Here is a 57,393-nt window from a genome sequence, read left to right on the forward strand (position 1 = left end):
CCTCTGCCAGGCGCCGGGCCTGGGCGACCTCGCGCACCGGGGATCTCCACACTCCGACATGACCGAGCGGCCGCGTGACGAACGACATGTCGATCTCGAGGCAGAGCCGAAGATCCTCACGCGTGCCGGGCGGCGCGACCTCGTCGATGAAGTCGAGGTGGTCGAGCGAGTCGATCATCAGCGTCACCCGCGAGGCGAGCTCCGGGCTCGAGGCGAGCTCGCGCATCGCCGTGACGTCGACGCTCGGATAGCCCACGACGACGTCGTCGATCGTCTCGGCCAGCCAGAGCGCCTCGGGAAGCGTATATGCCAGCACCCCCGCGTATCCGTCGAGCGCGAGCACGGCATCGACCAGAGACCGGATGCGCACCGATTTGGATGCGACACGGATGGTCGTTCCGGCGGCCCTGTCGAGCATGTCGTAGGCATTGTGCGAGAACGCCTCGAGGCCGACGGCGGCGAGCGGGGTCTCGAGGTGCGCCGTGGCCGCGGCCAGGCGCGGCCACCAGCTCGACGGCGTGCGCCAGGGCTCGGTGTCGGGGCGGAGGAGAGGAGGGATCACGGTACTTACCTCACGGATCTGATTCGGGCGACGGCGAGGGCGCCGCCGAAGGCGAAGAGCGCGGACAGGATGAAGAGTCCCTGGAAGCCGCCGAGCCAGGCGACCACGGCGGCTCCGAGCAGGGGCGCCATGGCCTGCGGCACGGCCGTCGCGATGTTCATGATGCCGAGGTCCTTTCCCCGGGTCGCGGGGTCGGGCAGCACCTGCGTCGCGAGCGCCTGGTCGACGCTGAGGAAGCATCCGTAGCCGGCGCCCAGCAGCCCGGCGGCGATCATGGCGACAGACAGCTCCGGCACGAAGGCGAGCAGCAACGCGGCCACCGCCTGCAGCGTCGACGACACGAACACGAAGATGCGCCGACGGCCCAGCCGATCGCTGAGGGCGCCGGCGCCGAGCGAGGAGAGCACCACGAAGACCATGTAGATCAGGGTGAGCACGATCAGGTCGTCTTCGGCGTTCTCGTCGTCCAGGCCGTACATGAGGAAGTACAGCAGCAGCGTCGTGCCGAGCGCATTGCCCGTGTTGACGAGGATGCGGCCGAGCAGGGTCCAGCCGAAGTCCGGGTACTGGCGGGGACTGATCCACAGTTCGTCGATCAACCGCCCGCGCGGCACGCTCCGTGCGGCCTCGCGGGTCAGCACCTCGTCGCGGCCGAAGATCAGGAACGGCGCGACCAGGACGACGAGCAGCACCGCCATCGCGGCGTATCCCCCGAACTGACCGGTGAACAGGGTGAGCACGAGGACAAGGCCGAGGATCGTGCCGATCGCCTGCGGAGCAGAGATCCACCCCGACACGAAGCCGCGCTGGCCCACGGGAACCCGGTCGGAGATCGTGGCCGTGAGCGCCGCGGTGAGGACGCAGAAGCCGATGATCGAGAGGGTCCAGAAGACGCCCATGCCGACGAAGCCCTCCTGCAGGCCCAGAAGCAGCAGCGAGACGGCGAACAGCAGTGCGCCGCCGGCGATCCACGGGCGCCGCCTGCCGAAGCGCGAGGTCGTGCGGTCGGAGAGAAGTCCCGTGACGGGGAAGGTGATGAAGGCCGCGACACCGGCGATTCCCGAGATCACCCCGAAGGCGACCACGTTGTCCACCCACGACGCAGCCCCCAGGCGCTGCTCGATCTGCACGGGCAGCAGCAGCTGCACCGGCGTGAGCTGGGCCATCCAGACGCCGAGCCAGGCGGCAGCGAAGAGGGCGATCCAGCCTCCCCCGACCCGACGGACGGGTTCGGCGAACACGCTCATGCGGCGACCGCCAGACCCGCGACAGAATCGGCCGCGAAGTCGAGCGCCCGTGCGGCCGCCTCGTCGTCCCGAGTGACGAGCCACGAGAGGGTGACGCCGTCTGTGACCACCACGAGGATGCGGGCGACATCGACGATCGGCATCGTCAAGGTCACATTCCAGAGCTCTGCCGCGGTGGCAAGGGCGTCTTCTGCCAGGGCGTGGTAGCGCTCGTACTGCCGGGAGGCGACCGCCTCGAGTGCGGGCGTGCGCAAGGCGTACTGGGTCAGTTCGAGCATGGCCTTCTCTCTGTGCGGATCGGAGCGCAGGTGCTGGAGGTACCGCTCGAGCCCGAGTCTGACGGTGTCGCGAAAGGACTCCCCCGGAGCGAGCGGCGGCAGCATGGCCCCTCGCTCGGCCTCGACGACCACGTTCACCAGCTCGGCCATGAGCGCGTCTCGAGACTCGAACGCGTAGTGGAAGCTCGCGAGGGCCATTCCCGCCTCCTGGCAGATCGCCCGAACGCTGGCCGCCGCCACGCCCCGGGCGGCGACGACCCGGAAGGCTGCGGCGACGAGCTCGACTCGACGGTCCTGTGCCGACATCCTGGTCATCGCGGCTCGCCCTCCCGAGTGGGTCGATCGTCCCACTCCCGCCCAGTATGGCCCGCAGACTGTTTCGGGCGTGTGAAATGTTTGACTTCGAGTCGCAAAGGCCCCTAAATGGGAGGTACGTGACTCTCTTCGTGCCGGCAACACCACACGCCGCAGCAACGCGCCGCCGTGCTGCCGTCGTGGCGACCGCCGGCGCCATCCTGGGCATCGTTCTGGCCGTGCTCGTCGCACCGGGTCTCTCCGCATCGGCGACCGAGACCGACCCGACGCCCACCCCGTCACCCGACTCCACCGTCGCGATCGCCACGCCCGTGATCGAGCGGCCCGCGGCATCCGAGCTCGTGGGCGAGGCCATCACGTTCAGAGGCACCGCCGAGCCGTCGGCGGGCATCGACCTGTATTCGGAGGCGGGTGGCCAGCCCCTCTGCAGCGTCGTCGCGAACCCCTCGGGCGTGTGGACGTGCGACGTCACCATCGAGTCCACCTCGTCGGTCACCGTGCGCGCCGTGCAGACCGTCGACGGTCAGACGTCGGAGACGAGCGTGCAGATCTCCGTGCTGAACGCGCCCACGGCCGGGCCCGGCGGCGGCGGAACGGTGTCGAGCGGAACCGTCATGGGCTCCGGGCTTCCGGGCGCGACGGTGACAGCGACGGTCGGCGGGGTGTCGTGCACCGCGACGGTCGATTCCACCGGCTCGTGGTTCTGCGCCCTGCCCGCCGGCACCACCAGCGGAAGCTATCAGCTGACCGCCAGCCAGGTCGCGCCCTGGAGCGGCGGCCGCTCGTCGGCATCCAGCGCACCGACCGAGCTCACCATCGATGTCGACGCACCCGCCCCACCGGCAGTGACCATTCCCGCGAGCCCTGTTCCGGCGACCGGCGCGACCTTCTCCGGAACCGGCGAGGACGGGGCGACGGTGACCCTGTTCGCCGGCCCGCATTCCCTGTGCCAGGCCGTCGTGACGGCCGGTCGCTGGTCATGCACCTCGGCCGCGATCGACATCGGCAACTATGAGGTGTCGGCCATCCAGCAGGACGCGGCCGGCAACATCAGCACGGAGAGCGCCCGGGTCTCGGTGGCCTTCGGCACCGCCGCGACCGCGACGCCCGCACCGACGCCTCAGCCGAGCTCGTCGGCGCCCGAGCCCGCGCCGACATCCACGGCGCCGCCGACCCCCGCCGACGGCGATCTGCCGGCGGCGACCCCCGAGCAGCCGCAGGCCCAGCCGGATGCGTCGGCCCAGGCTCCGACAGCCGTCACGCCGGGCGGGTGGTCGGCCGCGACACGGTTCAGCGCGGGCATGAAGCCGGCATTCGGAAGCGCCGGGGCCATCGACTGGACCCTGGCCTTCGGAATCGGGCTGGCGATGGTCGCGCTCCTCGCCGTGCCCGCACGGCTTCTCGCCGGAACCCTGCGCGGGCTGCGTTCGGCGCCGTCCGCGGCCGGCTCGAGGAGTGCGCGACTCACGGGTCGCAACCGCTCCCGTCACCAGGAGTTCGAGTCCGCCCCGGCGCTGTCGTGGAACACGCGTGTCACGGGCGCCTTCGCCCTGGTCGCGACCGCGACCATCACCGTTCTCAGCGCGCCGGTGGCCGACGAGCCGGCCTATCTGCGCCTGCTCGTGGCCGTCGCCCTCGGAATCGTCGCGGTGAACGCGGTCGCCGTCCTGGTTCCCCGGCTGCTCGCACGCTGGGTCTTCGACGTATCCGTCGACATCCGGCTTCGCCCGATCTACCTTCTGGTCTCGGTGGGTGCGACCGTGCTCTCGCGCACCCTCGACCTCGATCCCGCGCTGGTCTTCGGCATCGTCTTCGGCCTCGCCCTGACAGCGCCTGCCTCGCGACGCGCACAGGGGCGCCTGGCGGCACTCCAGATCGGGTCTCTCCTGGTGATCGGCGTCACCGCCCTGCTCATCTCCGGTTCCTTCTCGGCGAGTGCCGGAACGGTCGCCGCCTTCGTCGCGGAGTTCGTGAACACCGTTGCGCTCGCCTCCCTGGGCGGCGCCGCCTTCCTGCTTCTTCCGATCGCCGACCTTCCCGGGCGGCAGATCCTGCGCTGGCGGCGGCTCGTGTGGCTCGTCCTCGCGCTGGCCGGATTCACGTTGCTCGCGGGCGTGCTCTCTTCGGCGCTCGGCGGACTCGGCGGCGGCGCGGGCATCATCCTGATCGCGCTGCTGTCACTGGTCTTCGCCGCGGTCTGCGTCGCCGTCTGGCTGTGGGTGAGATTCGTGCGTGCTCCCGCTCACGACGAGAGCAGCACTCCCAGCGCGTAGCCTCCGACCGCGAGCGCCAGACCGACCGAGAGATTGAGCAGGCACGACAGGGCGGCCACGCCACTGCGCCCGTCTCGAATCAGAGCCACCGTCTCGACGCTGAAGGTACTGAAGGTGGTGAGGCCGCCGGCAACCCCGGTGATGAGCACCAGGCGCACGTCGGTCGACAGCGCCAGGGTCGAGGCGAGGCCGGCTGCACAGCCCGCGAGCGCCGACCCGACGCCGTTGACGACGAGCACCGCCCACGGAAAGCGACGGAGGCGCGACGAGGATGGGCGCGAGGCAACCCAGGTGCTCACGGCATAGCGCACGACCGCCGCGAGACCCCCGGAGAGCACCACGACGAGGGCGAGGAGGGGCGTCATTCGGCGACCCTTTTGCGTGACCGTTCTCCCAGTCGAATGCCGAGGAACGAGGCGCCGAGGCCCAGAACCAGGGTGACCACCAGATACACGACGGCGAGAACCACCTGGGGCGGTGTAGAGACGGTCAGGAGCACCAGCGCCAGGATCACGGCCGAGAACGTCGTGAACGACCCGAGCAGGCCGGGGCCGAGGGCCGCCTTCAGAACCGACGACGCGCCCCGAGCGAAGAGGCCGCCCGTGAGCCAGCCCAGAACGAAGGAGCCGACCACGTTGATGAGCAGCGTGCTGAGGGGGAACTGCTCGTCGGAGTGCGGGAGCACCGTATCGAGGCCGAGTCGCAGACCGCTGCCGAGCACTCCACCGAGGAACACCGCGACGAGGTGGGTCAGCGGTCGGTTCTGCACAGGGGGGAGGTTACCCCTTTTCACCCCGGGATGCGTGCACGGTCGCCGGGCGTCGGCGGTCGATGGCAGGCTCGAGTCATGACGACATCCGAACCCGCCCAGACCGCGACCGACATTCTGCGCTCCCTGGTCGGTCGGCCCGACGCCGAGTTCCATGAGGGTCAGGCCGAGGCGATCGACGCCCTCGTCAGCGACCGCAGCCGAGCGCTCGTCGTGCAGCGCACCGGGTGGGGCAAGTCGGCCGTCTACTTCATCGCCACGCTGCTGCTGCGGCAGCGTGGTGCCGGTCCCACCATCCTCGTGTCTCCCCTGCTCGCACTCATGCGCGACCAGGTGGCCGCCGCCGCTCGGGCTGGAGTCACGGCCGCGAGCCTCAACTCCGCGAACACCCACGAGTGGGAATCGATCAAGGAGCGGCTCGCCCGCAACGAGATCGATGTTCTGCTGGTGTCGCCCGAACGGCTCAACAACCCCCGCTTCCGAGACGAGCAGCTGCCCGAGCTCGTGCGGCGCACCGGCCTGCTCGTCGTCGACGAGGCGCACTGCATCTCCGACTGGGGCCACGACTTCCGCCCCGACTACCGCAGGCTTCGCACGCTGATCGCCGAGCTTCCCCCGGGCGTGCCGGTGCTCGCCACGACGGCGACGGCGAACTCCCGGGTGGTCGCCGACGTGGCCGAGCAGCTGAGCGTCGACGCGCAGGGCGCCGACGCCAATGCGGTCGTCACTATCAGGGGGCCGCTCGCCCGCGCGTCGCTGCGGCTGGGCGCCCTGAGGCTGCCCGACGCGAAGGCCAGGCTCGGCTGGCTGCTGACGCATCTCGACCAGATGCAGGGCAGTGGCATCATCTACGCGCTCACGGTGTCGGCCGCCGAAGACACGGCGCGGCTTCTCCGGGAGGCGGGCCATGAGGTGCTGGCCTACACCGGTCGCACCGATCCGGCCGATCGCGAGGCCGCCGAGGCGAAGTTGAAGAACAACGAGGTCAAGGCGCTCGTGGCGACGAGCGCGCTCGGAATGGGGTTCGACAAGCCCGACCTCGGTTTCGTCATCCACCTCGGCGCTCCGTCGTCACCCGTGGCGTACTACCAGCAGGTCGGCCGCGCCGGCCGCGCCACGGCGAATGCCGACGTGCTCCTGCTGCCCGGCAGAGAAGACCCGGAGATCTGGCACTACTTCGCCACGGCATCCATGCCCGACGACAGGCGCGCCCGCGCCGTGCTCGACGCGCTCGACGCAGAGTCCGGGCCACTGTCGACCCCCGCGCTCGAGGCGCTCGTCGACCTGCGCAGAACCCCTCTCGAGCTGCTGCTCAAAGTGCTCGACGTCGATGGCGCGGTGTCGAAGGTGCAGGGCGGATGGCGCTCGACGGGCCTGCCCTGGGTCTACGACGCCGAGCGGTACCAGCGCATCGCCGCCGAACGGGTGGCCGAGCAGCAGTCGATGCTCGACTACGAGACGACCACCGGGTGCCGCATGGAATTCCTGCAGCGCGCCCTCGACGATCCGACCGCGGCGCCGTGCGGACGCTGCGACAACTGCACGAGCGCCTGGTACGACAGCTCGGTCGCATCGGGTGACCAGGTCACGGCCGAAGCCGCTCTGCAGCGGGTCGGCGCGGTCATCGAGCCACGCACGCAGTGGCCCACCGGCGCGTCGGAGCGTGGAGTCTCCGTGAAGGGGCGCATCGCCGTCGACGAGCGCGTCGAACCGGGTCGAGCGCTGGCCCGGCTCACCGACCTCGGCTGGGGCGGAACGCTGCGGCAGCTCTTCGCTGCGGGATCGCCCGACGAGGCGGCGAGTCCCGCGCTCGTTCAGGCCTGCGCACGCGTGCTGGGCGAATGGCCGTGGAGCGAGCGCCCCGCAGCCATCGTCAGCATGCCGTCGAGGCGACGGCCCGTTCTCGTGCGCTCGATCGCCGATGGACTGTCGCAGCTGGGCAGGCTCCCCCACCTCGGATCACTCGATCTGGCCGGCGGGGGCCCCGACGGCGCGCCCGGCGGCAACAGCGTCTACCGGCTCTCGTCGGTGTGGCAGCGTTTCGCCGTGGGAGAGCAGCTGTCCGAACGGCTCGACGCCCTCGACGGCCGACCGGTGCTGCTCGTCGACGATCTCGTCGACAGCCGATGGACCATCACGGTCGCGGGCCGCGAACTGCGTCGACACGGCGCCGGCAGCGTGCTGCCCTTCGCTCTCGCCCTGCAGATGTAATCTCGGTCAGATGAGCACCGCAGACGCAGGGCAGAACACCTCCGAGGCGCGCATCCGTCGGCGCATCCCCGAACAGCTCGACCCTATCGAGCGCATCGAGCCCCAGCCCGACTTCCGCGTCGATCTCGAGCGCATCAGATTCTCGCCCTATTTCTCTCGGCTGTCGGCAGTCACCCAGGTCATCTCGCAGGCCGGGGCCGGTCCCGTCATCCACAACCGACTCACCCATTCGGTCAAGGTCACCGCCGTCGCCCGGTCCATCGCGGTGATGCTCGAACAAGACCAGGGCGACACCGGGCGTCTGGTGCGCGAACTCGGGGGATGCGATCCCGTCGTCGTGCAGGCGGCCGCCAGCGCGCACGATCTGGGGCACCCGCCGTTCGGCCACCTCGGAGAACAGGTTCTCGACCGGCTCGCGCGCGAGCGCCTGAACCTGTCCGAGGGGTTCGAAGGCAACGCCCAGACCTTCCGCATCCTCACAGAGCTCGACGCGTGCGATGCCACCGAGCAGGGCCTCAACCTCACCGCCGCGGTGCGTGCGGGCGTTCTCAAGTACCCCTGGCTCCGGGCCGAATGGCAGTCGCGGGTGCGAACCGACATGCCGGACGGAATGCCCCGGGGCGTCGGATCGCAGCGCAACGGCGGGGCCGACAAGTTCTCGGCCTACACGCTCGACGCCGACGAGCTGCGCGAGGCCCGCTCCGCCTTCCCCGGCATCGGCGAGTGGCGTCAGACCGTCGAATGCTCGGTCATGGACATCGCCGACGACATCGCCTACTCGATCCACGACCTCGACGACTTCTACCGGGCCGGCGTTCTGCAGCAGGCCTCCGTCTCCGCCGAGCTGCGCAGCTGGCTCCGCGACCAGGCACGGCTGTCACGGCTCGACGAGCAGTCGCTCGAGGCGAGCGCCCGCACACCGGGCCATGCCCTCGAACTGGTGCGCCGGCGCATCCATGCGCGCGATGCGTGGAACGCCTCCGACGACGCCTTCAGGGCCGCCGTGCAGAAGGTCAGCGAAGACCTCGGAGACGGGCTGCTCTCGGTTCCGTTCGACGGCTCGATGGGAGCCGAGCGGGCGATCTCGTCGTTCACGCGCAGCTGGATCAACAGGCTGCAGCGCTCGATCGTCGTCGACCGCGACCCCCACGTCAGAAGCGCGCATGTGAGGCTCGGCCAGCAGGCCTGGCACGACGTGGTCGTGCTCAAGTTCGTTCACACGCGTTTCGTGCTCGAGCGACCCGACCTCGCCACCTACCAGCGCGGCCAGGGTCGTGTGCTCGAGACCCTCGTCGAGGGCTTCCGGGCCTGGCTGTCCGACGACGACGACGCGGCTCGCGCGCCCCGTCGCCTGGTCGAACTGGTGCAGGTCGCCACGGCCGGATACTTCCGGTTGCGGTCCGACTCCCCCGAGCTGCTGCGCGGGCGCATCGACGACGAGAGCCTCATCGCCCGAGGCCGCGGGCGCGGCATCGTCGACTACATCGCCTCGCTCACCGACAGCCAGGCAATGGGGGTGGCGGCTCTGATCAGCGGCACATCCGAGCATCTATGGGAGAGCGGAACGGGCATCTGACAGCAGTCAGATCGTGAGTCGCCTCTCGACGACGTCGCGCGCGACGTCTTGAAGCCGGACCCCGTTCGTGCGCGCGTAGGTGCGCAGAAGAGTGAACGCGCCGTCCATGTCGAGCGAATGGGTGTGTGCCAGAACGCCCTTGGCCTGTTCGATGAGCACCCGGCTGTCGAGCGCCAGCTGCAGCTGCTGACGGGCGACGTCGCTCTCGCTCATGGCCCGCTGGTGCAGGATGCCGATGGTGGCGATGTCGGCGAGCCCCCTGGCCACGGCGATGTCTTCGTCGGGCAGCCGCCCCAGGGTGGCGCGGAACAGGTTGAGGCTGCCTATGGTCTCGCCCCGGAGCTGCATGGGGATGCAATGCACCGAGCGGAACCCCAGCGACAATGCCTTCTGCGCGAACAGCGGCCAGACGTCGACCACGTCTGCGACATCGGAGACGGCCACCACCGTGCCGCTGAGGTAGGCCTCGATGCACGGCCCCTCTCCGGCACGCAGCTGCATGAGTTCGACCAGCCGACTCTCCTCGCTCGTCGACGCGAGCACCTCGAGCTGGCCCCCCGACGCTGCCAGGGTGAGCCCGGCGCCCGCAGCGTCGAGCAGCTCCGCGCAGGTGCTGATGAGCGTGTGGAGCAGCTCGACCACGTCGTAGTCGGCCACCAAGGTGTCTGCGAGGGTCACGAACGTGGCGGTCAACTGAGCCTCGCGCGTTCTGCTCACCATGAGGTCAACCTTAACTGTCGCGGGCGAGCACATCGAGCGATCACGGCATCTCCTCGGAGAACACGAGCCGCCTGTCGACGACATCGCGGGAGACCTCGACCACGGTGCGCCCGGTCGAGAAGGCGTGAGCACGGATCAGCAGGGCAGCGTCGGATGCCTGGATGCCCATCTGCGCCAGCACCATCCCGGTGGCCTGATGGAACTCCCGTCGTGACGACGCGGGCTCCTCCTCGTTCGAGTCCTCCTGCGAGCGGTGGTCGTCGAGCACCCGGTGCAGCACGTGCCACACCGCGAATCCGGCCAGTGCCACCGCATCGGCCACCTCGCCGTCGTCGAGCCGCGCCGGCCGCTCGGTGTACAGGTCGACCGCACCGATGCCCACTGCTCCAAGGGCCAGCGGGAACGCGAAGACGCCCATGATCCGCTCGTCGCCGAGCGCCCCCACGAGAGCAGGCCAGGCGTCACAGGCCGTCTTGTGCCGGATGTCTTCGGTCAGCACCGGACGACGGCTCGCCAGGGCCTGCCAGCACGGCCCCTCTCCCAGATCGAACTGCAGCTCGTCAAGCCGACTCGCCCGGCGGTCGCTCGCGCAGATGGTGCCAGGTCCGGCGATGCCGCCGAGGACGGATATGGACACACCCGTCACCGGCAGCACCGACAGGAACGGCGAGCAGAGGTCGGCTCGCAGATCTCCGGGCGTCGACAGCGCGCGCACCGCGTCATCGAATCGCGCACGATCGGACATGTCTACAGGTTGATCATGTGCCCCTTGAGCCCGTGGAATGCCTCCTGCAGGGCCTCGCTCAGGGTGGGGTGCGTGTGCACGTTGCGTGCCAGCTCGGTCGCCGTGAGGTCCCACATCTGCGCAAGGGTGAGCTCCGGGAGCAGCTCGGACACGTCGTGACCGACCATGTGGCCACCGAGCAACTCCCCGTACTTCGCGTCGGCGACCAGCTTGACGAAACCGGCCGGCTCGCCGAGCCCGTGGGCCTTGCCGTTGGCCGTCATGGGGAACGTCGAGACGAGCACGTCGTGCCCCTCGTCGCGCGCCTGCTGCTCGGTGAGGCCGAAGCTCGCGACCTGCGGCTGGCAGAAGGTCGCCCGCGGCATGTTGCGGTAGTCGCCGAGCGACTGGGTCTCGGCGCCGGCCATCGTCTCGGCGGCCACGACACCCTGCGCCTCGGCGACGTGTGCGAGCTGCAGCTTGGCCGTGACGTCGCCGATGGCGTAGATGTTCGGAACGTTGGTGCGCATGTGGTCGTCGATCGCGATCGCTCCGCGCTCGGTCAGCTGCACGCCCGTCTTGTCGAGTCCGAAGCCCTCGACGCGCGGTGCGAAACCGATCGACATCATGACCTTGTCGACCTCGATCGACCCCTGCGCGCCATCCTTGGCGGTGTACGAGACGGTGACGGACGAGCCGTTGTCGACGATGCTCTCGACCTTCGTCGAGGTGAGCAGCGTGACACCCAGCTTCTTGTACTGCTTCGCGATCTCCTTGGAGACGTCGACGTCTTCGTTCGGAAGAGCCCGGTCGAGGAACTCGATGATGGTGATCTCGACGCCGTAGTTGCGCAGGATGTAGGCGAATTCCATTCCGATGGCGCCAGCGCCGACGATGACCATCGACTTCGGCAGCTCGCGGGTCAGGATCTGGCTCTCATAGGTGACGACGTTGTCGCTGAGGGTCACACCGGGGAGGAGTCGAACGGTCGACCCGGTGGCGATGATCGCGTTGTCGAACGTGAGCTGCTCTGCCGTTCCGTCGGACTTGGCGACCGTGAGCGAGTGGCTGTCGTCGAACGAACCCCGGCCGTCGTACTCGGTGATCTTGTTCTTCTTCATGAGGAAGTGCACGCCCTTGACGCGCCCGTCGGCCACCTTGCGGCTGCGGTCGAAGGCCGCGCCGAAGTCGAACGAGGCCTCTCCGGAGATTCCGAACTCCGTCGCCTGGGTGGCGAAGATGTTCGCCAACTCGGCGTTGCGGAGCAGAGCCTTCGACGGGATGCAGCCCACGTTGAGGCAGACACCGCCCCAGTACTTCTCTTCGACGACGGCGACGCTGAGCCCGAGCTGCGCGGCACGGATGGCAGCCACATAGCCGCCGGGGCCGGCTCCCAGAACGACGAGGTTGTAGTGAGCACTCATTATGTTTTAGGACTTCCTTCGGTTTGCACGAGGTCTTTCACGTGCAACTCTATTCGCCTATGCGCGAGTGCGACCCCAGCCTGTGCCACGTGCGGTTGTGGTAGACGAGCGGCTCGGCGGAATCGGCCTCGTCCGAGGTGCCCGCCTGCAGGGCGTGCACGGCGATCACGGTCGAGCCCCCGGCATCCATGCGTTCGATGACCCGCCCCCTGATCCAGGACTGGGCCGCGGGGAAGTAGGGCTCTCCGGTGATCAGCCGATCCCAGATCGTGGTGTCGGCGAAACGGTCGATGCCGCTCGTGGCGCAGAGCGTCGCGAGGTCGAGCTGCTGCGCGCCGAGAAGATGTACGACCACGGTGTCTGCCGCGCGGATAGTCGGCGCACTGGAGGACTGGCCGGAGACGGAGAACACCAGCAGGGGCGGCTCGGCGCTCACGGAGAAGACCGAGGTGGCCGTGAGGCCCACGGGGCCGTCGCCCGCATCGGCCGTGATCACGGCGACCCCGGCCGGATGGTTGCGGAACACGGCCTTGAACGAGTCGGCGTCGAGGCCCGCACTGTCGGAGATGGGCTCGACCGAGCCGACGTGCCGGGTGCCGCGTGCAGAGGTGTTCAGTGTCATGGGACTCAGCCTTCACCCGACGGGCCGTGGGCGGAAGTCGTGTGACTCTCTGTGACACCGTGGCACGATTCAGGCACCTCGGAGGTGCATCTACGTATCCTCAACTGTTATGCCTGAATCCTCGTCACGTGTCCTGTCGGCGGCGAAGCCCTGGCTGAAGCTGCTCGGAGTGAGCGTCATCGCCGGTGTCCTCGTCACCGCCCTCGCCGTTCCCGCCGTATCGCTCACGAGCGCAACGGTCTCCCGCTCGGTCGGCCTGTTCGAAGACCTGCCGTCGACCCTCGACATCGGTGCGCTGTCGCAGAAGTCCGAGATCTACTCGACGAACACCGATGGATCGAACACGCTGCTCGCGACGGTCTTCGACCAGAACCGCCAGGAGGTCGGCTGGGACGAGATCGCCCCGGCGGTCAAGGACGCGGTCGTCTCGACGGAGGATCCGCGGTTCTACGAGCACAACGGCGTCGACCTGACATCGACCCTGCGCGCGGCCCTCAGCAATCTGACCTCAGGCGGGGTCGAGAGCGGAGCGTCGACCATCACCATGCAGTACGTGAAGAACATCCTGGTGCAGCGGGCCGAGACCCTCGACAACGAGGCCGACCGCGAGAAGGCCTACGCCGAGGCGACCGACACGTCGCTCGACCGCAAGCTGAGCGAGATGCGGCTGGCCATCGGCCTCGAGAAGAGGTACGACAAAGACCAGATTCTGCTGGGCTACCTGAACATCGCCAACTTCGGCGGGTCGGTCTACGGCATCGAAGCGGCCGCCAACTACTACTACGGCACGACGGCCGCGCAGCTCACGGTCGCGCAGGCCGCGAGCCTGATCGCCACCGTGAACGAGCCGAACGGCCTGCGCATCGACGAGCCCGAGAACATCGAGGCGAACAAGGCCCGTCGCGACATCGACGTGCTCGCATCCATGCTCAAGCAGCACACCATCACGAAGGCCCAGTACGACGAGGCCGTCGCCACCCCCGTCACCCCGGCGATCACCGAGCCGTCGACGGGATGCCAGACCGCGGCATCCGGTGCCGCCTACTTCTGCGACTACGTGACCTGGATCGTCAAGAACGACCCCACGTTCGGCGCCACGGCCGACGAGCGCTGGTCGAACTTCAAGACGGGCGGATTCCAGATCTTCACGACCCTGAACCCCACCCTTCAGGCCAACGCGAACGAGACCATGACGGAGTACGTGCCCGCATCGAGCGACGAACTCGACCTGGGCTCGACCATCGTCACGGTCGAACCGGGAACGGGCCGCATCCTCGCGATGGCGCAGAACAAAAGCTACGTGGCCGGAGAGTCGACCGACCCCGGCAGCACCTCGCTGAACTACAACACCGACCAGGGCTATGGAGGGTCGAGCGGGTTCCAGGTCGGCTCGACCTACAAGGTGTTCACGCTCGCGGAGTGGCTCAAGCAGGGCAACACGCTGGGCGAACGGGTCAACGGCAATCCTCAGACCTTCGATCGCGCCGACTTCACGAATTCCTGCGTCGACATCAGCGGCGAGCCCTACGCCCCGAAGAACGACAGCGGTTCCCGGCCCGGCACCATCACGGTGCAGTACGCCCTCACGGACTCGGTGAACAACGCCTTCATCGCCATGGCCGAAGACCTCGACCTCTGCCAGATCCGCAACACGGCCCAGTCGCTGGGCGTGCACCGCGCTGACGGAGGCGAACTCGGCTCGAACCTCGCCGACATCCTGGGCACCCAGACGATCGCGCCGCTGACCATGGCCGCCGCCTACGCCGGTATCGCGGCCAACGGTGTCTATTGCAAGCCCATCGCCATCGATCGCATCCTCGACGCCTCGGGCGCTGAGCTGCAGCCTCCCCAGGCCGACTGCGCCCAGGCCCTCGACCCGTCGGTCGCGTCGACCCTCGCCTACGCGATGAAGGGGCCGATCCAGAGCGGAACGGCGACAGCCTCGAACCCGTACGACGACGTCGAGCACATCGGCAAGACGGGCACCACCGACAACGAGAAGGACACGTGGATGATCGGGGCGAGCACGAGGGCCGCCACCGCCGTCTGGGTCGGCAACGTCTCCGGCGACGTCTCGATGACCGATGTCGAGACGAACGGGTACTCGGGCTACAGCGTGCGTCACCGGATCTGGAAGTCCGTGATGACGGCGAACGACGAGGTCCTGCAGCCGGCCGCCGACTTCCCCGATCCCGACGACGACCTGGTCTACGGGTCCGGCTCGGGATCGAACTCGAGCGACGACTCCTCGACCGACGCACCCGCTACGACGACTCCGACTCCCACGACCGATCCGACACAGCCGGGTACCGTCCCGACTCCGCAGTCCAGCGTCGCGCCCGCGCCGGCCCCGGGAGACGACGGCACCGTGGGCCGCGGCGACGAGGATCAGCCCGGCCAGAACTAAGGCTCTTGCCCTTCGGGCGAGTGAGGCGTATCGTACAACCAAATGGTTGTACATGAGCTGACCGAATCCGAGATCGACCGCATCTTCCAGGCACTGGCGGATGCGACGAGGCGCGACATCGTGAGCCGCGTGCTCGTCACGGGCCAGTCGGTGACGGCGCTCTCCGAGCACTACGACATGAGCTTCGCCGCCGTGCAGAAGCACGTGACGGTGCTCGAACGTGCGCTCCTCGTGACGAAGGAGCGTCGCGGTAGAGAACAGCTCGTGCACAGCCGCATCGACACGATCGGCAGAGCCCAGACGCTGCTGAACGCGTTCGAGCAGATCTGGGCGCAGCGCGCCCGCCGCATCGACGACATCCTCGCCGAAGACCCCTGAAGGAGAAGCCATGACCATTCTCAGCGTCGACAAGGACACAGACGCACTCACCCTCACGTTCGTCGCCGAATTCGCGGCCGACGTCGACAGGGTCTGGCAGGTCTGGGAGGATCCTCGCCAGCTCGAGCGCTGGTGGGGCCCACCCACCTGGCCCGCCACCTTCACCGCACACGAGCTCTCGGTGGGCTCCCGCTCCTCGTACTACATGACAGGGCCCGATGGCACGAAGGCCGGCGGATGGTGGCTCGTCACGGCGGTCGACGCGCCCACGCGACTGGAGTTCGACGACGGTTTCGCCGATGAGCATGGCAATCCCGACGACTCGATCGAGCCCGTGCGCGCGATCGTCACTCTGGAATCGGTCGACGGAAAGACACGGATGACGACGCTGAGCAGGTTCGTGAGTGTCGACCAGCTCGAGAAGATGGTCGAGATGGGCATGCAGGAGGGCATGACGCTCGCGATGGGTCAGATCGACGCGATCCTGGCGGAGTGATGCTCGAGAACCTGGCCGATGCGCTCTCTGCACCCGCCGCATCCGGTGCCGGCTCGAGTGGCCTTGCCCACGCACGCGACCGTGGTGTGACCCGCCTCAGCCGCCGCAGCGATGCCGGCGACGGTGACGGCGTTGCACCAGCAGACGGTGGAGTCCGGGGCGAACGCGTCGCCGGCCGCCGATGAGTCGATGTCGGGGCCGTCGTGGCGAAGCAGCACCGACCGGTCGGTGGGCAGCTCGCTACGACGTTCGAACAGCAGCGTGAGTTCTGCCGCCGTTCGGGGCATTCCGACGCACACCATCCCCTCGAGAACGCCTGCGCGGGTGATCATCTTCACGTAGCGTCCGTGCTCGGCGTCCATCCAGCTCGCCACCCGCAGCGGCGGATCGACCGGGCATCCTGCTGCATGGCCGATCGATGGACCGTGCACATCCGCGGCGAGATCGTCGAACACGTCTCGTGAGACGTCTCCGACAGCGACGACGTCGATGCCGGATGCCTTCAGCATCACCACCGGACGGGGATCGGCGCCCAACGGCTCGGGGTTGCTGTGCCCCTCCGCGACGGCGACGAGGGTTCGGGCGAGCCAGTCGGCCTGCCTCCACCCGGGCCCGATGAGGCCCGCGGGTGCACCGACCGGCGGGGCCTGCGAGTCACCGGGCCGAGGCGGCGGAGCGATCTGCGCGCAGTCCCCGATCGCATGGATGCGCTCGTCGGTCCAGCTCGTGAGGCTCTCGTCGACCAGGATGCCTGCGGCGACGTCGAGCCCGCACAGTCGCGCGAGCTCGCTCCGAGCACCGACGCCGCAACTGAGCACGAGCAGGTCGGCGAAGATCTGCTTGCCATCGGCGCACACGAGCGCGTCGAATCGCTCGACACCATCGGCATCGGTGCGGAAGAGAACGCTCTCGGCGGGAGAATGCGAGATCATGCTCACCGCCGCCGCTCGGGCTCCACGCGCCAGGAGCAGTCCAGCACCGCGGTCGAGCTGCCGCGCCATCGGGACCTCCCCGTGGTAGACCACACCCACCTGAGCCCCCGCTTCGGCGGCGGCCAGGGCGATCTCCATTCCCAGCACCCCCGCGCCGAGCACGAGTATCCGCTGGCCGCGTTCCACCGCGCGAGCGACGGTCGTCGCGTCGGCGAGGTCGCGCAGCACGGTGACCCCCCGAGGCAGCGGAGCGCCTGCGTCGTCGAGCCGATGAGCCTCTTCGGACGGTCGACGATGGTCGCGCCTCAGCCGGGTGATGCCCGCGAGCGTCGGAATATTCGCCCGGGCACCGGTGGCCAGCACGACCCTGTCGTACGCCAGTGCGGATCCGTCGCTCAGCACGACTCTGCGGCGGGTTCGTTCGATCGACACGGCGGTGACGCCTGTCAACACGGTGACGCCCGCAGCACGGGCCTCGTCCGGATCCGTGACGTCGAGCATCTCGCGCTCGGCCCGCCCGACGGCGAGCTCCGCGATGAGCACTCTGTTGTAGGCCGGGTCCTGCTCGGCACCCACGACGGTCACCTCTACGAGGCCGTCGGAAGCGGCCGGCAGGAGTTCGTCGACCAGGCGTGCGCCGACAGGACCGTACCCGATCACAACGACGCGCAGCGGTGAATCAGGCACCGACGACCTCCTGTCTGCGGGCGGGATCCGCGGGCTGGATCCGAACCGTCGTCCGCTTGAATTCGGGCATGCCGGAGATCGGATCGGTGAGCTGCTCCGTGAGGAGATTGGCGCTCTGGTCTTCGGCGAAGTGGAACGGCAGGAAGACCGTGTCGGGACGGATCTCGAGGCTAAGGTCTGCACGGCACAGCACCATTGATTCGCCGCGGGCGAGCTCGACCCAGGCGCCATCGTCGATACCATGAAGCTCCGCCGTCGCCGGATGGATCTGCACGCGGGCCTCCGGCTTCGACTCGAGCAGTTCGGGCACGCGGCGCGTCTGGGCTCCGGACTGGTAGTGCTCGAGCAGTCGCCCGGTGATGAGGGTGACGACACCGTCCTTCTGCGCGGCAGCCTTCTGTTCGTGCGCCTTCACGGGAACGAGTCTGGCGAGTCCGTCGTCGTGCGCGAACCGCTCGGCGAACAGCCGCGGCGTGCCGGAGGACCCTCGAGGGAACGGCCAGTAGGCGGCGATGGAGTCGTCGTCGAGGATGTCATAGCTGATCCCGGAGTAGTCGGCGATGCCTCCCTCCGAAGCCCGGCAGAGCTCATCGAACACGGTGGGCGCGTGAGTGCTGAACGTTCCGGGTGACTTCAGCCGGCGAGCCAGTTCAGCGAGTATCCACAGCTCGCTGCGGACCCCGGGCGGCGGCTCTGCGGCGAGGCGTCGGCGCAGCACCCTGCCCTCGAGATTCGTCATCGTCCCCTCCTCCTCCGCCCACTGGGTGACCGGCAGCACGACGTCGGCGAGCCGTGCCGTCTCGGTGAGGAAGAAGTCGCAGACGACGAGAAGGTCGAGGCGCGCGAGCCCGGCCCGCACAGCAGAGACGTCCGGCGCCGAGACGACCACGTTCGATCCGTGCACGAGAAGGCAGCGCACGCCGCCGGGTTCGCCGAGCGACGCGAGCAGTTCGACGGCGGGCAGACCGGCGCCGGGCAGAGCAGCCTCGTCTATTCCCCACACAGCCGCGACGTGTGTGCGCGCGGCCGGATCTGAGATCTTGCGGTAGCCGGGGAGCTGATCGCATTTCTGGCCGTGTTCTCGGCCGCCCTGCCCGTTGCCCTGGCCGGTCAGCGTGCCGTAGCCGCTGCCGTCGGTTCCGACCAGCCCGAGCACGAGTGCCAGATTGATGGCGGCCGTCGCCGTGTCGGTGCCGTTCGCGTGCTGCTCGACGCCCCGACCGGTGAGGATGTAGGTGCCGACGCCGGATGCGAGTCGTCGCGCGATCTCGCGCAGCTGGTGTGCGGGTACTCCCGTCTGGGACTGCACGCGCTCGGGCCACCATTCGCTGACGCTGCGACGCACGCCATCGAATCCGTCGGTTCGGCTCCCGAGATAGTCGACGGCATGCAGTCGTTCGGCGATGACGATGTGCGTGAGCCCGAGGAGCAGGATGAGGTCGGTTCCCGGCGTCGGCTGCACGTGCACGCCTGCCCCGTCTTCGGTGAGCCGCGCAGTCGGCGATCGACGCGGGTCGACGACGATGAGGCCGCCCGCAGCGCGCGCGCCCGCGAGGTGGCCGATGAAGGGCGGCATCGTCTCGGCGACGTTCGATCCGAGCATCATGATGGTCGAGGCGCCGTCGAGGTCACTGAGGGGAAAAGGCAGGCCGCGGTCAAGACCGAAGGCTCGGTTGCCCGCAGCGGCCGCCGAGGACATGCAGAAGCGACCGTTGTAGTCGATGCGGGACGTGCCGAGCGCGACCCGCGCGAACTTGCCCAGCTGATAGGCCTTCTCGTTCGTGAGCCCGCCACCGCCGAAGACTCCGACCGAGTCGGCCCCGTAAACCCTTCGGCTCGTCGACACTCTCCGGGCGACCTCGTCGAGCGCATGCTCCCAGGACACCGGAGAGAGCAGTCCGTCGGCGCCCCGCAGGAGGGGTGTCGTGATCCGCTCCGGCGAATCGATGAGCTCCGCCGAGGTCCACCCCTTCTTGCACAGGCCGCCTCGATTCGTCGGGAACTCACGCCCTGACACCGTGAGCGACAGGCGTCGTCCGACGGACGGGAGGGCGGCCGGGGCCGGGGTCGTCAGTGTCATCGCGCACTGCAGGGCGCAGTACGGACAGTGAGTCTTCGCGTCGGTGGAGGTCATGCTCAGATGCGCTGGCCCGCGAAGGTCGAACCGCGGCGCAAGTAGACGAGCCCGGTGACGGCCATGAGCGCGATATAGGCCACGACGAAGATATACAGGGCGCTGCCGTAGTCGCCTGTCGCGGTCTTCGACAGGCCGAGCATCTGCGGAATGATGAATCCCCCGTATGCGCCGATCGCCGAGATGAGCCCGAGCGACGCCGCCGTCTTGCGCTGCGTGGACACGTCGCCCGAGTTCGTCGATGCATCGGCCACACCGGAGCGGGCGGCGAACACGCTCGGAATCATGCGATAGGTCGATCCGTTGCCGACCCCGCCGGCGACGAAGAGCAGGAGGAAGCATCCGAGGAAGATCCAGAAGTTGTTCATGCCGATGGTCCAGGTCACCGCGAGCGCGCCGACAGCCATCACAGCGAACGCCGCCATCGTCACACGCGCTCCCCCGAAGCGATCGGCGAGCCGGCCGCCATAGGGCCTCGAGAGCGAGCCGACCAGCGCACCGAGGAACGCGAGCGAGAGGGAGGCGGAGCCCACGGCGAACGTCGAGAACTCAGGGAACTGGTCTGCGATCAGCTTGGGGAACACGCTGGCGAATCCGATGAACGATCCGAAGGTGCCGATGTACAGCAGAGCAAGAATCCACAGATGCGGCTCCCTGAGGGCGGCAAGCGAGGCGGAGAAGTCGGCCTTCGCGCTCGAGAGGTTGTCCATGTGCCGGTACGCGCCCCACATCGCCACGAGGATGAACGGGATCCAGATCCATCCGGCGAGCGGGAGGGTGAGGGTCGTCGCGGCCCCGATGGTGATGGCGATGGGAACGATGAGCTGTGCGACCGAGGCGCCGAGGTTTCCTCCCGCAGCGTTGAGTCCGAGCGCCCATCCTTTCTGGCTCTGAGGATAGAAGTACGTGATGTTCGACATCGAGCTGGCGAAGTTGCCTCCGCCCAGTCCCGCGAGAGCAGCGACTGTCAGCATCACACCGAACGGGGTGTCGGGGTTGCCGACGCAGATGGCGAGTCCGGTCGCAGGAATGAGCAGCAGCCCGGCCGAGATGATCGTCCAGTTGCGGCCGCCGAATTTCGGCACCATGAAGCTGTAGGGAAAGCGGAGGGTCGCCCCCACGAGGCTGGGGATGGAGATCAGCCAGAAGATCTGCCCGGTATCGAAGGTGAATCCGGCCGCGGGAAGAGAAACGACGACGATGCTCCAGAGCTGCCAGATAACGAAGCCGAGGAACTCCGCGAAAATCGACCAGCGGAGGTTGCGGGCAGCTATCCGCTTTCCGCCGCTCTCCCATTGATCGGGATCCTCGGCGTTCCAGTTGTCGATCCAGCGGCCAGGGCGCATCGACAGCGCCGGGACCTCGTTCTTCGACGTGTCGAACAGTGCGGAGGGAGTTTCGGTGTGGGTCAAGACGTTCTCCGTCGATCGGTGGTGCGCGGGGTGGATGGGCTGACGCTCATGACGCTATCCACGCGGTGTTTCAGCAGACGGCCTGACCGATTACCGTTCGGTCACCATGTCGTCGCATCGGTTCGCGCACCCTGATAGGCCGCCGTAACATGCTCGTCACATGCGCGGAGGTACCGGTCGACGACGACGTCGACCAGCACGACGGGCGGCTGCTCGCCATCGACCAGCAACGGCTCCGACGCCGCGTCCGCACCCGCTCGCTGAACGAGCGAGTGAAAGTAGCCGGGGGCGAGGAGGTAGCTCGCAGCCACGATCCGCCGACCGGGATTCGCCGCGCGGGCAGCCGTCACCGCATCGCCGAGGCGCGGTTCCGCGGCCGACAGGAATCCGACGACGACGGGTCGCCCCAGTTCGGCCTCGAGCAGGGACCCCATGGCGCGGCAGTCGACGACGGCGCCGGCGTCGCTCGATCCGGCCGCTGCCAGTACCACGACATCGTCGTCGTCGAGGCCGATGGCCGCCAGTCGCATCGCGAGGATGCGCGCGAGACGCGCATCCGGACCGAGCGCCAACGTGACCACAACAGGCTGCCGGGTGTCGGCCCCGGCGGCCGCGGCGGCCTCGGCGAGGTCGACGTGCACGTGGTAGCCCGTCGACAGCAGCAACGGCACGATCACGACCGGCGCCCCGCTCGACATCCCGTCGAGGGCGGTCGGCACATCCGGTTGCTGCACGTCGACGAACGCACCGACGACCGTCACGTCGGGGCGCCGATCGGTGACGGCCGCGACGAGGGATGCGACGGCCCGGCGCCCGGCCGGATCGCTCGTTCCATGAGACGCCGCGACGAGCGCCGGTGCCGCACCGGTCACGCTGCTGCGCCGCTCTGCCCACGATCCGGGCGGGTGTCGATCTCGACGACACCGTCGACGATGCGCACGGCGAAGACGGGAAGACGGTAGTCGGGCGCGCTGAAGCACTCGCCCGTCTCGAGGTCGTAGACCTGCTTATGCAAGGGCGATGCGATGGTGGCGCGATCGCCGCGAGAACCGACGATGCCCCGCGACAGGACCTGCGAGCCTGTGGCCGGATCCTGGTTGGAGACCGCGTGCACCCGGTCGTCAGGAAGACGGAAGAGGGCGAACTGCTCGCCCTCGATGAGGGCGGCCTCACCCCAGAGGACCTCGAGCTCGTCGAGCCGGCAGACGCGGATCCAGGTGGTCATGCGTCCCACGCTAGGCCGCGCAGATTTCGGCGCTGGACGGCTGCCGTGACGGTTGCGTAACAAAGACCTCTCCGCGGCGCATCAATGCGGTGAGGTGCCGGTCACACGCCGTTACGTGGGCGCAATCGTCGAGAAACCGGCGCTGCCTAGGCTTCGAGCATTCCCTGACGACGCATGCGAGAGGCACAGCGATGACGACACCGGAGCATTCTGGCGGCCGCCCCCACCGGGTCGTCGTCATCGGCGGAGGGCCGGCCGCGCATCGATTCGCCGAGTCCGTGCATTCCCGACGAGACGGCGCTCGACCGGTCACGGTCACCGTGCTCGGCGAAGAGACACACCTCCCCTACGACCGGGTCGCCCTCTCCCGTCGTCTCGTCTCCGCGGAGGACCTGACTCTGGGCGATCGCGCGCTGTGGGAAGCCCCTGGCATCCGCTATCGAGGCGGCGTCGCGGCGACCCGCGTCGACACGGGTGCGCGTCGCGTCGAGCTCGCCGACGGCAGTTCGGAGCCGTACGACGACCTGGTCTTCGCGACCGGCTCCGCGGCGACCGTGCCACCGATCCCGGGCGCGGACGCCGGATACGTGTACCGCACGATCGAGGACGTCGACTTCCTCGTGGCGGAGTCGGCCCGACTCTCATCGCGGCTCGGCAGGCCGACGAATGTGATCGTGGTCGGCGGCGGCCTGCTCGGGCTCGAGGCGGCCGGAGGATTGCAGCGCCTCGGGGCCAGGGCGAGCATCGTCCACTCGGGGCGGTGGCTCATGTCGTCACAGCTCGATGAGGGCGCGGGCCAGGCTCTCGGGCGCCTGATCGAGGCTCAGGGCGTGACGCTTGCCCTCGGCAATCGACCGGCCCGCGTGATCACCGGCCCATCGGGCACCGTGCTGGGCGTCGAACTCACCGATGGCAGGGCGATCAATGCAGACCTCGTCGTCTTCTCCATCGGCATCACTCCGAGAGACGAGCTCGCCCGGGATGCCGGACTCGCGATCGGCGCGCGCGGCGGCATCGTTATCGGCGACGACTGCGCGACCTCCCATGACGGGATCTGGGCCATCGGCGAGGTGGCGAGCGTCGGAGGGGTGTGTGTGGGACTCGTGGCCCCGGCGAACGCCATGGCCGAGGTCGTCGCCGACCGCATCCACGGCGGGCACGCGAGCTTCCCCGGCATCGACGACGCGACGAAGTTGAAGCTCTCAGGGGTCGAGGTCGCGAGCTTCGGCGACGCGTTCGCCGCCTCTGACGGCGCACTCGAGGTCGTGTACGCCGATCCAGCGCGCGGCATGTACCAGAAGCTCGTCGTCTCGAACGATGCCAAGACTCTCCTCGGCGGCATCTTCGTCGGCGACGCCGCACCCTACTCCGCTCTCAGACCCCTGCTCGGTCGAGAGCTTCCCGGCGAACCCGGAGCCTATCTCTCGACCTCGGGTGCTGAGGCTCCCGCGAGCGCCGAACTCCCCGATGACGTGCAACTGTGCTCGTGCAACAACGTGTCGGTGGGAGCCGTTCGCGATGCGATTCGGGGCGAGCACGGCGAGGCCTGCACCGAGCTCGGACCGTTGAAGAGCTGCACCCGGGCCGGCACGCAGTGCGGCTCCTGTGTTCCCCTCGTCAAGAAGATCCTCGAGACAGAACTCTCCAAGGCCGGCATCGAGGTGTCGAAAGCGCTCTGCGAGCATGTCGACCTCAGCCGCAGCGAACTGTTCGAAGCCGTGAGGATCCTGCAGCTCACCAGCTACGAGCAGATCATGGAGCATTTCGGCCGCGGACTCGGCTGCGACGTCTGCAAGCCGGTGATGGCATCCATTCTGGCCACCCAGACGTCGAAGTACATCCTCGACTCGGGCAGCGGAGCCCTGCAGGACACCAACGACCGGGCGCTCGCGAACATGCAGAAGGACGGCACGTACTCTGTCGTGCCCCGCATCCCGGGCGGGGAGATCACCCCGGCGAAGCTCAAGGTGATCGCCGAGGTGGCGGAACAGTTCAACCTGTACACGAAGCTCACGGGAGGACTGCGCATCGATATGTTCGGGGCGCGACTCGAGCAGCTGCCCGACATCTGGAAGATCCTGGTCGACGCCGGATTCGAATCGGGCCAGGCCTATGGCAAGTCGCTGCGCACGGTCAAGTCGTGCGTCGGCTCCACCTGGTGCCGCTTCGGTGTTCAGGATGCAGTCGCGATGGCCATCGAGCTCGAGCTGCGGTACCGCGGGCTGCGGTCGCCGCACAAGTTCAAGCTGGGCGTCTCTGGTTGCGCCCGCGAATGTGCGGAGGCGCGCAGCAAGGACATCGGAATCATCGCGACAGAGCAGGGGTGGAACCTCTACGTCGGCGGAAACGGCGGATACCAGCCCGCGCACGCCCAGCTGCTGGCGCAGGATCTCGACGACGCGACGCTCATCTCCTACATCGACCGCTACCTGATGTACTACATCCGCACCGCCGATCGCCTGCAGCGCACGGCCCGCTGGCAGGAGGAGCTGCCGGGCGGCCTCGACCACGTGCGCGAGGTGGTGTGCGACGACTCGCTCGGACTGGCCGAGGAACTCGAGGCCGCCATGGCGGAGCATGTGGGCAACTACGAGGACGAATGGGCGGCCACGCTCAACGACCCGGAACGCCTCCGCCGCTTCCGGTCGTTCGTCAACGCGCCGAGGACGCCGGACCCCGCCGTGGTGCAGGTCACGGAGCGGGATCAGCCGCGCCCGGCGACCGCCGATGAGCGTGCACACGCATCGGCCGGAGGCGTGCTGCTCTCCGGACCGACGATTCCCGTGCGGAGAGGACAATAGCCCCCATGGACATCTCCGTGAACCTCGCGGGTCGTCGAGTTCTCGTCGTCGGGCACGCGGGCGAGGCGCGCCACACGATCGCGCGCTGCCTCGCATCCGGCGCGCGCGTGTACCTCGCCGACGACGACGACGAGGGCCGCGACGACCGCGCCGCCGAGATCGTCGTGCGCGTCGTTCTGCCGCAGAATCGCCTCGAGTGGCGCACGCTCGTGTCATCGGTCGATCTCGTGATCTCGGTGGGTGTCGACTCGGCGACGACCGACGCACTCGAGCGGGCGTCGCGAGACGCCCGGGTCTGGCTCACCGCGGAACCTCCGAGCCCCACGCTGCCCCTCGGTCGCGTCACCCTTGTCGGCGGTGGCCCCGGCGACGGTCAACTGCTGACCGTCGCCGCGCTCACGGCTCTGCGCGAGGCCGATGTCGTCTTCTTCGACCGGCTCGGACCGGTCGCGCGCCTGTCGGAGTGGGCACCGGGGGCTGAGCTCGTGAACGTGGGCAAGACGCCCGGGCACCACGCGGTCAACCAGACCGAGATCGAGCAGAAGCTGGTCGAAGCCGCGCTCGCGGGCCGAACCGTGGTGCGGTTGAAGGGTGGCGATCCTTTCGTGTTCGGGCGTGGCGGCGAGGAGGTTCTGGCGTGCAGCCGGGCCGGCGTTCCTGTGACCGTGGTGTCCGGTGTGACCAGCGCCATCGCCGTTCCCGGGGCGGCAGGAATCCCGGTGACTCATAGGGAGATCTCCCGGCTCTTCACCGTGGTCTCGGGCCACACGCCTCTCGCAGAGAGCGAGCTCGTGCACCTCGCGGGCCTTGGCGGCACCATCGTCGTTCTCATGGGTGTCGGCACTCTGCCGCACCTCACCGCCGGCCTCGCACGGGCCGGCATGCGCGCGTCCATGCCCGTCGCGATCGTGGAGAAGGGATTCTCGACGAGCCAGCGCACCACCCGAGCGACCCTCGCCGACATCGCCGCACTCGCCTCGCGACTCGGCGTGCTCTCACCCGCCGTCGTCGTAATCGGCGAGGTCGTACGATTGAGCGAGCAACTCGATGTGACGACCGCGACGTTCCTTCAGGATGCTGCGGCCGAACTGACGACCGACTGACGGAGACGCACGTGACCGATGGAGACACGGATGCCCCCCTCATCGGATTCCGCGCGGACCAGCTGCGCGGCTTCCGTATCGGCGTGACGAGCGACCGGAGATCTGAAGACCTGATCGCAGCCTTCGAGCGCCGGGGGGCCGATGTCATGCATGCCCCCGCCATCCGGATCGCTGCCTCGGATGACGATGCACAACTGACGGCCGACACCCTGGCGATCATCGCGGGCCGACCTGATGTGCTGCTCGCCACGACCTCCTACGGCGTGCGCCGGTGGTTCGAGGCCGCAGATGCTGCAGGCATCGGACACGAACTCAGCGAGACCCTCGCTCAGTCCCGCATCCTGGTGCGAGGGCCGAAGGCGCGCGGCGCCGTCCGCGCAGCCGGCCTCGACGATTCCGGGATGAGCGACGAGGAGACGACGAAGTCGCTCGTCGACCATGTTCTGCGCGACGGCGCGTCGGGACGTGTCGTCGCCGTGCAGCTGCACGGGTTCACCGATGAGGGTCAGCTTCAACGGCTGCGCGACTCGGGCGCAACAGTTCTCACCGCCGCGCCCTATCGTTGGTCACTGCCGGCGGATTCGTCACGTGTGCTTCGCCTCGTCGACGCCATCTGCGCCGGCTCGCTCGACGCCGTCACCTTCACGAGCGCTCCCGCCGTCGAAGCACTGTTCGCGGCGGCGGACGGAGCCGGTCGACTCGACGAGCTCCAGGCCGCGTTCACAGGCACGGTCGTGGCTGCCGCCGTCGGCCACGTCACAGCGGCGCCCCTCGTAGCCGCCGGTATCGATCCGATCGTCCCGCCCCGATATCGCATGGGAGCCCTCATCCGCCTGGTGTGCGAGTATCTGGAGGAGAACCGGATCATCAGGCTGGCGACGAAGCATGGCGACATCGAGCTGCGCGGTCGGCTCGTGCGCGTCGGCGAGTCCGAGGCGACGCTCGCCCCGCTCTCGCTCGCCCTCTTCCGGGCGCTCATGAATGCGCGGGGCGCGGTGCTCTCGAGAGCAGAGCTGATGGCTGCCCAGCCCGACATGCAGGACGATCACGCCACCGATGTGGCCATCAGTCGTCTGCGTCAGTCGCTGCCCGTGCCGGGAATCGTGTCGACTGTCATCAAGCGGGGATACCGCATCTCGGTGTGAGGCCCTCGAGTAGGCTTTAATAGAGCCTGCGCTCCAGAATCAGTGCGCGCCTGACGTCAGGACATCATGCACCCCACTCGGTCGACCGCGACCCGGCGGCTGCCGCGCGTCGGCATCCTGCTCTTCGACGACGTGAAGATGCTCGACTTCGTCGGGCCGGCCGAGGTGTTCTTCGAGGCCAACCAGCGCTCGGCGGGCTACGAGATCGTCACCATCTCCCGCACCGGGCAGCCCGTGACGACCTCGATGGGCATCCAGGTGGCGGTGCAGACGTCGGTGGCGGATGCGGGTCGTCTCGACACGCTCATCGTGCCGGGCACAGAGAAGGCGCTGACCGTGTTCGCCGATCCGCAGCTCCTCGACGCGGTCGCCAAGCTGGCCTCCCGGTCGACCCGCATCGCCGGCATCTGCACGGGAGCCTTCGGCCTCGCCGCCGCGGGCCTCCTCGCCGGCAAGTCGGCGACGACCCACTGGAAGTTCAGCTCGACCCTGGCGGAGCGCTTTCCCGACATAGACGTTCAGGCCGAAGCGATCTTCGTGCACGACGGCAACACCTTCACCTCCGCCGGCGTCGCTGCGGGCATCGACCTCGCACTCTCGTTGCTCGAGCTCGACTACGGTCCGGGGGTTGCCCGGTCGGTGGCCCAGCTTCTTCTCGTGCACATGAAGCGCTCCGGCAACCAGTCGCAATTCTCCGCGGCGCTACAGGGCCCTCCCCCTCGCACTCCCCTCATCACCGTGATCACCGATCACATCAGCGAGGACCCGTCGAGGCCGTACACGGTCGGCAGCCTGGCATCCTTCGCGAACGTGAGTCCGCGGCACCTGACCCGGGTGATGCGCGATGAGCTGGGCATGTCGCCGATCGAGTACGTCACCTCCATGCGCCTCGACCTGGCCGTGTCGTATCTCGACTCCGGCGCATCGGTGGCCGATGCCGCCGCACACTCTGGCTACGCGACGCCGGTGTCGCTACGACGCTCGTTCGTCGCCCGATTCACGATCACGCCCTCCGAGTACCAGCGTCGATTCCAGTCCACCCGACAGGGCTCTGAGCGCCTGCGCCGACCGTGAGCCGGGCTCGGCCATATAGGTCGTGAGAAACTGCCGGGGCGACCGGGGGATGCCGAGGGTCTGCCAGACGAGGTCGACCCGGCCGAACGGCTCGATGGTCACAGGCCGCAGCCCTGTCGTAAGAGGGCTCACGTCGTGCTCGGCCCAGATGCGCCGGAACGACAGGTGCCGACTCGAGAGCCGGCCGACGACATCCTGAAGCCGCGCGTCGTCGGGGTCGCCGTTGAATCGCAGGGCTCCGATGTATTCGCGGATCGTCTCCTCCCATTCGAGTTCGACGTCGGCGCCGTTCATCACGGTCGTCATCGTGAGGTGGTCGTACGCGGCCTCGAGAAGATTGGTTCCGGGCACGAGGATGCCGGGCGACACGAGACGCGCCAGGCGGTTCGCGGCCAGCACGTCGAGATTGGCGTCGGTCACATACGCCGGAGTCTGGGTCCATGCATCGAGCAGGCGTCGCACGCTGTCACTCACCACGGACGGCTCGCGCACGGCTCGCAGATACGGAAGCGGCCTCGCCACCCGGAACAGGTAGTTCGCGCCGTCGTCATCGAGCAGGAGAGCTTTGGCCAGCGAGCGCACGACCTGCTCCGACGGCCGCCTGTCGCGACCCTGCTCGATTCGCAGGTAGTACTCGGGGCTGATGTCGGCCCGTGCGGCGACCTCCTCCCGGCGCAGGCCGGGCACACGGCGGGCCGCATCGAGCGGCAGACCCACATCTTCGGGCTTCAGGAGCTTGCGTCGCGCGCGAAGAAACTCCCCCAACGGACTCGCTGACGCGCCCATGTCTCTTCTTCCTCACCTCGACGGAGCCGGAGGGCCCCACGAAAGATTCTCACCGACGCCGCGCATCCGGAGTGAGAGCGCGTTCAGCCCTGCATGGTGCAGAAACGGACATGATTGCGGCGACGTGTGGGTGGTAATGGCACGGCCATGTGGCGGCCCGATCGTCGCTTCTAGGCTCGCGACCATGACTCTCTACCAGCTGACAGATGAGCGCGTCACGTCCTCCTCGGCGATGGCCCACCACAGGCTCGATCCCGGTTTCCCCTCGTCGGTCTGGGCCGTCGTCATCGAGCCCCAGGCGGGTGCGCTCAGGGCGAGGGCCCTTGCGGGCCGGATCGCGACCTCGGCCGGTCTCGGCACGGCGTTCGTGGGCGAGCAGTCGGGATGCCTGTTCTTCGTCACACGCGCGCGGCCCGGAGACACAGACGGGGAGCTCGCCGAGCGGATCCGTTCGATGGCCGGCCGGTTCGAGCTGCGCATCGTCGCGATCGGCGCCGCGCTCGTCGAGAACACCGACTACGACCTCGCACCCGCGGCGGAGCGCGCCGAACGGGCCGCAGGCATCCTGACGGCCCTGCCCGAGCTCGCCGAGGTCGGCTGGTACGGCGACCTCGGGCCCTGGATCATGCTGAGTCGCATCGCGCCGGGCTCCGTTCGTGTTCGTGACATCTCGCCGGCCGCCGAGGTGCTCCTCGATCCGACGAACGCCATTTACCGCGAGACCGTCGAGGTCTATCTCGACGTGGCCGGCCGCATCGGCGACGCCTGCGCCCGGCTGCACATCCACCGCACCACGCTCTACTACCGGCTCGACAAGGCACCGGATGCGGTGCGCGACGCTCTACACGACGGATCGGCCCGCAGCAGCCTGCACATGGCTTTGAAGCTGGACCGGCTCTGGAGCTCCCACCGGAACTCGCCCTCACTCCTCCAGCAGGGCCAGCAGCTGTCTTAGAGCCTCCCGTGACCCGTCGTCGACGGGGTGCCACACGAAGAGCACATCGCGATCATCACCCGGCACCGTCAGCAGCTGGTACGCGAGCACGATCGGCCCCACCGGGGTCTCGTCGAAGGGGACGACGCCTCGGGTCTTCGCTGTTCGGGCGTCGTCGGCCCACGCGATCGAGAAGTCCCGGCTGTGCGCCGAGAGCTCCCCCACGATCGTGTGGAAGGAGGGGTCCGCCTCGTGCTCGTCGAGGGACTCCCTCAGAAGGGCCGCCACCTGGCTGGAGGCCTCGGGCCACATCGCATGGTTTCGGTCGACATCCGGTTCGAGATAGGCGAACCGCGCCAGATTCGTGCCCTCCACGAATGCAGGACTCACCGCGCTGGCCGCGGTATTCGACGCCACGACCGTGAAGTGCCGGTCGCAGAGGAACGCTGGTACGGCCCGCCAGGAGGCCAGAAGCTCTCGCATCTCGTCGCGCATGTCGCTCACGGTAGCCCTCCGCTTCGCTGCCCGATACCGCGTTCGAGGATTTCGGACAATGGTCGGAATTGCCGACGTGGCCCGGCCGCTCGGATGGTTGACTGGGTCGATGGATGCCACGACACCCGACCGCGCGGGGTACACGCAAGACTTCCTCGCTCTTCCGGTCGCCCTGCCCGCACCGGCCGTGGGTTCGCCCGTTCGTGAGCTCGCGTACACGCACTTCACGGTGCTGCTCGATCCCGTCAGGCGGCTCGCGCAGTCGACCGGAGTGAACATCGACGGCGAGCTGCTGCTCGACCTCGACCGCGGGGACGACTGGCACCTCGACGACCGGATCCCCGAGAACGAACAGACCGGACCGGATGTCTATGCGGGCAACGACCTCGATCGCGGACACCTGGTGCGCCGCCGCGATCCGGTCTGGGGCGACCGCGCGACGGCCGCCCGGGCGAATGTCGATACGTTCGCGTACACGAATGCCGCTCCGCAGGCCGGCGAGTTCAACCAGTCCAAAGAGCTGTGGCTCGGTCTCGAAGACCACGTGCTCGCCTACGCGCAGGCCAACCGCAACCGGATCAGCGTCTTCACCGCGCCCGTTCTGGCACTGAACGATCCGCTCTACCGGGGTGTGGGCATCCCCCAGGCCTTCTGGAAGGTCGTCGCCTGGACGACCGACGCATCCGGCGCCGACGCCCTGCGAGCCGCGGCCTTCGTGCTCGACCAGTCGCCCCAGCTCTCGGACATCGACCTCAACGACGCCAGCGCGCAGGCCCTCATCGACGGCAGTCCTCCCCCGCTCGGCCCGTACTTCAGCTATCAGGTTCCGGTCGACGACGTGGCGAGCCTCACCGGGCTCGATTTCGGCGAGCTCATCGACGCCGACGTCATGGCGCCCGTTCTCGCCGGTCGCGCCGACGGTTCGCCTCGAACCGGATGGGTGCGGCTGCGCACCGAAGAAGACATCACCGTCGAGAAGGCCCCGGCCTAGAGGTGGAGCTCACTCGAACGGCTCCCCCGCTGTCAGGCGGTGTCGTCGCCGCCCAGGAGTGGCGCCAGGTGGCGTTCGTCCACTGGCGGGTGGCGCCCGAGATCGTGGCACCCCTGCTTCCGCCGGGCGTCGTTCCGGACGTGTTCGACGGGTCGACCTGGGTGGGGCTCATCGCGTTCCGGCTCGGCGACGCGCGCGTCGGCCCCTTTCCGCCGACGTCGCGGTGGGGGTCGTTCACCGAGGTCAACGTGCGACTGTACGGTGTGGACGGCGCCGGCCGTCGAGGTGTCGTGTTCCGGTCGCTCGAGGCATCCAGCCTGCCCGCCGTCGTCGCCGCCCGCGCCCTCTTCGGGCTTCCGTACGTCTGGTCGAGCACCGACCAGCGGCAGACGTCAGACGGGTGGCAGTACGCGTCGAGACGCAGGGGGCTGCTCCCTTCCTCGCCCGAGCCCCGCTTCCGACTCGACGTCTCCGTCGACTACTCGCGCCGCGTCGACGACGAGCTCTCGCTGTTCCTGACCGCTCGCTGGGGGCTCTTCCAGGGCCGGCTCGGCCACACGCAGTGGCTGCCGAACGAGCACGAGCCGTGGGTCCTGCATCCGGCGCGTGTCACCACGCTGCACGACGAGCTCTGCGCGGCCGCCGGGCTGCCCGGCATCGTCGACGGGCCGCCCGACTCGGTGCTCTTCAGCCCGGGGGTCGACGCGAAATTCGGCCTGGCAGGTGCGCACGCTCGCCATCGTGGTCGAAGATCGTGAGCAGCTCGACCGGGCCGTCGTTGGCATCGAGGGCGTGCGGGGTCATGGTCGAGAACTCGGCGGCCTGGCCTTCACGCACCTGGATCGTGCGCTCGCCGAGCCTCAGCGTGAGCACGCCGCTCAGCACGGTGAACCACTCGTAGCCGGGGTGCACCTGCGGTTCGACCTTGGCGCGCTCGGGAGTGATGCGCATCTTGGCGATCATCACGCCGCGTCGATCGCGCTCGCGCGAGAGCAGCCAGATGGTCGATCCCGCACTCGTCTCGGGTTCGGGCCGGATCACCACGTCGTCGTCGCCCTCCGGCTCGACGAGCTGATCGAGCGTCGTGCCGAGAGCCTGCGCGATCGGCACCAACTGGTCGAGGGCGATGCGCCGGTGGCCCGTCTCGATGCGGCTCAGGGTCGACGGCGAGAGAAAGCATCGGCTCGAGAGGGTGTCGAGGGTCCAGCCCAACGACAGTCGCAGGCTCCGGATGCGCTGGCGCACCACATCGTCGATCATCTCTTGCGTCATACGCAAGAGTCTATGTGCGTGACGCGATCCCGAGGCGGGCAAGCAGGACGACGCCGGCGATGGCCGGAACCACGGGCAGGGCGGCCCCGAGACTCGGCGACACCCCGATGAGCAGGGATCCCGACAGCGCTCCGAGAACGAGAGCGGCCACGACGCCGATCCGTGTGAGCAGATCCTGCTGTCGTCGATCGGCGGCGTCGGCCATGATGCTGGTCAGCGTGCCGGTCACGTAGGTGGTGGTGACCCCGGACTCGCCATCCAGACGCTTGGCGACGACGGTCTGGCAGGCCATGGCCGACGCCGACAGCCCGATCGAGACCATGATCAGGGGCATCGTCTTCGTGCCCGGCGATGCCGCACAGATGACGAGCACCACGAGCTGCGCGAGCGCCGCGGCGGCGAGAACGCCGATCAGGGCGCCCCTCCGTTCACCGTTGGGCGCCGCTCGGAACGCGACGTAGAGCACAACGACGAAGACGACGAGAGCCACGAGAATGCCTCCGATCGAGGTCGAGTACCCGCTTCGTTCGGTCAGACCGGCGAGCACGAGGTTGCCGGTCATGTTCGCGGTGAAGACGCCGAGCAGCTGGAGGAAGGCGAAGGCATCCGTGGCGCCCGCGGCGAAAGCCAGGACGACGGCCATCGTCGTCAGGCGGACGGATCGGTGCGCGGTCACTCTCCCACTGTGTCCGGCCCGGGCATCCAGGGCGTACGTCAGATGTCTGAATCCTGCGCCCGGGAGGTTGCGTCAAAAGTCGTATGCGCCGCCGCGTCTCGAGGGCTTTGCTGGAGGGAACACGACGAAGGAGAGCGCCATGGGCACCGACGAACCGACAACCCCGCACCACGAGCCGGCAACGTTCGGGAACCCCGACCTGCCCGCCGAAGGAATCGTGAATACGGGCGACAACCCCCAGAGCACCACGATGACCGGGCCGCAGAACCTGGTGATCGAGAGCCAGTTCCCGAATCAGATGGATGCCCCGCCCACGGACATCAGCACCCAGGCGTTCTTCTGGTCGTCGTTCAACATCTCCCCGCGCCGGGTGCAGGACGGCGGCTGGGCCCGTGAGCTCACCCAGTCCGACTTCGCGATCTCGAACGAGATCGCCGGGGTGAACATGTATCTCGAGCCGGGCGGAATCCGCGAGCTGCACTGGCACCAGACCGCCGAGTGGGCCCTGATGACCCGGGGAAAATGCCGCGTCACCACTCTGAGCAGAGAAGGTCTGCCGAGCGTCGAGGACGTCGAGGCGGGCGACCTCTGGTACTTCCCCGCCGGACTCCCCCATTCGCTGCAGGGCATGGGGCCCGATGGGGCCGAGTTCGTTCTCGCCTTCGACGACGGCGAGCAGTCGGAGAGCAACACTCTGCTCCTGACCGACTGGTTCGCACACACGCCGCCGGAGGTGCTCGCGAAGAACTTCGGCGTCGCGCAGGAGGTCTTCAAGGACATCCCCCTCCACAACCTCTGGATCTTCCCCGGTGACGAGCCGGGCGATCTCGAGACCGACCATGCGTCCGCCGGCGTCGAGTGGGGCGACGAGCCCGTCATCTTCCGACTCTCCCGGTCGACTCCCGCGCACGAGAACAGCGGTGGCCGCATCCAGATCGCCGACAGCAGCAACTTCCGCGCATCCAAGACCGTCGCCGCCGCGCTCACCACCATCAACCCCGGATCGATGCGCGAGCTGCACTGGCACCCCAACGCCGACGAGTGGCAGTACTACCTGCAGGGGCAGGGCCGCATGACCGTGTTCAACACGGGCCCGCACGCCAACACCACCGACTTCAAGGCGGGAGACGTCGGCGTCGTGCGGCGCAACCTCGGGCACTACATCGAGAACACGGGCGACGATGTGCTCATCTACATCGAGACCTTCCGCAGCGACCACTATGAAGAGGTCTCGCTGGCCAACTGGCTGAGCCACCTGCCGCCCGCGCTCGTCTCCGCGCACCTCAACATCCCCATCGAGACCCTGGCCACGTTCCCGAAGGGCACCCAGGGCATCGTGCCTATTCCGGGGAAGTAGCGATGGATCAGCGACTTCTGACCGAGGCGGACCGCGTCGTCGCGACGCTGCCTCCGGGGAAGCGGGAGAGCGTGCGGGAGATCGTCGTCGACGCGACCCGCCGCGGATCCGTCAGCGAGAGCGCACGCCGATTCCTCGATTCGGCGACGGGATCGCCCCTGGTCGCCGAGGTGCTCGCCCGGGCGGTGGCCGAGGGCGCGGACGCCACCCTTCCTATCGCCCGCTCGAGTACGTATACACGGCCTCCTGGCCCGGAGTCCACGTCGCCGAGCTGAGGGTGAAGACGATCACCGCGACCGTCTCCGCTGTGCGCTGCTCGTGCAATTCGAGGGTGGCCTCGGGCGTTCCTCCCACCAGCTCCCTCTCGATGAGCGCAGCGATGCTGCCGTCGGGGTTCACGAGACGTGCTCGGTACGTTTGTGGCATCATGACGGTCCGACTCTACCCGTCGATCAGTCCGAGAATCGCTAGACGATTCCGGATGCGCCCAGGAGCAGTCCCACGCCATATGTCGCCGCGAGCGCCAGAGCTCCCCCGATCACGACCCGGATCGTCGCGCGTCTGCGGGAGCTGCCTCCGATGTGGGCGGAGATCGCGCCGGTGAGTGCCAGTGCGAGGAGCACGGCGACGAATGTGACGGGAACCCGCCATTCTTCCGGGGGCAGCAATATGGCGAGGAGGGGCAGAACGGCCCCGATGGTGAACGCCGCCGCCGAGGCGCCCGCCGCATGCCACGGGCTCACCACGTCGTCCTCATCGATGTTCAGCTCGGCCGAGAGGTGGGCAGCCAGGGCATCCTTCTCGGTCAGTTCCACTGCGACCTGTCGGGCCGTCGCGGCGCTGAGGCCACGCGCCTGATAGAGGGAGGTGAGTTCGTCGAGTTCCTCGTCAGGCATCTCGGCGAGTTCTCGGCGCTCTTTGGCGATGAGGGCCCGCTCACTGTCACTCTGACTGCTGACCGACACGTATTCTCCCAGCGCCATGGATATCGCTCCACCGACGAGTCCCGCGACTCCTGCCGTCAGGATGGGACCGGATGCGGTCGTCGCCCCGGCGACGCCGACGACGATCGCTGCGACGGAGACGATGCCGTCGTTCGCGCCCAGCACCCCGGCGCGAAGCCAGTTCAGCCGCTTCGCGACGCCACCCTGATGCGGCTCGCCCTCGTGCCTGTGTGGTCGTGCTGGTTCAGTAGTCATCGACTCCCCCTGTCCTCTGTCGTCCGATCCGCCGTGTGCGACGCATTGTCACAGCATGCTCCTCAGCCGAGGCGACGGTGTCGGGACCAAAGACTCTTTCTCCCGTCGCTCGGGAGTGCGAGTCTGTCCCCATGAACAGATTCTGGTTGCTCTGACATGGTCATGCTCGCCGAAGACTTCCAACAGTGGTCGCCTCAAGGGCCTGTCACGGAGCTGTCCGTAGAGCACTGCTGGCAACGACTCGCCGCGTCGAATATCGGACGGCTCGGCCTGATCATCGATGACCTGCCCGAGATCTTCCCCGTCAACTACATCGCCGATGGGCACACCATCGTCTTCAGAACGGCTCGGGGAACCAAGTTCGAGATCCTCGCTGAAGGCGCTCCCGTCGTCTTCGAAGTGGACGAGCGACTCACGCACGGAGCGTGGAGCGTTGTCCTCAAGGGGCAGGCCGTGATGCTGGGGCCCGCCATTCCAGAGTCGTCGCCACGTGGCCAACATCCGCCGATGTGGGTCGCTGCGGCCGGGTACATCTACTTCCGTCTCACCCCGCTCGAGATTCGTGGACGCCAGTTCGAAGGACAAGTTCGAATCATCTATCCGAACAACTAGCCGGCCGAGGGCACGACCGCCTTCTGCGCTCCGTGCAGCTCGAACAGCACCAGCTCGTTGGCGCCGTCGATGACAAGGAGCAGTGCGGCGATCGCTCCAGCCATCCCGACAGAAAGGCCCGTTGCCGCGAGCCCACCCTGCGAGCCGCTGGCCGGCACCGACGGGGCGCCGCTCGATGGCGGCGTCGTCGAGGTTCCGGCCGCCTCCGCGATCCGAACGTCGACCGGAGTCGAGCTCGCACCCTCTCCGACCAGGTTGCGGGCCGTCACGGTGAAGCTCGCCACGGAACCCGGCTCGAGCCCGGTGACACGGCATTCCGTCGCCGTCACGTCGCACACCGAGCCCGCTGCCCGCGCATCCGCAGCAACCGCTCGCACGACGTACGACGTGACCGGCGACCCGCCGTCGTCATCCGGCGCAGCCCACGTGATGGTCGCGGCGCCCGCTTCGGTCGACGTCGCCGCCACCGATGTCGGAGCGCCGGGAGTCTCGAGCACCGGCTGCGGGTCGTACATTCCTCCGTACAGCGGCGTGATCGTCAGGCTCTCGATCTCGGCGGAGCCTCCGGTCGACAGGAGCGAGATGCCCGTCGACGACGGGTCGGGGAACACCTGATCGGTGATCGTCGTCGAACCGCCCTGCGCGAAGGCCTGCACCGACGCGTTGTCGACGTAGACCTCGAGCCGCAGACGCCCGTCGTCATCCAGCGCGACGGGCGCCGTCTCGACAGACGAGAACGTCGGGTTGAACGAGACGTCGCCCGATGCGCGTCGGTCGAGACTCAACGATCCGGATGCGGTGTCGTAGGTGAGCGGTGTCGACTGCGTGCCGTCGCTCGACGTGCGCAGGGCGAGACCGAAGCTCGACGCCGTACCCGGCTTGAGCACGGCATCCACTCGGTAGACCGCGCCGACGCCGTCGACGGGCAGAGCCGTCTCGCCCTCGGCGACGGGGCCGGCAGGCACCGTCACTGCGGCGAACGGCTTCGACAGCCCGTCGACCTGGGGGGTGACCTCGGAGACGAGCTTCGGCTGTCCATCGATGGTCTTCAGGGAGAGCTCGCGCGGCAGTGCCATCGCGCTCCTCCACTGACCGGTCGGGATGTCGTTCGCGTACTCCCAGTTGTTCATCCAGGCGACCATGATGCGCTTGCCGTCGGGTGCATTGTCGTAGGTGACTCCCGCGTAGAAGTCGCGACCCCAGTCGAGCCAGTCGTACGACTCGATGCGGGGCGCGGCGGCGGCGTCGGAGAACAGGAACTGGTCGGCGAGAATGTGGCCCCATCCGGCGCGGTTGTTGTCGACGACCGAGATGTGCGCCGTCTTTCCGATCAGGTCGGAGACATCCCACGCGGCCCAGTCGAGGGTCTCGCTGTCATTGCCCGTCGTGCTGCGCACCACCTGGCCGTCGACGACCAGGTTGACCGAGGTCTCATTGCTGCGCACGAGCGCCGGGCTGTCGGCCAGAACGACCTCGTCGAGGGTGAGGTGGCCCCATCCCCCGGTCGCCTGGTCGTTGACGCGGATCTGCGCCTGCTGGCCCTGGTAGTCGCTGACGTCCCAGCTCTTCCAGTTCAAGGCTCCGTCGTTCTCCCCCGAGGCGGTGTCGACGACGTTTCCGTCGATGAGGAGTTCGGCCTGCAGGACCTGGCCGCTCGCCGCGTCGCGCTTGCCTCCGCCGACCAGCATGCTGACGAAGGACTTGTCGACGGTGAAGACATCCGACGTGAGAGTCCCGACGTTGTCGTCTCCCTTGGCGCCGCCCTCCCAGGTGTTGATGCGCTTCGCACCGATCGCGTAGTCGCCCCCGGATGTCGCCGGGTTGCGTTCGGCGACGAAGTCACCCGCCACGGTCCAGCCGTGATCGACGACGCTCTCGGTTCCCGGGTACTCGAATCCGTCGAAGAGCAGTTCACTGTCGGCGGGGGGCTCGTTGCCCAGCTGGCTGCCGTCGACATGGGGGTGCTTGCCGCCGCCGACTAAGAAGTTGACGTAGTCCTTGCTGACCGTGAAGTCGGGCGACGACACGCTTCCGACGGGCCAGTCTCCGTCGTTGAACCCGTTGATGAGTCCAGTGCCGATCTGACCCACGACCGTCTGCTGCCCGTCGATCGCACCGGTGGCGGGCTGGTCTCCGAAGGGTCCGTTCTTCCAGTTTCCCGGCTCATTGGCGGTGGTCCACCCCGAGTAGGTTCCGTCATCGAATCCCGCGAACAGGTCGCCCTCCGGCAGGGAGTCGGTCGGCTTGGTCGTATCGGACGTGAATGTGGTGCCGTCGAAGTCACCCACGAAGTACTGGCCGCCGGAGCCGCCGGACACGGCGCCGGGGTTGAGGTTCACGACCATCACCCACTTGGTGTTGGCGGGATCGCCATCCACGGCGAGCGGGAAGAGATCGGGGCACTCCCAGATGCCGGCCGTGGCGTTCGCCGGGCCGAAGTCGCTGAGGTAGGTCCAGTCGATCAGGTTGTCGGAGCGGTAGAGCAGCACGCGGTGCTCTGTCGCCTCGACGGTCGCGACGACCCAGTAGGAGTTCTCGGGTGACCCGCCGTCGTACCAGAACATGTGCGGGTCTCTGAAGTTGTTCGAGTCGCGATCGAGGATCGGGTTTCCGGAGTACTTGATCCAGGTCGCTCCTGCGTCGGTGCTGTACGCGAGCGCCTGCGCCTGCTTGCCCGTCTTGTAGGCGGCCGTGTACATGGCGACCAGCGGCGGGTTGTCTGCTGTTCCGAGACCGGAGGTGTTGTCGTGGTCGACGACGATGGAGCCGGAGAAGATGTCTGCGTCGGCGTCTTGGGGAATCGCGAGCGGCTGCTCGGACCAGTGCACGAGATCGGTGCTCGTGGCGTGACCCCAGCTCATGTTGCCCCACGTCGTGCCGAAGGGGTTGTACTGATAGAAGAGGTGATAGACGCCCTGGTAGTAGACGAGCCCGTTGGGATCGTTCATCCAGTTCTTCTCGGGGCTGTACCCGAGGTAGGGGCGATAGGGCTCGGCCGGCGGAGTAGCCTCGGCGGCTGCTGCCGTCGGTTGGGCTGCGGCCGTAGGCTGTGCTGCGGCCGTCGACGCGGCACCCGAGACCGCGGCGGTCACGAGGAGGAATGCGCCGACGGCTGCCGCTGTTCGTGTGACGGAACCGGCTCGTTTTCTGACTTTCTGCTGCTGTTGTTCGTGATGTTTCACAGGACGCCCTTCACTGCGCGTTGTCGCGATGACATCGATGTCATCGATCGCGAGCGATGTTACGGAATGTCCATCGAACAATTCAAGGGCGGATTTCTCCGGAGCCTCTCACGATGAGCCGGGTCGGCACGATGAAGTCCCGGGCCGGCTCGTCGAGCCCGTCGAGGCGATCGAAGACGCGGCGGGCGGCGATCTCTCCGATGGATGCCGGGTCCTGCGCCATCACGGTGACCGCCGGTTCGAGCAGGGCCGCCATGGGCACGTCGTCGAAGCCGACGAGGGCGACCCGCGTCGACGCTCCCGCCGACCTGAGCGACGTGATCACGCCGACGGTGATGAGGTTCTGGGCGCTGAAAATGGCGGTGGGCGGGTCGTCGAGCGCAAGCAGGTCTGCGACAGCAGCGGATGCCTTCGCCTCGTCGTCGAGATTGTCGATCACAAGCCGGTCATCCGGAGCGATGCCCGCGCGCCGCAGTGTGTCGAGGTAGCCGCGCTTCCGCTCCCTCGCCGTGAAGATCTTCTCATCGTCGCCGAGGTAGGCGATGCGCCGGTGACCCATGGCAAGGAGATGCTCGACCGCGCCGGACGCCCCCTCGGCGTTCTCGGTCATCACCGTGTCCGCCTCGATTCCGTGGGGTCGGCGGTCGACGAACACGATGGGCACGCCCTGGTCGAGCTGGATGCCGAGATAGGCCTGGCTGGGCTGGATCGTCGTGAGGATGAGACCGTCGACCCGCCTGCGAAGAAAGGCGTTCACCGACGACAACTCGCGCTCGGGATCCTCGTCGAGGCTCGACGCGAACACCGCGACATGCCGCTCGAGCGCGATGTCTTCGACAGCACGGTGAACCGCAGCCGAGAACGGGTTGGCCACGCTGCCGACGAGCAGTCCGAGCGTGTCGGTGCGCCTGTCGGCACGCCGCAGGTTACCGGCCTGGATGTCGGGTTGATAGTGCAGCTGTTCAGCGGCCCGACGCACCCTGGCAATGGTCTCTTCCGACACATGGGGCTCGCGGTTGATCACTCGCGAGACGGTCTTCACACCCACCCCCGCCAGGTCTGCCACGTTCTTCATTGTGGGCCGACGACGAAGGGCTTCGCTTCGCCTGGGATCTGATAACGATGTCATAACTGCTCTTCTTCTTCGAGGATTAACTTGACTCTACCGATCGAGGACCCCTATACCTATACCTGACATCGTTGTCGGGCAGATCGCCCCCTGAGCCAATGAGGACTCCATGAACACACGCACATCGCCCATCGCCCGGCTCGCCGGCTTCGGCACCATCGCGCTCGTCGCCTCCGTGGGTCTCGCCGCCTGCTCGAGCGGTGGCGCATCCACCAGCACCGACTCGGCCGACGGCGGCGGTGACGTCGGCGTCACCCTCATCGTGAAGACCACGACCAACCCCTTCTTCGTCGCCATGGAAGACGGCGCCAAGGCCGCTGCAGACAAGGCCGGCGTCAAGCTGACGCTGGCTGCGGGCAAGGAGGACGGCGACGAGGACACCCAGATCCAGGCCATCGAGAACGCGATCTCCAAGGGAGACAAGGGTATTCTCATCACCCCCAACGGCCCCTCGGTCGTCGACGCCATCCAGAAGGCGCGTGACGCAGGCCTCTACGTCATTGCGCTCGACACGCCGCCCGACCCGGCCGACGCCGTCGACATCACCTTCGCCACCGACAACTTCAAGGCGGGAGAGTCGATCGGCAAGTGGACCGCGGCTCAGCTCGGCGGCGAGAAGGCCACCATCGCCATGCTCGACCTGTTCAACGACAAGGTCGTCTCGGTCGACTACAACAGAGACCAGGGCTTCCTGACGGGAATGGGCATCGACACCGTCGACGACCAGAAGAACGGCGACGAGGCCAAGACCGGCTCCTACAGCGGCGGCGACTACGAGCTCGTCGGCAACGAAGCCACCGACGGAGCCGAAGACGGCGGCCGCACGGCCATGGAGACGCTGCTGTCGAAGAACTCCGACATCAACGTGGTCTACACGATCAACGAGCCGGCCGCCTACGGCGCGTATCAGGCGCTCCAGGCCGCCGGCAAGGAGAAGGACGTGCTGCTCGTCTCGATCGACGGCGGATGCTCCGGCGTCAAGAACGTGGCTGACGGCGTCATCGGAGCGACGGCTCAGCAGTACCCCGTGAAGATGGCCGAACTCGGTGTCGAGGCCATCGCCAAGCTCGCCACCGACGGCACGAAGCCCTCGACGAGCGCAGGACTCGACTTCTTCGACACCGGCTCGGCTCTGGTTACCGACAAGCCCGTCGACGGGCTCGAGAGCATCACGGCCGCCGACGCGACCGACATCTGCTGGGGCGAGTAGCCCGACAGCCGGGGGTGGAGTTCTCCACCCCCGGCATTCCCTTGCCTCCCCTCCCCCAGAAAGGCCCTCGTGACTTCTCCCAACCCGGTGACCAACCCACCGACGTCTTCACTCGCTCTCGCTTCCGAGTTCCTCGACCGCCGCACACCCATCGATCGTGTGCGAGGCGTTCTCCACCGCTACCCGGCGGTCAGCCCGGCCGTGGTCCTCGTCATCGCCATCATCGTCTTCGGCATACTCAATGACAGGTTCCTCGCCCCCGCCAATCTCTCCCTGATCACGCAGCAGGTCGCCGTCGTCGGAACCCTCGCCGTGGCGCAGACGCTGATCATTCTCACCGCGGGAATCGACCTCTCGGTCGGAGCGGTCATGGTGCTGGCCTCGATGGTGATGGCGCAGACCGCGACGCAGAACGGGGTCCCCGCCTTCCTGGCGTTGCTGATCGGCATCCTGGTCGCCGTCGCCGCCGGACTGTTCAACGGCCTGCTGGTGACCAAGCTGAGACTGCCCCCGTTCATCGTGACGCTGGGCACCCTGAACATCTTCGTCGCCCTCACCCTGCTCTACTCGTCGGGATCCACCGTTCGCGGCTCCGACATGCCGGCGCTGCTGCCATCGACGGGTCAGACCTTCGACCTGTTCGGTGTGCGGGTCAGCTTCGGCGTGATCATCATGCTCGCCCTCTACATCGTCGTCGCCTTCATTCTGGGCAAGACGGCATGGGGTCGCCACGTCTACGCCGTCGGTGATGACAAGGAGGCCGCGCGCCTCGCCGGAATCAGCGTCAACCGCGTGCTCGTCAGCGTCTACATCGCGGCCGGCGCCATCCTGGCCGTCGGTGCCTGGATCCAGATCGGTCGCAGCAACGCGGCCAGCCCGAACGCCGGCGCCGACCTGAACCTCGACTCCATCACGGCCGTCGTCATCGGCGGAACGAGCCTGTTCGGTGGTCGCGGCACCATCTGGGGCACCCTGCTCGGAGCCCTCATCGTGGGCGTCTTCCGCAACGGACTCTCGCTCGCGGGACTCGACGTGCTCTACCAGACACTCGCCGTGGGCATCCTCATCATCGTCGCGGTCGGCATCGACCAGTGGATTCGAAAGGTACGCAAGTGACCATCACAGACAGTGTCGTCCCCGAGGCCGAGACGCGAACGCCCGTTCTGCAGGCTCGCCGGCTCGTCAAGACCTTCGGCCGTGTCGTGGGCCTCGACGGTGTGAGCCTCGAACTCTACCCGGGCGAGGTGCTCGCCATCATCGGCGACAACGGAGCCGGCAAATCGACGCTCATCAAGTGCCTCACCGGCGCCGAGATCCCCGACGAGGGTGAGATCTTCCTCGACGGCAGGAAGGTCTCGTTCAAACGCCCGCAGGACGCTCGCGTGGCCGGCATCGAGACCGTCTACCAGAATCTGGCCGTCTCCCCCGCCCTCGATGTGGCATCCAATCTCTACCTCGGTCGGGAGAAGCGCAAGAAGGGCGTGCTGGGATCGGTCTTCCGCATGCTCGACACGGCCGGCATGCGTCGCGAGGCGAAAGAGGAGCTGACGAAGCTGGGCATCTCGACGCTCCAAGACGTGACCGTTCCCGTCGAGAACCTCTCCGGAGGGCAGCGGCAGGCCGTCGCCGTCGCCCGATCTGCGGCGTTCGGATCGAAAGTCGTGGTCCTGGACGAGCCGACGGCCGCCCTCGGAGTGCGCGAGTCGAACCAGGTTCTCGAGCTCATCCGCAACCTGCGCGACCGCGGTGTGCCCGTCATCCTGATCAGTCACAACATGCCGCACGTGTTCGACGTGGCCGATCGCATCCACATTCAGCGACTCGGCAAGCGGGCGGCGACCATCACGCCGCAATCGCACTCCATGACCGACGCCGTCGCGATCATGACGGGTGCGGCGACCGCATGAGTGCCGACGCACCCGCGCCAAAGGTGCTGTACGCCGAGTTCACGGCGCTGCCCGGATGCGAGGAGACGATCGCCGGCCTCTTGGCCGGGCTGGCAGACGACGTGAGACGCGAACCCGGATGCGTCGAGTTCGCGCCCTATCAGGTAAGCACGGAGCCCTCGCGGTTCTTCGTGTACGAGGTGTATCGCGACGACGACGCGTTCACCGCGCACATCACGGCGCCCTACGGCCGCGTGTTCAATGACAAGCTCGCTCCACTGATCGTCGAGGCCGGCTCGCAGCTGACCTGGCTGCAGCCGCTGTCGAGCTGACCGATTCCTTGCGATGGCTCTGCCTGCTGCTTCCGGGCGGGCAGAGCCGTTTCCTTGCCCCGAAAGGCCCTCCGTGTCGCTCCCGCTCACCGCTGTCACCGCCATCGGTGAATCCCTCGTCGACGTGATCGCGGGGTCCGACGGCGCACCCTGCGCGGAGCATCCGGGCGGATCGCCGATGAACATAGCGCTGGGCCTGGCCCGGTTGAACAGGCCCGTGGCTCTCGTCACGCGTATCGGCGACGATGCCCGCGGCGCCTCGATCGCCGAGCATCTGAGGGAGGCCGGCGTGACGCTCGCCTTCGGTTCGGTTCGCGATGAGCCGACCTCGACGGCGACGGCATACCTCGGCGCCGACGGCTCGGCCGAGTACGTGTTCGATCTCCGCTGGTCTCTACCCATCGGCCTCAGCGTCGACGACCCGATCCTGACCGGGTCGGACATCGTGCACGTCGGCTCGATCGGAGCGTTCCTCGAGCCGGGCGGAAGCACTGTCGTGTCTTTGCTGAGGCAGCTCGTCGGCTCCGGGCGCCCGCCTCTCATCTGCTTCGACCCGAACATGCGGCCCAGCATCGTGACGGACCACGGAGCGGCCCTCGCTCGATTCGAACAGATCGCGGCCCTTGCTGCCGTCGTGAAGCTCAGCGACGAAGACGCCGAGTGGCTGTACCCGGAGCTCGGTCTCGAGGCCGCGGTCGAGCGCATCCTGCGATTCGGCGTCGGACTCGTGACGGTGACCCTGGGCAGCGCCGGCGCCCTGCTGTCGACGCGCTCGCTGCGTATCACCGTGCCCGGCGTCGCCGTCGAGGTCGCAGACACCATCGGCGCGGGCGACTCCTTCATGAGCGCCCTGATCGACTCCATCGCCGGACTCCGCGACGAGGGCGTTTCGGCCGAGGCGCTGCGCAGCGGAGGCGCCTTCGATGCGGCCCTGCTCACCGACATCGGCGACTACGCGGTGCGCTGCGCCGCCATCACCGTCTCCCGCCCCGGAGCCAATCCCCCGACCCGTGCGGAGATCGGTCTCCCCGGCAGACAACCTGACGAGAAGATCAACCCTCGAGAGGCAACTCGCTCACCCGAGTTATTGTGACGAACCAGTGGCAATACGGAGACGAGAAGGAGCGCACGATGGCCATCAAGCTGAACACCACCGCGGTAGGACACGCCCGAGATCTGATCAGTTCCGGCAAGGTCATCCGAGACACGCGGGACGATTGGAGCGAAGCCGCGCCGTCACCCGACGATGAGAACTCTTTCATCGAGAAGCATGGCTGGGGCGAATACGCCAAGTGGCATCTGGGCGTCGACACCGAGAAATCGGAAGAAACGAAAGGTCGCTACAGCTTTCCTTACGGGGACTTCAGCAATGTTCGCCGAGGGGGCATCATCTCGCTTGAGAGTCGCGCCGCCCAAAATGATCACGACGACATCGCCAAAGCCACAAAGAAACTCCTCAACCTCATCGACGACGCGTAGCAGGGAGTCCACCCGGGGCGGATATGGGACTACGCCAGCGGATTTGTCTTGCTGGGCGACGCGGTCGGTGACGCCGTCATGGGCCTCGCCGACAACTCCGCGGAGGTGTTCGACGGCTCGGACTCCGTAGCTGGTGCCGTAGCTGACGAATCCAACTGCCTTGTTGTTCCACTCGCTGTAAAGGTAATCGAGGGCATTCAGGAGCGCCGGGGAGGTGCTGTGGTTGTACTCCGGCGTAACGAACACGAACCCGTCGAACCGGGCGATAGTCCCTGCCCCATCCTGGGTGTACTGGTGTTCGTAGCGCCCTGCGAGGGCGGGTACGGCCTCGTCAAGCAGGGGCAGTCCGATACCTTCGAGATCGACGACTTCATGAATCGCCGCTTTCCGCTCGGAGGCCCGTTCGTGAACCCAGGCAGCAACGGGTGCACCGTTGCGACCGGGGCGGGTGCTGCCGACAAGGATTGCGATGTTCAAGGGAGCCATGGCTTCCGCCCTCAAGTAGTAGAGATGGGTTTGAGAGGTGAGGAAAGGGGCAGGCCGGTTGACGACCCGCCCCCTCTTCCCTGCGTAGTGCTACTTGCCTTCGGCTTCGCGGGAGACGGGTGCCCACTCGGCCCACTCGGCGAGACGCTGCTGGTAGATGTGCGGCGCGATCTGGGTGGGCTGCTCGCCGAAGAACACCCGAAGGGGCGCCTTCTCGGCGTCGACGACCTTGAGGATGGCGGAGCCGAATCCGACGGGCTTCGGCTGCTCGCCGCCGGCCCGGGCCTTCATCGCGTCGTGCAGGCCCTGGTACTGCGGCTGCGCGTCGGCGACGACAGCGGATGCGCTGCCCCAGTCGGTGTCGAACCCGCCGGGCTCGACGAGGGTGACCTTGATGTTGAAGCCGGCGACCTCCTGCGCGAGCGACTCCGTGAGCCCTTCGAGGGCCCACTTGGATGCATGGTAGCCGCCGAGCGTGGGGAAGGCCGCAATGCCGCCGATGGTCGAGATCTGGATGATGTGACCGGAGCCCTGCTCTCGGAGGATGGGAAGAACCGCCTGGGTGACGTTGAATACGCCGAACAGGTTCGTCTCGAGCTGGTCGCGAAGCTGCTGCTCGGTGATCTCCTCGACCGTTCCGAATAGTCCGTAGCCGGCGTTGTTGATCACGACGTCGAGACGACCGAAGGTGTCGTGGGCCTCTTCGACGGCGGCGAACACCTGGTCGCGGTCAGTGACATCGAGCTGCAGCGGCAGAACGGCCTTTTTGCCATACTTCTCGACCAGATCGCTCAGGGTGTCGATATTCCGGGCGGTCGCAGCAACCCTGTCACCGCGCTCCAGCGCGGCGATGACGAATTCCCGGCCGAAGCCCTTCGACGAACCGGTGACGAACCAAACCTTGCTCATGATGCTCCTTCGATATCTCACGCCGTTCCGGCGCCTAGAGAGACTATATGCCTTTAGTGACACCGGGTGTCAAGTGTGCGCCTTAGAGTATGCTGGGCCCATGAGCGAGTCCACCCCGTTACCGATCAGAGAACGCACCCGAAGACTCGCCCAGACCGAGTTGACGTCGGTAGCGCAGGACCTGTTCGTCGCCCAGGGCTATGACGGCACGACGGTGGATCAGATCGCGGCGGCCGCAGGCATGTCCAAGCGCACCTTCTTCCGGTACTTCCCATCGAAAGACGACCTGGTCATCGGCAAGTACGACCTGTTCGCGGATCGAATGGCTGAAGCTCTCGACGAACGACCCGCAGACGAGCCGATCTGGGAGTCGCTTCGTCGAGTCTTCGACACCACTCTCGACTACGTGCAGGACGATTATCAGCGCGCACGGAACGAAGCCATGGACGAGATAGTGCGAAGCACCCCCCAGCTCTACGCTCGCTACCTCGAGAAGATGCAGCGCGTTCAGCAGCTCCTCATAGGCCGCGTTGCCGGGCGCCTCGGCGCCCGCGGCGACGACCCGTCCGATCCCCGACCCGCCGCGATCGTCGGCGCCGCGTTCGCCTGCATGCAGGCGGCTCGCCAGGCCTGGTTCGCCTCCGACCGCAGCGACACCTTCGGCGATTATCTCGACGTCGCAATGAAGACGATCCAGCTCAGCGAAAGGCCAACCGCGTGACGACCACCGACCCCACATCCACATTCAGTCCGCAACACCAGGCGCTCGTCGACAGTGTCCTCCTTCGACAGGGGGCCTCGATCCAGTCGGAGCGCATCGCATACGAACACGATGGTTCCTCCCTCGAGGGTTCTCTCGCCTGGGACTCCTCCGCCACAGGACCGCGGCCCGGAGTGCTCGTCATCCACGACTGGTACGGAGAGGGCGAATACGTGCACGCGCGCGCCGAGATGCTGGCACGCCTCGGCTACGTGGCTTTCGCCGCAGACATCTACGGAGCTGGCGTGCGCCCGCAGGGCGACGAAGCGCCCGCCGTGGCCGGCGCGTTCTACGCCGACCAGCAGCTTCTTCGCGCCCGCGTCGAAGCCGGCTTCGATCGCCTGCGCTCGGATTCCCGAGTCGACCCCGACCGTATCGCGGTGATCGGCTACTGCTTCGGCGGCTCGGCCACCCTCGAGTTCGCCCGCACGGGAGCGCCCATCGCTGGCGCAGTCTCCTTCCACGGCGGACTCATCACCCACGAGCCCGCCGACGTGGCCGACCTCCGCGCGCCGCTGCTCGTGCTCACCGGCGCCGACGACCCGGTCGTGCCCGACGAGGCCGTCGTCGCATTCGAGAACGAAATGCGCGCCAGACCGGAACTGGACTGGCAGGTCGTCAGCTACAGCGGAGCGCCGCACGCGTTCACCCAGCCGATGCTCGCGAGCTACCGGCCGAAGGCCGACGCCCGCAGCTGGGCAGCGATGGAGGCATTCCTCGACGAGGTATTCGCATCAGCCACTGTGGCGCGTGATCATTAAGGCCGATGAAGCCAAGTCCATCCCTGGAAGGATAGCTCGAGTCGCTCTTCCTTCTTGCCTGCCTCGGATGCGTCAGCTGGGATAATCAGCGACACCGCCTCAGACCCGTGATTGATGAGGAGAAGGTGTTCGTCGCGCCGACTCACTTCGACGACCTCCGGTAGTCCCGTCAGCTCCGGGCCCACTCCGGCCCGTTCGGCGGCCCAGGCGAGAATCGATGTCATTCCGGCGTCATCCGGGATCGTTGCGATGTAGTAGCCAACACCAGAACCGAAACCATTTGCCGTCAATGCCGGGGAACCCTTGATCGGGCCGTCTGAGAAAACGGCCACGACCTCAGCCGTTTCAGGGTGTAACTCGTCGACCATGTACTCACCGCGGATGGAGGTCCCGTCGACAGTGAAGCTGGCTTCGCGATATCCCGGTCCTCCTGTTCCCGGGAGGACTAGTGCGTCGTATTCTTCGACCGCAACGCCGAATACGGCTCCAAGCGCCTGGAGGTACCCGCCGGCCCGGAACGTGTTGGTCTCGTCGACCACGTCGGTGAACGCTGAGACGAGCAGATGTCCGCCGTTCTCGACGTAGTTGGAGAGGTTCGCGGCGCTCTCATCGGTGACGAGGTAGAGCAGGGGGGCGATAACCAAGGCGTAGCTGCTGAGGTCGGATCGTGCGCTGACGATATCGACGCCGATGTGCTGGCGGTGTAGGGCGGCGTGCCAGCGTTGCACGATGGCGTGGTAATCCAGCGTCACGGGCATCGCTGGCCCCTCGACTGCCCACAAGCAATCCCAGTCAAACACGATCCCGACGCGCGCTCTCGACCCAGTCCCCATCTGAGGAAGAACTTTCAAATCTGCCCCTAATGCGCTGATCTCCCGGAACACTCGAGACTTCTCTCCTGAGTGCGGAAGCATCGCGGAGTGGAACTTCTCTGCTCCTGCCCGAGACTGGCGCCACTGGAAAAACAGGATGCCGTCGGCGCCTCGGCTCACGGACTGCATAGACCAGGCGGACATCACTCCGGGTTGCTTGCGCGCGTTCGTCGGCCTCCATTGCACCGCGTTCGTTGCCTGCTCCATGAGCAACCACGGCCGGTCCGGCTTCAGGCCCCGCATGACGTCGCTCGAAAAAGCCATGGAGCGAAAGGCCTCGGGATCGTTCGGGTCGGGATAGGCGTCATTGCTGACCACGTCCATCTCCTCGGCCCAGCTCCAGTAGTCCGCTCCGGGAAATGCCCCCATGAGGTTGGTTGTAATGGGCTGCGTCGCGCCAGAAGCGCGGACGATGTCCCGCTCCATCACGAAAAGGTCAAGGAGGGCGTCGGAGGAAAATCGCTTGAAGTCGAGAACCAGGCCGGGATTGGGAAAGGACGGCGTCTTGCGCGGAGGGATGATCTGGGCGAACGATGTGTAGCGCTGCGACCAGAAGGCCGTGTTCCAGGCTGTGTTCAACGCCTTGATGGTGGTGTACTTCTGCTCGAGCCACTCTGCGAAGGCCGCGCGTGCGTTATCGGAGTAGTCGTAGGCGACATGGCAGCCGAGTTCATTGTTCACATGCCACATCGATACTGCCGGATGCCGCGCATAGCGTTCCACCAGAGCGCTGACCAGCGTCGCCGCGAGGCGTCGGTAGTCGGGTGAGGTCGGCGAGTAGTGCTGGCGGCTACCTGGCCAGAGGTTTACCCCGTTCTCATCTTGCGGCAATACTCCGGGGTACTGCTCGGTGAGCCACGGCGGCGGCGATGCGGTGCCTGTGGCGAGATCCACATCGATACCGTTTGCGTGCATATTCTCGAGCACACGGTCGAGCCATTCCCACTCGAAGACGCCCTCCGCTGGCTGGATGACTGACCAGGAGAATACGTTGACCGTGACGAGCGTGACCCCGGCCTCGCGCATCAGCCGGGCGTCCTCTACCCAGGTCTCTTCAGACCACTGTTCAGGGTTGTAGTCGCCGCCGTACTGCATAGGTCTCCCTTGATGTGCCGTCGCGTCAGCCTACGTAGCCGCCTATCTGGTCCACGACCTTTTGCGCAACAACGGGATAAAGACACAGCGCGTGGGTGCAGCAACGCTACAGCGGCTTTTGCGCAACAATTCGATATTGCGTCACCTGCATGACAGCATCTCGTCGGGGACTTATTGCCCCTGCCGGTTCCGCCCCGGAAATGCTCATCACCTTTCTGGAAGGGGCACTCCGTGCCGCAGAGAACCACCATCGCAGCGACGGCACCTCGCGTGTCGACTCGTCTGATCATCATCCTCGGCTTCCTTGCCGTGCTCGGACCCCTCACGATCGACCTGTACCTGCCGGCCTTCCCGCAGTTGCAGGAATCCCTCTCGACCACTCCGGCCCGGGTTCAGCTCACCCTCAGCGCAGCCACCCTCGGCTTCGCTCTCGGACAGCTGGTCGTCGGACCGTGGAGCGACACCATCGGTCGTCGTCGTCCACTGCTGATCGCCACTGCTGTGCATATCGTTGCCAGTGTTGCCATCGCCGCAGCTCCGGACATCACCTGGGTCCTGGCGCTCCGTGTACTGCAAGGCGCCGGCGCCGCGGGAGGCGGCGTCGTCGCCATGGCTATGATGCGCGACGTCGCGGAAGGGCGACACCTCATTCGCGGCCTGGCACGGGTGGCACTGTTCACCGGTATCGCGCCTGTTATCGCTCCTTTTCTGGGTGCACAACTCATGGTGGCTCTCGACTGGCGCGGGCTCTTCGGCGCGGTGGCGGTTTACGGCGTCGCCGTGCTTGGGGCGTCGATGTTCCTGATCCCGGAGACGCTCGCACTGGAACGTCGGTTGGACCGTTCGGATCGTCGAGCCGTCTGGCGTGGCTACCGCACCTTGCTCATGGATCGACGGTTTGTCGGCATCGCACTCATCGGCGGAATGATGGTGTCTTCCGTCTTCGCTTACCTGTCTTCGTCGTCATTCCTTCTCCAGCAGCAATACGGCCTGACACCTCAGCTGTATGGCGTCGTATCCGCCGCCAACGCCGTGGCTTTCGTCGTAGGCACTCAAATGTCTGCGTTCATCGCGCAGCGACGATCTCCCCAACACGTGCTTGTTGTCGTGCTTCCAGCGATGGCCGTCACCGGCTTCTCGCTCGGACTCATCGCTCAAGCCTGGAGCGGACTTACACCCGTTCTCGGCAGCATGCTGGTGTTTATGGCCCTTGCGGGCGCCTGCGGGCCCTGCCTGGGTGCGCTGGGACTCGCTGACCACGCTACGAGAGCAGGCACCGCAGCGGCGCTCTTGGGCGCTGTGAATTTCGGCCTCGCGGGGCTGGCGTCACCCATCGTCGGTGCGATCGGCATCACAACCATGACGCCATTGGGCGTCGTGATGGGCATAGCTATGACCACGGCGACCGCGGCATTCTGGCTGCTCGTGCGAAACAGACCCCGTGACCGGGTCATCGCTCGGCAGGTTCATTAGCACCTGCGGCAGCGCTCTGCGCGACACTTCTCACCTGGAAGAGAGAATCAATGAAGAACTCCACGTACGCCCTGTCCAACGCACCCGAACGCGCGCACGAGCTCCTCGGGCGGATGACGCTCGGAGAGAAGTGCGCGCAGCTCGCGGGCACTTTCGCCTGGGAGCTGATCAAGCCCGACGGCTCGCCCGCGGACACCGCCGAGCAGCTGCTGGCCGCGCCGCCCGGTCATATCTCGCAGCTGATCCTGCACGACGCGCGTCAACTCGCCGACACAGTCGGACTGATGCAGCGCCGGTTCGTCGAGGACACCCGCCTCGGCATCCCCGCGCTCTTCCATGCCGAGGCCCTAAACGGCGTCCTCGCGGGCGGGCATCCGATCTTCCCTACGGCCATCGGACTGGCCGCCGGCTGGAATCCGGCACTCGTTGAGCGGATGGCCGACCTCACGAGACGGGAGATGATCCGTATGGGCCTCCGGCACGCTCTCTCTCCAGTTATGGATGTCGCCATCGACCCGCGTTGGGGCAGGGTCCACGAGACCTACGGCGAGGACCCCTATCTCGTCGCGGCGCTGTCTGTCGCCTACACTCGCGGCCTGCAGGGCGAAGAGCTCTCTTCAGGAGTGCTGGCAACCGGCAAGCACTTTCTCGGCTACGCAGCTCCCGAGGCAGGAATGAACTCCTCTGTCGCGGCGATATCACCCCGACGCATGCGAGACGTGTTCGCGTTTCCGTTCGAAGCCGCCGTTCACCAGGCGGGCCTCGGTTCGATCATGAACACGTACGCCGATATCGACGGCATTCCCGTCGCTGCGTCTCGGGAGATCCTCACAGACTTTCTCCGCGGCGAACTGGGCTTCACCGGCTTCGTCTCGGCCGACTACGCCAGCATCGAGCATCTCGTCTTCCGTCAGGGCGTCGCCCGCGACATCGCTGAGGCCGCACGGCTCGCTATCAGCGCGGGTCTGGATGTCGAGTTTCCGAAGACCATCGCTTACGGCCAGGTGCTCGCCGGCGAGGTAGCTGCGGGGCGGCTGGACATGTCTGTCGTCGACGAGTCCGTACTCAGGGTTCTGGAGGCGAAGTTCCGGCTCGGCCTGTTCGAGCAGCCGTATCCGACCGGAAGCATCGACCTGGACGCTGTGCCGCATGAGGGCGACGGTTTGTCACGCGAACTCGCCCAACGATCTGTCGTCGTTCTTGAGAATGACGGAATACTCCCCCTCGATCCGACAGGCCGACGCATCGCCGTCGTCGGCCCGCATGCAAATGCTCCGGAGCTCCAATTCGCGGCCTACAGCTACGTGTCGTGGCGGCAGGCGGTCGAAGCCATTCATCTGGGCGGCGAGATGACGATGGTCGGTGTAGACCACGATGCAGACGCATGGCACCGGAATCTGGTGCGACCGGGCGAGGCCGCAGCCATGGGTCGTGACCGCTACGACACGAAGTCGCTCGCAGTCGCGCTCGCCGACCGCGGCGCCCAGATAACTGTCGAGTCGGGCTCATCGCTGACGAATGATCTCAATCCGTCTGAGCTGGCGAGAGCTGTCACTGCTGCAGCGGACGCGGATCTGACGATCGTTGCTCTGGGCGGCGCGAGCCTCTGGTTCGCGGGCGAGCGCACCGAGGGCGAGGCCAGCGACACAGCAGACATCTCATTGCCGGCCGCCCAGACCCGCCTGCTCGAAGCCGTGGCCGCAACGGGCACACCTTTCATCGTCGTACTCGTCCAGGGCCGTGCCTATACATTGCCTGCCGTAGTTGAACAGGCTCGCGCGATCGTCATGTCCTCGTTCGGCGGACCCTACGGTGCTTCTGCGATCGTCGACGTTCTCATCGGTGACAGCGACCCCGTCGGGCGACTCCCCTACTCGATTCCGAAGCACGTCGGGCAGGTGCCGATCTATCACCACCGGACGACGGGCAGCGGTGGTCGGTCAGCGTCGTCTGACGCGACGCGCAATGGCTATCTGGATCTGGATGCCGAGCCTGCGTATCCGTTCGGCTACGGGCTCGCCTTTACAAGTTTCGAGCTCGGTGACCTAAGGGTGCCCGAGATGGTTTCGACGGACGGCGAGTTCACCGTCGACGTGCCGATCACGAACACCGGAAGCAGCGCCGGCTCCACAATCGTGCAGCTCTACCTGCGTTCTCGGGTCAGCGGAATCATTCGTCCATTCCAGCAACTCGCAGGATTCTCAGAGATCCGGTTGGACCCAGGGGCCAGCTCTGTGCTGCGCTTCACCGTGTCCGCCGATCAGCTGGCGGCGTCGGGCATTGACCGCCTGGTGGCCGTCGAGCCGGGCACCCTCGAGGTCGCCGCAGGTTTCGATTCCGCGACGACCCCGGTGACGGCTCAGCTCCGTGTCGAGGGGCCGCGCCGGGTGGTGCGTGGCGTTGACCGCAGCTTCTTTTCGCAGGTCGAAATCCTCACGGATTACTGAACGGGCCCTGCTCAGATCGAGACTCGACCTGAGCTGAGACCCTCTGCGCGGGCGATGAGTTCACCTGACTCATCGCCCGTTACCCGGAGAACAGCTTGCGCCCGGCCCAGATACGCGTGGCACGAGTTGCCGAGGTAGTCGTCGTCGGTCGACGGGCGGGCGCTCCCGAACCCCATCAGCTGTGCATCGCCCGTCGTCTCGACCGTGATGATGCGTTCGTCATACGGAACGACGAGGCCAAAATCGTCGACGAGTTCGACGATGACGTATCGGTGCGCATCCACGGAGGCGGAACTCGCTTGCTCGAGGACCACCCGTATTGCAACTGCTGGCCCGCTCGATCGCAGGGTTGTCCTCTCCGTCGCCCTTCCATTGCGGTGATTCACCGCGGTCAACTCGCCGGGCTGATAAGGCACGGTGAATGTCGCCAAGTAGTCATGGTCGCCGCCGGCGGCGTTTCGCGCGATGACAGTGCCATCGAGAAGCAATTCGACCTCGTCGGCATCGCTGTAGACATCGACCGTCATCGGCGTGCCCGCATCGGCAGTCCACGACCACGAAGAGACGCTGTCTGTCCACGCCCAGCCGAGGCCTGTCGGAACGCGCCCGTCTGTCCGCGGTCGGTGCACTGCTATGTACGGGTCGGATCGCAAGCCGAACACGATCGCGCGGAAGAACGACGCGGGCCGCCGGAAGCCGGTGATGTCGATGTCTCCGCAGTAGGCGAGCAACGACGGGAATCTATCGGCGTCCCAGCCCCCGTCGCTGTCGGGGTAGGTCACGGCACCGAGGCCGGCCTCTCCGAGATAGTCCCAACCTGTCCAGGTGAAGTCGCCGAGCACCCAAGGCATTGAGGTGACGAGGGTCCAGTTTTCCGCGATATCCTCCGGGTTCGTTTCAGTTCCAACGACGACGCGGTTCGGGTAGAGATCCTTCTCGGCCTGATAGCGCCAAGATGCATAGTTATGGCCCGCCACGTCGACGACCGCATGCGACTCGGCAATCGCATTGGTGACAAAATCGGATTTGCTGACCCGATCGAGTAGGGCTTTTCCCACGCCCTGCGCGTCATTAATGCCGCCCTCCACGCCGACGAGCTCCGCTTTCATCTCCGGCACCGTCTCAGACAGAGTCGCGACAAAACCGCTGATTCCATTGGTGAGGAACCGGGTTGGATCGAGGGCTCGTACTTCCTCGGCGAGGTCGCGACCAATGGCTGCTCCAAGCGGTTTGCCGGCGTCGAGGATCTCGTTGCCGATCGAGTACATGATGACGCTCGGGTGGTTTCGATCCTTGAGGACCATTGCCTCGATGTCGCGCCGCCACCATTCGACGAAGTTGAGCGAGTAGTCGAATGGCTGCTTTCCTTCGGTCCACATATCGAAGGCCTCATCGATAACCAGCATGCCGAGTCGGTCGCACGCGTCCAAGACACTGGGAGCGATCGTGTTGTGCGACGAACGAATCGCATTGAACCCGGCCGATTTGAGAATCCGGATGCGTCGCTCCTCGGCTTCGGGAATCGATACAGCGCCGAGCACACCGTTGTCGTGATGCACACACGCACCCCGCAGCTTGGTCTCGACACCGTTGATGCGAAGCCCGCGCCGAGGATCGAGTTGCAGGGTCCGGATCCCGAATGTGGACGTGCTCTCGTCGTCGATCGCGTCAGCGTTGTGCAGGGTGGCAGCCAGCGTGTAGAGGTTCGGCGCGTCGAGGCTCCATCTCTCGGCATTCTCGACGTACATCCGGATACGTGCTGTGGCCGTCTCATTAGCCCGCACTGTGATGACAGTGTCACCGGTCGCCACCTCATTGCCGGCGGGGTCGAGGACGACAGCGTGCATCTGACGGATTGACGGCACTCGATCCTGGTTGGCGATTTGCGCGGAGAGCTCGACTACGGCGCGCTCGTCGTCGATGTCGGGTGTGGTGATGGAGACTCCCCCGGGCACGATGTGCGTCAGCGACAGATCGTGGAGCCACACGCTGCGGTAGATTCCGAGGCCGGAGTACCACCGTGAGTCGCGGTAGGCGCGGGCATCGACCCGCAGCCGGTTCAGTTGTCCCGGTTTCAGCGCCTGGTCAAGCCGCACGCGGAACGGCGAATAGCCGTTGGGCCTCTGACCGATCAGGACGCCGTTCAGGTACACCATGGCGTCGCGATACACGCCCTCGAACTCAAGCTCGATCACCCGATCCGCCCAGCTCTCAGGTGCGTCGAATTCCTTGCGGTAGGTCACCGCGCCGCCTTCGAAGTACCCAGTGGATGAACCGCCCTCGGCGTCGGCTCTCCTGGGAAGTGCCAGCATTGCGTCGTGGGGAAGCGTCACCGCTACCGACGAAGTCGAGCCCCCCGTGATCTCGGAGAACACACTGACGTTCGGTCCGACGGTCCAGTCGCCGTCGAAGTTGGTGCGTGTCATACGTTCTGCTCGATTCGATCGGATTCGGAATGGTTCTCGTTGAGGACGACCCGGATCGCGCAGTAGGGCTTTCCCGGTAGGTCGACGCGCACGAGGCCAGTGTGGATGC

Annotated in this window: 52 protein-coding genes and 1 pseudogene (2 of these 53 cut by a window edge); 25 read left to right on the top strand and 28 right to left on the bottom strand. The window is 67.1% G+C overall.

What is annotated here, in order from left to right; genetic code table 11:
* The 3 genes in view from ASF51_RS12615 to ASF51_RS19350 are tightly spaced (at most 5 nt apart) and all read right to left on the bottom strand, a layout consistent with a single transcriptional unit that may run on beyond the window.
* Window positions 1-562 carry the beginning of an alanine racemase gene (locus tag ASF51_RS12615; RefSeq protein ID WP_055930080.1) on the bottom strand. It extends 671 nt beyond the left edge of the window, so the window shows 562 of its 1,233 coding nt (coding positions 1-562); the start codon lies at window positions 560-562; the stop codon falls past the left edge of the window.
* A 5-nt stretch (window positions 563-567) separates the two neighbouring features.
* Window positions 568-1,809, bottom strand: a complete 1,242-nt coding sequence (locus ASF51_RS12620) for an MFS transporter (RefSeq protein ID WP_055930083.1) — start codon at window positions 1,807-1,809, stop codon at window positions 568-570.
* Window positions 1,806-2,402, bottom strand: coding sequence for a TetR/AcrR family transcriptional regulator (locus ASF51_RS19350; protein WP_162236958.1), 597 nt, complete (start codon window positions 2,400-2,402; stop codon window positions 1,806-1,808). Before ASF51_RS19350 ends, ASF51_RS12620 begins: the two co-directional genes overlap by 4 nt.
* Before the next feature lie 131 nt (window positions 2,403-2,533).
* Between ASF51_RS19350 and ASF51_RS12630 the strand changes: the two genes are divergently transcribed.
* On the top strand, window positions 2,534-4,675 hold the full coding sequence (locus ASF51_RS12630) for an Ig-like domain-containing protein (RefSeq protein WP_162236959.1): 2,142 nt from the start codon (window positions 2,534-2,536) through the stop codon (window positions 4,673-4,675).
* Here ASF51_RS12630 and ASF51_RS12635 read toward each other — a convergent pair.
* Entirely contained in the window at window positions 4,645-5,040 is a 396-nt protein-coding gene (locus ASF51_RS12635; RefSeq protein ID WP_055930092.1) for a CrcB family protein, read from the bottom strand. The two genes, ASF51_RS12630 and ASF51_RS12635, sit on opposite strands and share 31 nt — an antisense overlap.
* Window positions 5,037-5,444 (bottom strand): CrcB family protein, encoded by a 408-nt coding sequence (locus ASF51_RS12640; RefSeq protein WP_055930096.1) that lies wholly within the window; start codon window positions 5,442-5,444, stop codon window positions 5,037-5,039. The genes ASF51_RS12635 and ASF51_RS12640 overlap by 4 nt, the downstream gene beginning before the upstream one ends.
* A gap of 78 nt (window positions 5,445-5,522) precedes the next feature.
* Between ASF51_RS12640 and ASF51_RS12645 the strand changes: the two genes are divergently transcribed.
* Both ASF51_RS12645 and ASF51_RS12650 read left to right on the top strand, forming a co-directional pair.
* Window positions 5,523-7,655, top strand: coding sequence for a RecQ family ATP-dependent DNA helicase (locus tag ASF51_RS12645; protein ID WP_055930098.1), 2,133 nt, complete (start codon window positions 5,523-5,525; stop codon window positions 7,653-7,655).
* A gap of 10 nt (window positions 7,656-7,665) precedes the next feature.
* Entirely contained in the window at window positions 7,666-9,231 is a 1,566-nt protein-coding gene (locus ASF51_RS12650) for a deoxyguanosinetriphosphate triphosphohydrolase family protein (RefSeq protein ID WP_055930101.1), read from the top strand.
* 6 nt (window positions 9,232-9,237) lie between these two features.
* Here ASF51_RS12650 and ASF51_RS12655 read toward each other — a convergent pair whose 3' ends face one another.
* The 4 genes from ASF51_RS12655 to ASF51_RS12670 are packed head-to-tail and all read right to left on the bottom strand — an operon-like array spanning window position 9,238 to window position 12,721.
* Complete coding sequence (locus tag ASF51_RS12655) at window positions 9,238-9,951, bottom strand: GAF and ANTAR domain-containing protein (protein ID WP_055930104.1); 714 nt, start codon at window positions 9,949-9,951, stop codon at window positions 9,238-9,240.
* A gap of 40 nt (window positions 9,952-9,991) precedes the next feature.
* A complete protein-coding gene (locus ASF51_RS12660; RefSeq protein ID WP_055930107.1) occupies window positions 9,992-10,696 on the bottom strand; it encodes a GAF and ANTAR domain-containing protein in 705 nt (234 codons plus the stop codon).
* Window positions 10,697-10,698: 2 nt separating this feature from the next.
* Window positions 10,699-12,099 (bottom strand): dihydrolipoyl dehydrogenase, encoded by a 1,401-nt coding sequence (gene lpdA / locus ASF51_RS12665; RefSeq protein WP_055930110.1) that lies wholly within the window; start codon window positions 12,097-12,099, stop codon window positions 10,699-10,701.
* A gap of 49 nt (window positions 12,100-12,148) precedes the next feature.
* Window positions 12,149-12,721: a flavin reductase family protein gene (locus ASF51_RS12670; protein ID WP_082479833.1), complete on the bottom strand. Its 573-nt coding sequence runs from the start codon at window positions 12,719-12,721 to the stop codon at window positions 12,149-12,151.
* 109 nt (window positions 12,722-12,830) lie between these two features.
* Between ASF51_RS12670 and ASF51_RS12675 the strand changes: the two genes are divergently transcribed.
* From ASF51_RS12675 to ASF51_RS12685, 3 genes are read left to right on the top strand one after another with little or no spacing between them, the layout of a single operon-like run.
* Window positions 12,831-15,128, top strand: a complete 2,298-nt coding sequence (locus ASF51_RS12675; RefSeq protein WP_055930112.1) for a transglycosylase domain-containing protein — start codon at window positions 12,831-12,833, stop codon at window positions 15,126-15,128.
* A 42-nt stretch (window positions 15,129-15,170) separates the two neighbouring features.
* Complete coding sequence (locus tag ASF51_RS12680; RefSeq protein WP_055930114.1) at window positions 15,171-15,506, top strand: helix-turn-helix domain-containing protein; 336 nt, start codon at window positions 15,171-15,173, stop codon at window positions 15,504-15,506.
* Between the two features lie 10 nt (window positions 15,507-15,516).
* Window positions 15,517-16,002, top strand: a complete 486-nt coding sequence (locus ASF51_RS12685; RefSeq protein WP_055930118.1) for an SRPBCC domain-containing protein — start codon at window positions 15,517-15,519, stop codon at window positions 16,000-16,002.
* Here the strand turns inward: ASF51_RS12685 and ASF51_RS12690 are convergent.
* The 5 genes from ASF51_RS12690 to nirD all read right to left on the bottom strand — a co-directional run bounded on the left by ASF51_RS12690 (window position 15,975) and on the right by nirD (window position 22,392).
* A complete protein-coding gene (locus ASF51_RS12690; protein WP_235497232.1) occupies window positions 15,975-17,621 on the bottom strand; it encodes an FAD-dependent oxidoreductase in 1,647 nt (548 codons plus the stop codon). The genes ASF51_RS12685 and ASF51_RS12690 overlap by 28 nt on opposite strands.
* On the bottom strand, window positions 17,614-19,755 hold the full coding sequence (locus ASF51_RS12695; protein ID WP_055930124.1) for a molybdopterin oxidoreductase family protein: 2,142 nt from the start codon (window positions 19,753-19,755) through the stop codon (window positions 17,614-17,616). The genes ASF51_RS12690 and ASF51_RS12695 overlap by 8 nt, the downstream gene beginning before the upstream one ends.
* Window positions 19,756-19,757: 2 nt before the next feature.
* A complete protein-coding gene (locus tag ASF51_RS12700) occupies window positions 19,758-21,167 on the bottom strand; it encodes an MFS transporter (protein ID WP_055930126.1) in 1,410 nt (469 codons plus the stop codon).
* Window positions 21,168-21,268: 101 nt separating this feature from the next.
* Window positions 21,269-22,039, bottom strand: coding sequence for a sirohydrochlorin chelatase (locus ASF51_RS12705; RefSeq protein WP_055930129.1), 771 nt, complete (start codon window positions 22,037-22,039; stop codon window positions 21,269-21,271).
* Complete coding sequence (nirD, locus tag ASF51_RS12710; RefSeq protein ID WP_055930132.1) at window positions 22,036-22,392, bottom strand: nitrite reductase small subunit NirD; 357 nt, start codon at window positions 22,390-22,392, stop codon at window positions 22,036-22,038. The genes ASF51_RS12705 and nirD overlap by 4 nt, the downstream gene beginning before the upstream one ends.
* A 191-nt stretch (window positions 22,393-22,583) precedes the next feature.
* Between nirD and nirB the strand changes: the two genes are divergently transcribed.
* The 4 genes from nirB (at window position 22,584) to ASF51_RS12730 (ending at window position 28,515) form a co-directional block, all read left to right on the top strand.
* Complete coding sequence (gene nirB / locus ASF51_RS12715; protein WP_055930134.1) at window positions 22,584-25,193, top strand: nitrite reductase large subunit NirB; 2,610 nt, start codon at window positions 22,584-22,586, stop codon at window positions 25,191-25,193.
* A 5-nt stretch (window positions 25,194-25,198) separates the two neighbouring features.
* Window positions 25,199-26,296, top strand: coding sequence for a uroporphyrinogen-III C-methyltransferase (gene cobA / locus ASF51_RS12720; RefSeq protein ID WP_082479835.1), 1,098 nt, complete (start codon window positions 25,199-25,201; stop codon window positions 26,294-26,296).
* An 11-nt stretch (window positions 26,297-26,307) separates the two neighbouring features.
* A complete protein-coding gene (locus ASF51_RS12725; RefSeq protein ID WP_055930137.1) occupies window positions 26,308-27,441 on the top strand; it encodes a uroporphyrinogen-III synthase in 1,134 nt (377 codons plus the stop codon).
* Between the two features lie 66 nt (window positions 27,442-27,507).
* Window positions 27,508-28,515 (top strand): GlxA family transcriptional regulator, encoded by a 1,008-nt coding sequence (locus ASF51_RS12730; RefSeq protein ID WP_055930139.1) that lies wholly within the window; start codon window positions 27,508-27,510, stop codon window positions 28,513-28,515.
* Here ASF51_RS12730 and ASF51_RS12735 read toward each other — a convergent pair.
* Entirely contained in the window at window positions 28,414-29,301 is an 888-nt protein-coding gene (locus tag ASF51_RS12735) for a helix-turn-helix domain-containing protein (RefSeq protein ID WP_082479838.1), read from the bottom strand. The genes ASF51_RS12730 and ASF51_RS12735 overlap by 102 nt on opposite strands.
* A gap of 184 nt (window positions 29,302-29,485) precedes the next feature.
* On the opposite strand from ASF51_RS12735, the gene ASF51_RS19425 reads away from it, so the two are divergent.
* A complete protein-coding gene (locus ASF51_RS19425; RefSeq protein WP_055930144.1) occupies window positions 29,486-30,256 on the top strand; it encodes a helix-turn-helix domain-containing protein in 771 nt (256 codons plus the stop codon).
* Here the strand turns inward: ASF51_RS19425 and ASF51_RS12745 are convergent.
* Entirely contained in the window at window positions 30,224-30,730 is a 507-nt protein-coding gene (locus ASF51_RS12745; RefSeq protein WP_235497257.1) for a hypothetical protein, read from the bottom strand. The genes ASF51_RS19425 and ASF51_RS12745 overlap by 33 nt on opposite strands.
* Before the next feature lie 109 nt (window positions 30,731-30,839).
* Between ASF51_RS12745 and ASF51_RS12750 the strand changes: the two genes are divergently transcribed.
* Window positions 30,840-31,721: a DNA/RNA non-specific endonuclease gene (locus ASF51_RS12750; RefSeq protein WP_055930150.1), complete on the top strand. Its 882-nt coding sequence runs from the start codon at window positions 30,840-30,842 to the stop codon at window positions 31,719-31,721.
* 2 nt (window positions 31,722-31,723) lie between these two features.
* The gene (locus ASF51_RS12755; protein ID WP_055930153.1) at window positions 31,724-32,479 is read left to right on the top strand and encodes a YqjF family protein; all 756 of its coding nucleotides are present in this window, start codon (window positions 31,724-31,726) and stop codon (window positions 32,477-32,479) included.
* On the opposite strand, the gene ASF51_RS12760 is transcribed toward ASF51_RS12755, so the two are convergent.
* Both ASF51_RS12760 and ASF51_RS12765 read right to left on the bottom strand, forming a co-directional pair.
* Window positions 32,409-32,993 carry a helix-turn-helix domain-containing protein gene (locus tag ASF51_RS12760; RefSeq protein WP_055930156.1) on the bottom strand — a complete coding sequence of 195 codons (585 nt, stop codon included), beginning with the start codon at window positions 32,991-32,993 and terminating at the stop codon, window positions 32,409-32,411. The two genes, ASF51_RS12755 and ASF51_RS12760, sit on opposite strands and share 71 nt — an antisense overlap.
* Window positions 32,994-33,003: 10 nt before the next feature.
* Window positions 33,004-33,669, bottom strand: a complete 666-nt coding sequence (locus ASF51_RS12765) for a DUF1275 family protein (RefSeq protein ID WP_055930159.1) — start codon at window positions 33,667-33,669, stop codon at window positions 33,004-33,006.
* Between the two features lie 139 nt (window positions 33,670-33,808).
* Between ASF51_RS12765 and ASF51_RS12770 the strand changes: the two genes are divergently transcribed.
* Window positions 33,809-35,026, top strand: coding sequence for a cupin domain-containing protein (locus tag ASF51_RS12770; protein WP_055930162.1), 1,218 nt, complete (start codon window positions 33,809-33,811; stop codon window positions 35,024-35,026).
* 7 nt (window positions 35,027-35,033) lie between these two features.
* Here ASF51_RS12770 and ASF51_RS19355 read toward each other — a convergent pair whose 3' ends face one another.
* The 3 genes from ASF51_RS19355 to ASF51_RS12785 are packed head-to-tail and all read right to left on the bottom strand — an operon-like array spanning window position 35,034 to window position 36,225.
* On the bottom strand, window positions 35,034-35,234 hold the full coding sequence (locus ASF51_RS19355) for a hypothetical protein (RefSeq protein WP_055930164.1): 201 nt from the start codon (window positions 35,232-35,234) through the stop codon (window positions 35,034-35,036).
* Between the two features lie 5 nt (window positions 35,235-35,239).
* A complete protein-coding gene (locus tag ASF51_RS12780; RefSeq protein ID WP_157412136.1) occupies window positions 35,240-35,455 on the bottom strand; it encodes a hypothetical protein in 216 nt (71 codons plus the stop codon).
* A 38-nt stretch (window positions 35,456-35,493) separates the two neighbouring features.
* Window positions 35,494-36,225, bottom strand: coding sequence for a VIT family protein (locus ASF51_RS12785; protein WP_055930170.1), 732 nt, complete (start codon window positions 36,223-36,225; stop codon window positions 35,494-35,496).
* Window positions 36,226-36,381: 156 nt separating this feature from the next.
* Here ASF51_RS12785 and ASF51_RS12790 point away from each other — a divergent pair, with 156 nt between their 5' ends.
* The gene (locus tag ASF51_RS12790; RefSeq protein ID WP_055930173.1) at window positions 36,382-36,837 is read left to right on the top strand and encodes a pyridoxamine 5'-phosphate oxidase family protein; all 456 of its coding nucleotides are present in this window, start codon (window positions 36,382-36,384) and stop codon (window positions 36,835-36,837) included.
* Here the strand turns inward: ASF51_RS12790 and ASF51_RS12795 are convergent.
* Together ASF51_RS12795 and ASF51_RS12800 are read right to left on the bottom strand one after the other, a co-directional pair.
* Window positions 36,834-40,019, bottom strand: a complete 3,186-nt coding sequence (locus ASF51_RS12795) for a GH32 C-terminal domain-containing protein (protein WP_157412137.1) — start codon at window positions 40,017-40,019, stop codon at window positions 36,834-36,836. The two genes, ASF51_RS12790 and ASF51_RS12795, sit on opposite strands and share 4 nt — an antisense overlap.
* A gap of 82 nt (window positions 40,020-40,101) precedes the next feature.
* Window positions 40,102-41,094: a LacI family DNA-binding transcriptional regulator gene (locus tag ASF51_RS12800; RefSeq protein ID WP_200926127.1), complete on the bottom strand. Its 993-nt coding sequence runs from the start codon at window positions 41,092-41,094 to the stop codon at window positions 40,102-40,104.
* 163 nt (window positions 41,095-41,257) lie between these two features.
* On the opposite strand from ASF51_RS12800, the gene ASF51_RS12805 reads away from it, so the two are divergent.
* The 6 genes from ASF51_RS12805 to ASF51_RS19600 all read left to right on the top strand — a co-directional run bounded on the left by ASF51_RS12805 (window position 41,258) and on the right by ASF51_RS19600 (window position 46,055).
* Window positions 41,258-42,358 (top strand): substrate-binding domain-containing protein, encoded by a 1,101-nt coding sequence (locus tag ASF51_RS12805; protein WP_055930177.1) that lies wholly within the window; start codon window positions 41,258-41,260, stop codon window positions 42,356-42,358.
* Between the two features lie 69 nt (window positions 42,359-42,427).
* Window positions 42,428-43,474, top strand: coding sequence for an ABC transporter permease (locus ASF51_RS12810; RefSeq protein ID WP_157412138.1), 1,047 nt, complete (start codon window positions 42,428-42,430; stop codon window positions 43,472-43,474).
* Entirely contained in the window at window positions 43,471-44,265 is a 795-nt protein-coding gene (locus tag ASF51_RS12815) for an ATP-binding cassette domain-containing protein (RefSeq protein ID WP_055930182.1), read from the top strand. Before ASF51_RS12810 ends, ASF51_RS12815 begins: the two co-directional genes overlap by 4 nt.
* Complete coding sequence (locus tag ASF51_RS12820; protein ID WP_055930185.1) at window positions 44,262-44,576, top strand: putative quinol monooxygenase; 315 nt, start codon at window positions 44,262-44,264, stop codon at window positions 44,574-44,576. Before ASF51_RS12815 ends, ASF51_RS12820 begins: the two co-directional genes overlap by 4 nt.
* Window positions 44,577-44,649: 73 nt before the next feature.
* Window positions 44,650-45,669: a carbohydrate kinase gene (locus ASF51_RS12825; RefSeq protein WP_055930186.1), complete on the top strand. Its 1,020-nt coding sequence runs from the start codon at window positions 44,650-44,652 to the stop codon at window positions 45,667-45,669.
* A 38-nt stretch (window positions 45,670-45,707) separates the two neighbouring features.
* The gene (locus ASF51_RS19600) at window positions 45,708-46,055 is read left to right on the top strand and encodes a hypothetical protein (protein WP_055930877.1); all 348 of its coding nucleotides are present in this window, start codon (window positions 45,708-45,710) and stop codon (window positions 46,053-46,055) included.
* 90 nt (window positions 46,056-46,145) lie between these two features.
* On the opposite strand, the pseudogene ASF51_RS19150 reads toward ASF51_RS19600, so the two are convergent.
* Window positions 46,146-46,541: pseudogene (locus ASF51_RS19150) on the bottom strand (NADPH-dependent FMN reductase); the annotation flags it as partial.
* A gap of 90 nt (window positions 46,542-46,631) precedes the next feature.
* A complete protein-coding gene (locus ASF51_RS12835; protein ID WP_055930189.1) occupies window positions 46,632-47,450 on the bottom strand; it encodes an SDR family oxidoreductase in 819 nt (272 codons plus the stop codon).
* Window positions 47,451-47,550: 100 nt separating this feature from the next.
* Here ASF51_RS12835 and ASF51_RS18780 point away from each other — a divergent pair, with 100 nt between their 5' ends.
* Both ASF51_RS18780 and ASF51_RS12845 read left to right on the top strand, forming a co-directional pair.
* Complete coding sequence (locus tag ASF51_RS18780) at window positions 47,551-48,171, top strand: TetR family transcriptional regulator (RefSeq protein ID WP_055930191.1); 621 nt, start codon at window positions 47,551-47,553, stop codon at window positions 48,169-48,171.
* Complete coding sequence (locus ASF51_RS12845; RefSeq protein ID WP_055930194.1) at window positions 48,168-48,971, top strand: dienelactone hydrolase family protein; 804 nt, start codon at window positions 48,168-48,170, stop codon at window positions 48,969-48,971. The genes ASF51_RS18780 and ASF51_RS12845 overlap by 4 nt, the downstream gene beginning before the upstream one ends.
* Here the strand turns inward: ASF51_RS12845 and ASF51_RS12850 are convergent.
* Window positions 48,968-50,938 (bottom strand): beta-galactosidase, encoded by a 1,971-nt coding sequence (locus tag ASF51_RS12850; protein ID WP_055930197.1) that lies wholly within the window; start codon window positions 50,936-50,938, stop codon window positions 48,968-48,970. The two genes, ASF51_RS12845 and ASF51_RS12850, sit on opposite strands and share 4 nt — an antisense overlap.
* Window positions 50,939-51,169: 231 nt before the next feature.
* Between ASF51_RS12850 and ASF51_RS12855 the strand changes: the two genes are divergently transcribed.
* Together ASF51_RS12855 and ASF51_RS12860 are read left to right on the top strand one after the other, a co-directional pair.
* Window positions 51,170-52,411 carry a Bcr/CflA family efflux MFS transporter gene (locus ASF51_RS12855; RefSeq protein WP_055930200.1) on the top strand — a complete coding sequence of 414 codons (1,242 nt, stop codon included), beginning with the start codon at window positions 51,170-51,172 and terminating at the stop codon, window positions 52,409-52,411.
* A 50-nt stretch (window positions 52,412-52,461) separates the two neighbouring features.
* On the top strand, window positions 52,462-54,858 hold the full coding sequence (locus ASF51_RS12860) for a glycoside hydrolase family 3 N-terminal domain-containing protein (RefSeq protein ID WP_055930203.1): 2,397 nt from the start codon (window positions 52,462-52,464) through the stop codon (window positions 54,856-54,858).
* An 11-nt stretch (window positions 54,859-54,869) separates the two neighbouring features.
* On the opposite strand, the gene ASF51_RS12865 is transcribed toward ASF51_RS12860, so the two are convergent.
* Together ASF51_RS12865 and ASF51_RS12870 are read right to left on the bottom strand one after the other, a co-directional pair.
* Window positions 54,870-57,284 carry a glycoside hydrolase family 2 TIM barrel-domain containing protein gene (locus tag ASF51_RS12865; protein WP_055930206.1) on the bottom strand — a complete coding sequence of 805 codons (2,415 nt, stop codon included), beginning with the start codon at window positions 57,282-57,284 and terminating at the stop codon, window positions 54,870-54,872.
* Window positions 57,281-57,393: the end of a DUF5605 domain-containing protein gene (locus ASF51_RS12870; protein WP_235497233.1), read on the bottom strand. It continues 1,714 nt past the right edge of the window; 113 of the gene's 1,827 nt are visible here — the last part of the coding sequence; its start codon lies off the right edge, out of view; it ends in the stop codon at window positions 57,281-57,283. Before ASF51_RS12870 ends, ASF51_RS12865 begins: the two co-directional genes overlap by 4 nt.

This window comes from Agreia sp. Leaf283 (assembly GCF_001422485.1).
In the GTDB taxonomy this organism is placed as follows: domain Bacteria; phylum Actinomycetota; class Actinomycetes; order Actinomycetales; family Microbacteriaceae; genus Agreia.

Coding starts and splice junctions, on each gene's coding strand:
- ASF51_RS12620 (WP_055930083.1), bottom strand. CDS start 1,809: ATGAGCGTGTTCGCCGAACCCGTCCGTCGGGTCGGGGGAGGCTGGATC.
- ASF51_RS19350 (WP_162236958.1), bottom strand. CDS start 2,402: ATGACCAGGATGTCGGCACAGGACCGTCGAGTCGAGCTCGTCGCCGCA.
- ASF51_RS12635 (WP_055930092.1), bottom strand. CDS start 5,040: ATGACGCCCCTCCTCGCCCTCGTCGTGGTGCTCTCCGGGGGTCTCGCG.
- ASF51_RS12645 (WP_055930098.1), top strand. CDS start 5,523: ATGACGACATCCGAACCCGCCCAGACCGCGACCGACATTCTGCGCTCC.
- ASF51_RS12650 (WP_055930101.1), top strand. CDS start 7,666: ATGAGCACCGCAGACGCAGGGCAGAACACCTCCGAGGCGCGCATCCGT.
- ASF51_RS12655 (WP_055930104.1), bottom strand. CDS start 9,951: ATGGTGAGCAGAACGCGCGAGGCTCAGTTGACCGCCACGTTCGTGACC.
- ASF51_RS12660 (WP_055930107.1), bottom strand. CDS start 10,696: ATGTCCGATCGTGCGCGATTCGATGACGCGGTGCGCGCGCTGTCGACG.
- lpdA (WP_055930110.1), bottom strand. CDS start 12,099: ATGAGTGCTCACTACAACCTCGTCGTTCTGGGAGCCGGCCCCGGCGGC.
- ASF51_RS12670 (WP_082479833.1), bottom strand. CDS start 12,721: ATGACACTGAACACCTCTGCACGCGGCACCCGGCACGTCGGCTCGGTC.
- ASF51_RS12675 (WP_055930112.1), top strand. CDS start 12,831: ATGCCTGAATCCTCGTCACGTGTCCTGTCGGCGGCGAAGCCCTGGCTG.
- ASF51_RS12680 (WP_055930114.1), top strand. CDS start 15,171: ATGGTTGTACATGAGCTGACCGAATCCGAGATCGACCGCATCTTCCAG.
- ASF51_RS12685 (WP_055930118.1), top strand. CDS start 15,517: ATGACCATTCTCAGCGTCGACAAGGACACAGACGCACTCACCCTCACG.
- ASF51_RS12695 (WP_055930124.1), bottom strand. CDS start 19,755: ATGACCTCCACCGACGCGAAGACTCACTGTCCGTACTGCGCCCTGCAG.
- nirD (WP_055930132.1), bottom strand. CDS start 22,392: ATGACCACCTGGATCCGCGTCTGCCGGCTCGACGAGCTCGAGGTCCTC.
- nirB (WP_055930134.1), top strand. CDS start 22,584: ATGACGACACCGGAGCATTCTGGCGGCCGCCCCCACCGGGTCGTCGTC.
- cobA (WP_082479835.1), top strand. CDS start 25,199: ATGGACATCTCCGTGAACCTCGCGGGTCGTCGAGTTCTCGTCGTCGGG.
- ASF51_RS12730 (WP_055930139.1), top strand. CDS start 27,508: ATGCACCCCACTCGGTCGACCGCGACCCGGCGGCTGCCGCGCGTCGGC.
- ASF51_RS12735 (WP_082479838.1), bottom strand. CDS start 29,301: ATGGGCGCGTCAGCGAGTCCGTTGGGGGAGTTTCTTCGCGCGCGACGC.
- ASF51_RS19425 (WP_055930144.1), top strand. CDS start 29,486: ATGACTCTCTACCAGCTGACAGATGAGCGCGTCACGTCCTCCTCGGCG.
- ASF51_RS12745 (WP_235497257.1), bottom strand. CDS start 30,730: ATGCGCGACGAGATGCGAGAGCTTCTGGCCTCCTGGCGGGCCGTACCA.
- ASF51_RS12750 (WP_055930150.1), top strand. CDS start 30,840: ATGGATGCCACGACACCCGACCGCGCGGGGTACACGCAAGACTTCCTC.
- ASF51_RS12760 (WP_055930156.1), bottom strand. CDS start 32,993: ATGACGCAAGAGATGATCGACGATGTGGTGCGCCAGCGCATCCGGAGC.
- ASF51_RS12770 (WP_055930162.1), top strand. CDS start 33,809: ATGGGCACCGACGAACCGACAACCCCGCACCACGAGCCGGCAACGTTC.
- ASF51_RS12780 (WP_157412136.1), bottom strand. CDS start 35,455: ATGATGCCACAAACGTACCGAGCACGTCTCGTGAACCCCGACGGCAGC.
- ASF51_RS12785 (WP_055930170.1), bottom strand. CDS start 36,225: ATGACTACTGAACCAGCACGACCACACAGGCACGAGGGCGAGCCGCAT.
- ASF51_RS12790 (WP_055930173.1), top strand. CDS start 36,382: ATGGTCATGCTCGCCGAAGACTTCCAACAGTGGTCGCCTCAAGGGCCT.
- ASF51_RS12800 (WP_200926127.1), bottom strand. CDS start 41,094: ATGAAGAACGTGGCAGACCTGGCGGGGGTGGGTGTGAAGACCGTCTCG.
- ASF51_RS12805 (WP_055930177.1), top strand. CDS start 41,258: ATGAACACACGCACATCGCCCATCGCCCGGCTCGCCGGCTTCGGCACC.
- ASF51_RS12820 (WP_055930185.1), top strand. CDS start 44,262: ATGAGTGCCGACGCACCCGCGCCAAAGGTGCTGTACGCCGAGTTCACG.
- ASF51_RS19600 (WP_055930877.1), top strand. CDS start 45,708: ATGGCCATCAAGCTGAACACCACCGCGGTAGGACACGCCCGAGATCTG.
- ASF51_RS12835 (WP_055930189.1), bottom strand. CDS start 47,450: ATGAGCAAGGTTTGGTTCGTCACCGGTTCGTCGAAGGGCTTCGGCCGG.
- ASF51_RS18780 (WP_055930191.1), top strand. CDS start 47,551: ATGAGCGAGTCCACCCCGTTACCGATCAGAGAACGCACCCGAAGACTC.
- ASF51_RS12850 (WP_055930197.1), bottom strand. CDS start 50,938: ATGCAGTACGGCGGCGACTACAACCCTGAACAGTGGTCTGAAGAGACC.
- ASF51_RS12860 (WP_055930203.1), top strand. CDS start 52,462: ATGAAGAACTCCACGTACGCCCTGTCCAACGCACCCGAACGCGCGCAC.
- ASF51_RS12865 (WP_055930206.1), bottom strand. CDS start 57,284: ATGACACGCACCAACTTCGACGGCGACTGGACCGTCGGACCGAACGTC.